Genomic DNA, 55,650 nt, shown 5'->3' with positions numbered 1-55,650 from the left:
CCCACTTTTGGGCGATGTGCTCTGGAGCCGTTCCAAAGTTCAATCCCAACCGGACTGCTCTAGTGGATTGAATTTGACGTTTGAATCCCAATTGACACACACGCTGTTTCAAACGTCAAATTTGAAAAATCCACTAGGTTCATAAATTTGCTAGTGGTCTGCTTGATTCCGACATTTGTCCGATGCCTGTATCCGAGGGATGCAAATGTCGGAATCAGACCACTAGCTGTCCGAACTCGAGTTACTCGTCAATAGAGAAGGGTTGAACTCTTCCAGAAGCTGCGCGGCTGTCTTGAGATCAAGATGCGCCTTGATTGGCAGATGGTCAGAGGCCGTGCGCGCCAGTGGCGTATTATGGACTTCAACAGCTGTTACCAGATTATGTGGCGTACCGAGAACCCGATCGAGCGCAAACACCGGAAAGCGCGAGGGAAAGCTTGGTACTGCCGTCGCCACATGGTTGAACATTGGCATGAGCGAGGCCAGCGACGAACGCTTGCCAACGCGCCATTCATTGAGATCACCGATCAATAGTGTCGGTAATGTATCGGCTTCCTGCAGGGCTGAAAGAATGCTTTCTGCCTGCTGTTCGCGTGAGCGTTTCAAAAGCCCGAGATGGGCGGCAATGACTCGCAAGGGGCCTGATGCAAATTGCAGGTCCGCGACGAGCGCTCCACGCGGTTCTACACCTGGAAGCGACAGTTGACGGACATTGCGGACCACGCCTTCGCGAAACAGCAGCACGTTGCCATGCCAGCCATGGCCTTTCGGCATGGTTGAGGTAATTGGTACTGGGACGAGGCCGTGGCGTTTTTCGAGCAGGCCAAGATCAAGCAGACCGGAACGCTCGCCAAAGCGCTTGTCTGCCTCTTGCAAGGCAATCACGTCTGCGTCGATTTCACTGATGACATCGGCAGTGCGCTGAGGGTCGAAGATCTTGTCGACACCAATGCACTTGTGCACGTTATAGGACGCAATAACGATATCGCCTTCAGTGACGTTGGTGTGAAGCGGCCTGAAACCCGGTCGATTCCGGATGGCCGTCAGTATCTTCTTGGAAATTCGACCTGGGTCTTTTTTCTTCTGCACCCGCTTGCTGCCCCATGTGGTTAGCTAGAGCATTTCCTATCTAAGATGAATCGTTAGAAATGCTCTATCTATTTGTTTTTGCGCATGTCTTTATCCCAAAATAGGTTCCCGCTTTGGGAGACATGCTCTAGAACTGTCTGGATACCCATATAAATAGGGTATTTTGCAGTTTGAACAGTATTTGCGGATCACAGATTGCTGAGAAGTTTGTTTTTTCACTTGGTCTATCGTGTGATGAAGCGGACAATCCGGTCGACAAGCCCGGTATAAGGCGGCTTGATTATATCCGTTGATGCAGGCGTATATTTCGTCAGAACCGGCATAGCCTTGGAAAAGGTGAGGAAGCCGTCTTTGCCGTGATAGTGTCCTATGCCGCTATGGCCCACGCCACCAAATGGTAAATCCCCACAGGCGAAATGGTAGAGGGTGTCATTGATACAGACACCGCCTGCAACGACATGAGAAAGCACAGTGTCGATTTCAGCGGTATTGTCGCTGAAGCAATAAAGCGCCAGTGGTCGCTCCTGCCCCAAAACATAATCGATTGCCTCATCAATTGATCGATAGCTGATGATCGGCAACAAGGGGCCAAAAATCTCTTCGCTCATGATTGCGCTGGTCGGCGCTGGCTCAAGGATTGCGGTTGGTGTCATCAGGCGTGGATGGCTTGCAGCGGCATTCAGAAGCGGGATGATGGCTTCGCTTTTATCTTCCGCGTCATGCAACAGATTGGAAAGACGCGCATATTGAATATCATTGATGATAGTCGTGCGGTCGTTTTCTGCCGATGCGCCATTATAACGCTTCTGTGTTTCTTCTCGTAGCAAAGCAATGAATGCATCGCGTTTGCTTTGATGGATCAGTACGTAATCGGGAGCAATGCAGGTTTGACCTGCATTGAAGTATTTGCCCGTGGCGATAGAGCTGGCCGCACGTTTAAGGTTGCTGTGATCGCTGATGATCGCTGGCGATTTGCCACCCAGCTCCAGCGTTACCGGTGTGAGGTTTTCTGCAGCTGCTTTCATGATCTTGCGACCGACAGCCGTCGATCCTGTGAAGAACAGGTGATCGAAGGGCAGGGCGGAAAACTCTGCTGAAAGACCAGCGTCACCAAGAATGACCGTTGCCCGATTTTCCGGAAAAGCGTCGGCAATCAGTTTTTGCAGGAATTCGGACGTATGTGGCGTGTGCTCTGAGGGTTTCAGGAACACGTGGTTTCCAGCAGCTATTGCTGCCACAAGGGGCGCGAGTGCAAGATTGACCGGATAATTCCACGGCGAAATGATACCAACCACGCCAAGAGGCACAAAGCGCAGTTCTGCTTTTGCTGGCCAGAGTTTCCAGCCAGCCTTGCGATGCTGTGGTTTCATCCATCGCTTGAGGTGATGAAGTGTGTGGTCAATCTCGGCGAACACGACGCTTGCTTCACCCAACAGCGTTTCATGAACCGAACGGTTTCCGAAATCCGCATTGATGGCTTTTGCCATATCATCGAGACGTTCATGAAGCAGCTTACGCAGGCGACGCAGGTCATCAATGCGCTGTTCAAAAGGTGGGCGATGATCGATCCGGTTTTGCCGCAGGTGTTGGAAAGTCGTTTGCAATGTTTGCTGTGATGAAACGGCTTGATCAGCGCTCATAGGCAAAGTTCTCCGTTGAGCGTGCAAAAAGGAATTGTGCCACATAATAGGTGCTGAGCACCCAAAGCCCGGCGAGGGGGATTGATGTATAGAAACGGTTAAAGGCGAGCAGCGTGTCGCTTACCATGAAGAACAGACCACCCGCAGCCGCTAGTGTCGCGCTATAGCGCAAGGTGGGTGAGAGTTTGTCTGAAAGTGCACGACTAACGGCCTGCGCGGCCATCACGCCAATTGCGGTTGCATAAATGACAACCGGAACTTTCATTGCCGACGGCAGAGAAGTCCACAGGCCTGCGATAATTGCAATTGCGAGGACGGCGAAAATCAGGAAAACGAGTTTGTTTTCAGCAAAGCGCGTCTTGCGACACAATGCATAAATGTAAATGCAGTGGGTGATGAGGAAACAGATCAGCCCGACCAAAAAATAATCGCCCGGCAGCATCAAAAAGAAATCACCAGCGGCGGCAAAGGCCAACCCTAGCGCGATTGCAAATCCATAGCTTTTTGAGATGAGGCGCGGAGCGCACCAGATCGCACAAAGCAGCAGTAATGTTGCGGTGGGCTTGGTCAGATAATGTAACCAACGCCAGAAGGGTATTTCCCCATTCTGGCTCAGCACGCTGCTTAACACGGCGCAAATCGCGCTTACCAGAAACAGCCGGTAAAACAGGCCATTTCTTCCGAAATCGAGTAAGCCTTTGCGACGCATTTTTCTCCCCCTCTTGCTTTATCTCAGGCTGATATTGTTCTGGCTATTAAGCTTTTTGATCCAATTGGAGCGGCTCCAGTTAAGATTGAATCGTTGGCCGCGTCTCACTGTTTATTTTTATGCATTGGCCTCACGCAAAGCTGTTTCGCACTTTTGGCTCAATGCTTCATTCGTTTGTCTGCTCAGCCTCACGACGACGTTTACGACCGATCCGTTCCGCACGTGTTGAGAGTTCAGTATTCCCTTCGAGGTCTGATTGCAGAATGAGACCATGTTGCCTAAGCCAGCGGATTATCTCCCCAAACTCAAGATCGTAGGCAGGTTGATCCATCTGATTTGTCCTTCAAATCGCATTGCGCAGACGAAGGATGCGCGGAGTTCTCGCATGTGGCAAGGCCCAAAGCATTGTGGGGCAATGAAGCGATAGTCGGTTAACTATTTATTAACCAATCCTGCTCATTATAGGGCCATAGCTGTTGTCGTGACTGCGGATGTACCAGCACTGACGATAGCGCAAAAAGGCCGGCTAATTGCCCGGCCTTTTTCTTTTTCAGGGTTCAATTTCCCAATAGTACGGCAGGACAAGCTGTTACGCAGAATGCGAAGGGGCGGAACGGCTTGGTGCGTCCGATTTGTTATTGCCCAATCACGATCCTTACGGTCTGTCGACTGACATCCCGATGCTGCCAGAGCAATTGCCACCACGGCGATGAGCGAGAGTGCTTGCTTCTTCATGTCGTTCATTTTCTTTGGATTTTGAACTCAAACGTTCAGGAAACTTGCTCGTTGAGCAGGAAGCCGGAAAGCTTGAAATGCGAGAGAAAAGGATAGAGACGGCGCGTGTCTTTTGATCGAAGACACCCCCGTTTTCATCTGCCCGACATGGCAGTGATTTAAGCCTATCCACCCGTGCCCGGTCTAGTTTGAAACCGTTGTTTTTCGGTTTCATTCATATTCAAAAAAGCGGTCCTCGCAGGGCGTTTTGTGTCTGTTGATAAAGTTGTTACGCTCTTGGTGAAAGGAAACTGTCAGCGGAAACTTGGGCAACAAAAAAGCCCGCGCAAGCGGGCTTTTTGGGGCGCTTCTGGACCTTGGTAGTGGTCTGAAGACTTGGAAATGGTGCCCAGAAGAGGACTCGAACCTCCACGCCCTTGCGAGCGCCAGCACCTGAAGCTGGTGCGTCTACCAATTCCGCCATCTGGGCGACGAGGACCGATCTAAGGGGTAGGCCTCACTCTGTCAATCGCGTTTTCGAGATTCAATCAGCTTTTTTTCACATTGCTGTTTCGAATGCAGAAAAAGCCTAGCGCATCGGTCCTAAAACCGGAACTCGGGCGCAGCGCATAGATGCATCTGCGCCCGAAAATTCATTATGCGGAAAGCACTTCCTTGGAAGCGACAGTCGAATCGGCGTTCAGCTTGTAGATGATCGGAACGCCGGTGTTGAGTTCCTGCTTGAGAATCTCTTCCGGTGTCAGGCCATCAAGCGCCATGATAAGCGCACGCAGCGAATTGCCGTGGGCTGCAACCAGAATGGTTTCGCCACGCAGCACATGCGGCTGGATGGTGTGCAGGTAATAAGGCCAGACGCGTGCGCCGGTATCCTTCAGGCTTTCGCCGCCCGGAGGAGGAACGTCATAAGAGCGGCGCCAGATATGGACCTGCTCTTCTCCCCATTTTGCACGTGCGTCGTCTTTGTTGAGCCCCGAGAGGTCGCCATAGTCGCGTTCGTTGAGAGCCTGATCGCGGATGGTTTCGAGATCGGACTGGCCGAGTTCGTCAAGAATGTGCTGGCAGGTGACCTGCGCGCGCGACAGGACCGACGTGTATGCGAGATCGAACTTGAGACCCGCAGCCTTCAGGCGCTGACCAGCGGCTTTGGCTTCCGCATGGCCTTGTTCGGTAAGGCCCGGATCACGCCAGCCAGTAAAAAGGTTCTTCAGGTTCCATTCGCTTTGGCCGTGGCGGACCAGGACGAGGGTACGAGACATCGCAGCACTCCGTTGGGATGAAAATAACAGATCAGTCGTTAAGCCCGAGAACATCGAGCATGGAATAAAGGCCGGGTTTCTTGCCATGCGCCCAAAGTGCCGCTTTCACAGCACCTCGCGCAAAGATTGTGCGATCCTGAGCATGGTGAGAGAGGGTGATACGCTCTCCTTCGCCAGCCAGAATGACTTCGTGGTCTCCGATAACGGAGCCGCCGCGTAACGTCGCAAAACCAATCGTGCCTTCCTCGCGCGGGCCCGTATGACCATCGCGTACGCGCACGCTCTTTTCAGCAAGATTGATCGCTCTACCTTGGGCCGCTGCCTCACCCAACAGAAGGGCGGTGCCTGATGGCGCGTCGACCTTGTGCTTGTGATGCATTTCGAGGATCTCGATGTCGAAATCTTCAGGACCAAGTGCTTGAGCTGCCTTCTTGATCAAACCAGACAGAAGATTGATGCCCAGACTCATATTGCCGGATTTGACGATTGTCGCATGGCGCGCGGCAGCAAGAATTTTTTCTTCGTCTTCAGAGGAAACACCTGTGGTGCCAATGATATGGACGATGCGGGCCTGTGCTGCGAGCGCTGCATAATTCACTGTGGTTGCAGGTGTGGTGAAATCGAGCACACCTTGCGCTTTGACAAAAACCGGCAGCGGATCGTCGGTGATTGCGACGCCGAGATTGCCGACACCTGCAACTTCGCCAGCATCTTTTCCAAGAAATGGGGAACCAGGGCGCGCAATGGCACCGGACAACCGCGCACCGTCGATAGCATGGATGGCGCGGATGAGAGCCTGTCCCATACGACCATTTGCCCCCACGACCACAAGGCCCATTTCAGCGTTCTCAGCCATTCGACGTTTCCTCCGAGCCAGTCTTTCCGATGAGCATGTCATCCTTGCCGCTCTGAAGCTGATAGAAGCGGGCATAGACGCCATTTGGTATCTTGATCAGGTCGTTGTGGCGGCCTTCCTCGACAACATATCCGGCTTCCATCACGACAATGCGGTCGGCATTGACGACGGTGGAAAGACGATGCGCGATGACGATAGTCGTACGATCCTGCATGATGTGATCAAGCGCCTGCTGCACACGCTTCTCGGACTCATTATCAAGTGCGGAAGTCGCTTCATCGAGCAGCAGTACGGGTGCTTTACGCACGATCGCGCGAGCAATGGATACACGCTGACGCTGGCCGCCGGAAAGCGTTACGCCATTTTCGCCGACCGGAGTATCATAGCCCTGCGGTTGTTGAAGAATGAACTCATGCGCATTGGCAAGCTTTGCTGCCTCGACGATTTCATCCAGCGTCGCATTGGGGCGTCCATAGCGGATATTATCGGCGATTGTGCCTTCAAAAAGATAAGGCTGCTGGGATACATAAGCCACGGAATGGCGCAGCGACTCTTTCGTGACTTTTGAGATGTCTTGTCCGTCGAACAAGATTTGTCCATCGGTGACATCGTAAAAGCGTTGCACGAGACTGATGAGGGTCGATTTGCCGGCACCCGACGCCCCCACGATAGCGGTGGTTTCGCCTGCCTTGGCTGTAAAGTTCACACCATGCAGAACTGGTGCGATATCGCTATAGGCGAAGTGCACATTCTGGAAATCAATTTCGCCAGGACCAGCCTTGAGCGCAATGGCATCAGGCGCGTCACCCTGATTGGGTTCGATATCCAACACTTCATAGATCATGCGTGCATTCACAAGCGCACGTTCCAGTCCGACCTGCAAACGTGCCAGACGGCGGGCAGGGTCGTATGCCAGAAGTAGCGCAGTGATGAAGGCAAACATCGCGCCCGGAGGCTGCTGATTGAGGATCGCATTGTAGCCGCTATAGGCCAAAACGCCTGCGATAGCGAAACCGGCCAGAATTTCGGCAATCGGCGTGGTGCGTTCTGATACGCGCGCGATCTTGTTGCTTCTGTTTTCTGCCTGATCGATCAGCGTGCTTATCTTGCCGCGAAGCTGGTCTTCCATGGTGAAGGCCTTCACGATGGAAATGCCCTGCACGGTTTCCTGCATAGCTCCCAGAAGATGGGAGTTGAGGTGCACGAGATCGCGGGTGACAGACCTGATGCGGCGAGAAATATAAGAAACTGCGAGAACGAGCGGTGGCCCGACCAGAAAGACCACAGTCGACATGAACGGGTCTGTATAGAACATCATGCCAATCAGGCCGATAAGCGCGACGAAATCCCGCGCAATCGATGTGATCGTCATGTTCAGGAGGTCGCGAATACCATTGACGTTCTGGTTGATCTGAGCTGCTAGATGACCCGAACGCGTGTCGTTGTAAAAATCCAATCCAAGCCTGAGCAAGTGATCGAAGATGCGCTTCTGATAGCGCGCGACCAGATTGTTACCGATCTTTGCAAGCTCGACCGCCTGAATATAGCTGGAAAGGCCGCGCAGCACGAAAATGCCGAGGATCGCGCCACAGATGACCCAGATGAGACCGATTTTCTGTTCGTAGAAAATCTTGTCGATCATTGGCTTCATAAGATAGGCGAGCGCACCATTTGAAACGCCGACGATAAGAGAGGCGGCAATAGCTATGGCATAGCTTGTTTTATACTGATGCGCATTTTCCGATAGCATGCGGCGAATGACACGCGTCGCTTCGCTCGGATCGATCTTCTTCTTTTTCTTTTTGAATAGGCTCACGGGCAAAGTGCTTTTTATCTAGCAGCCGTTGGCTGTCGTTGATCTTGCATTTTCGCGTGTCTCTTTGGACTGGAAACGACAAAAGGCTGCAATGAGTGTTTTCATTGCAGCGCTTCTATAGCGTTATCTTTGTCGCTTGACCATGCCTGCGATAGCGAAGCCGCTTAGCTGATACGCCAGCGGCGACCATCGGTGGAAACCTCAAATCGGGACGGTGCCCGCGCAAATGCAGAAAGTCCGCTCAGTGCTGCAAGCGGATGCACAACGACGCGAACCGGAATATCCCGCATAAAATGTGTATGAGGGGCTTTGTCTTCAAAGGCTGCTCGGAACGAGCCTGCTTTCAAAGCAGGCAGAATGCGCTGCGGGATGCCGCCAGACAGATAAACGCCGCCATGCGCCTTGTAGATCAGCGCAAGGTCGCCTGCCAGTCTGCCGAGATAGGTCACGAAAAGATCAAGTGTTTCGACTGCCTGTGCATTGCTACCATCAAGACCTGCGGCCGTGATATCCGGCGGTGTGTCGAGAACTGGCGTTACCATATCTGCGGCGCAGATTGCGAGATAGAGATTGCGCAGACCGCGTCCGCAAAGAATTTGCTCTGCAGCGATGCGGCCTTCGATTGGTTCGATATGCGGGAAAACCTGATAATCGCGCTCGCTGCGGGGGCCGATATCGATATGTCCACCTTCGCCGGGAACTGGAACCCAGGCCTTGCCAGTGCGCACAAGGCCAGCAACGCCAAGACCGGTTCCGGGACCAAGCACTACGCGTGTGGCGACGAGCTCTTCGTCGTGGCCGCCGATCTGGTGCAGATACTCCTTGCCGATCGAAACGACAGCGAGCGCCTGAGCTTCAAAATCATTGAGAACGGTGACGTCCTCAAAGCCTAAGTTTGCGATCAATTGTTTGGGGCGAACCACCCAGTCGCAATTGGTCAAGTCGATTTCATCACCATCGACAGGGCCCGCAACAGCCAGAATAGTTGAGCGGGGGCGTAAGGACGTGTGATAGAGGACCGTTTTCTCGATTGCATCGTCAATCGTTGCATAATCAGCTGTCTGGACCACGGGGAACTCTTTGGGTTCCGCATGGGCATCAACCAGGAGCGCAAAGCGCGCATTGGTTCCACCGATATCGCCGACGAGGACGGGAAACTTGAAACTCTGGTCAGCGTCAATCATGGTCTGCCTTGCTGCTTCGTCTGTTCTTATTGTTTGCGGGCTTATCTGAATATGCTGGTTAATCCAGCACTCTTACCAGCTTTTCAGCGGTTGCGGGATTAAGCGCCATTGGGATGTCATAAACACTGCCGAGGCGTGTCAGCGCTTTCACGTCGACATCATGTGGAAGTGGCGATAGCGGGTCGATGAAGAAGATCAATGCCTGCACCGTTCCTTCGGCAATCATTGCGCCGATCTGCTGATCGCCGCCAAGCGGTCCGCTTTTGACACGATGGATATTGAGCGAAGGGCAGGCCTCTTGGATGAGACCGCCTGTCGTTCCGGTCGCAACGATATCGTAGTGTGACAAGGCTTTCTCATGCGTACGCGCAAACGCGACCATCTCGTCTTTCTTCAGGTCATGAGCGATCAAAGCAATGCGCAGACGTTCTGTCATGAGATTGATAACCTTGTCATTTGAACTTTAAATCGTTTAAACCCTATAGCGAAGGCATGATTAAGTGAAAAGCATGTTTTCTATTTTTTGAGAACTGCTTTAATTCGCACCATAAATCACGTCCGCAATCGAATCCGGTGACGGACCATTGAGCACTGCGGCACAGGCTTTTGGCAAGTCTGAAACCATAACCGGCTTTGGCTTCTTCGGAGGTTCTTTGGATGGCTTTGCAGGCTTCCAAGGCTCGTCGGTAAACCACCACGCCAGCGATTTGTCGCAACCATCACCTGCCGCCACCTTGGGCTGTGGCTTGCAGTCGGGCGATCCGGGCTGACAATGCAATCTCACATGAAAATGATAGAAATGCCCCCAATAGGGACGGACTTTGCCAAGCCAGCTACGGTCGCCTGTCACTGTATCGCAAAGCTGCTTCTTGATGCCGGGGTGGACGAAGATGCGCTCGACTTCCGGATAGCTGGCTGCGTGCCTGATGAGTGCCGTGCGGGCAGGGGTCCATTTCTGCGGATCGACGTATAGCGAATCCTTTTTCAGCATGGACACAGCGGACACACTTTCACGTTCTGCATCGGTGAAGCGTTTCTTTGGCATCGGCGTCAACCAGATATCGGCATCAAGTCCGACCTGATGCGAAGCATGGCCTGTCAGCATTGGGCCGCCACGCGGCTGTGAAATGTCGCCGACCAGAAGACCGGGCCAGCCGTCTTTTGCTGCGTCGCGGGATAGTTTTTCCAGCAGGCCAATTGTGCGCGGGTGTCCCCAGTTGCGATTGCGAGAAAGCCGCATGACCTGCCAGTTGGGGCCATCGATAGGGAGGGCAACACCACCGGAAAGACAGCCCTTGGCATAAAAGCCTATGGATTGCGGTGATTGCGCCAGAACCGGCAGCTGTTTGCTGCCGAATGCCTGCTTGGCAGGGGCGTCCTGAGCTAAGGCCTGCGTTACAAAGTCCGGGGCGATCATTGCCGCAAGACAGGTTGCCAGAACAAGCCGCGGCCAGAATTTCGAGCTGGATCTCTTTGCCATGGGCAATTTCCCATAAAAACTTTTGCTCGAATCATTCGAGCGGATGGGCCGGATTATGCTTTGCGTTCGTCAAAACGGCAATCAACTACTCATTTTACGCATGTCTTCACGCCAAAACCGACGCCCATTTTGGGGAGACATGCGTTAGCGCCAATTATGGTCTCGCCACATGGCGGAAAAAGCGGCTTTATAATCGGGATGGATGAAATCATAGCCGAGATCTTTGATGCGCTGGTTGGAAATGCGCTTGTTTTCACCATAGAAAGAGCGCGCCATCGGCGTCATGTCCGCTTCCTCAAATGGAACTTCTGGCGGAGGTGCAACGCCCATCAACTCGGCTGCGTAGACCACCACATCCTGTGGCGGTGCAGGCTCATTATCGGTGATGTTGAAAGCGCCACCTGTATTGGTGCCTGCCAGAAAACGTAGCGTTCCGGCAATGTCATCGACATGGATACGGTTGAAGACCTGATCTTCCTTGATGATCCGTCGTGCCGTACCGCGCTCCAGATTAACAAAGGCATTGCGTCTCGGACCGTAAATGCCGGACAGACGCAAAAGTGCGACCGGTGTCCCGTGCCGTTCGCTTAAAGCATCCCATGCATCTTCTGCTTCAACGCGCTCAAGCGACCGGCGCGAAGTGGGTCCGCGTGGGGCGGTTTCATCGATCCAGTTGCCATCGTGATTGCCATACACACCGACGGTAGAAAGATAGCCGATCCAGCGGATCGTGTTGTCAGGACGACGAAGCGCTTCTTCGACGATTGCCAAAGAAGGATCGCCGCTTTCGCGAGGCGAGATCGAGATAACAACGTGTGTTGCTTTCGCAAGTCGGTCGATCAGTTCTGGGGAGGCGCCTTCACCATCAAAAATAATGGGCGCGATGCCTGCTTTTTCCAGCGTTGGGAAGTTTTGCTCGTTACGGGTAGTGCCATCGATGCGTTCTGCCTCTCCGGTCATCAGGCGGGAAAAAGCCTGAGCAGAATAACCGGCTCCAAACAGAAAAATGCGCATGTCAGCTGTCCTCCAATATCCATTCTTCGCGCACCGTATCATCCTCTTCGCTTGAGGCCAGACGTTTCTGCAAAATTGTGAAACGTTCTGTGGTGGCGAGCTGCTTGAATGCCCAGACTGCTGCACCACGTACAACGGGGGAGGTGTCTCCAAGCAGATTTTCGACCTGAGCCAGTAGCGACGGATCTTGTGAATTGCCCGCTGCGATCAGCACATTGCGTAAGAAGCGGTCGCGTCCAATCCGTTTGACTGGAGAGCCAGAAAACAGCGTGCGAAAAGCCGGGTCGTCAAGAACCAGAAAATCGGCAAGACGAGGGGCTTTGAGATCGTCACGGGCTTTCAGCTTCATTTCGCTGGTTGCTTGAGCGAATTTATTCCAGGGACATACCGACAGGCAGTCGTCACAACCATAGATGCGATTGCCCATCGATTTGCGGAACTCGGGTGGGATCGGGCCCTTATTCTCAATGGTGAGATAGGAAATGCAGCGTCGCGCATCGATCCGATAGGGCGAGGGAAACGCATTCGTCGGACAGGCATCAAGACAGGCACGGCAGGAACCGCAATGATCGCGGTCAGGCTTATCGGGTGGAATTTCTGCGGTCGTAAAAATTGAGCCGAGAAAAAGCCACGAGCCGTGTTCGCGGCTCACTAGATTGGTGTGTTTGCCTTGCCAGCCAATACCGGCAGCTTCCGCCAATGGCTTTTCCATAACGGGTGCGGTGTCGACGAAGACCTTGACATCCTGACCAGCGCGGGCCGCAAAACGGCTCGCCACATGCTTGAGTTTACCCTTGATGATGTCGTGGTAATCGCGGTTCTGCGCATAGACCGAAATTGCCGCCCGGTCTTTATGTTCAAGAATGCTGAGCGGATTGCTGTCCGGACCATAATTCATGGCAAGGATCATGATCGAGCGGACTTCCGGCCACAATACACTTGGATTGGCACGGCGGTCTTCCGTTTCCTCCATCCAGAGCATGTCCGCGTGATGGCCATCGGCGATATATTGCCGAAGTCGCTGCGGTGCTTGTGGGATAGTGTCGGGTGTAGTGAAAGCGACCGCGTCGAAACCTACAGCTTTCGCTTCCTCAATGAGAAAGCGCTTGAGCTTGAGATCCTTTTCCGAAACCTGTCCAGAAACCTGTTTTGTCTCAGAAGTCGAGGTCGCCATAATGGGCCACTGGTGCTAGTCCGCGCACACGATCGGAGAGCAGAGGACGGAAGGCTGGGCGCGATTTCATACGTGCATACCAGTCGCGTGCGGCCTTGGTTTCGCTCCACTCGATTTCGCCGAGATAGTCGAGCACGGAGATTGATGCTGCTGCTGCCATGTCAGCATAACTCGGATGACCACCAGCAAGCCAGTCCCGTGTTGCAGCAAGCCAATCGATATATTTCATGTGCTGACGGATATTGGTACGGGCTGCGCGAATAGCCGTTGAGTCAGGTGCACTACCGCCCATTTCGTCGGCCATTTGAAGCTTGAACACACGTTCGCGTGCAATATGTCGCGTGACTTCGTTTTCAAATTTCAGCAGGAACCAGTCGACAAGGCGGCGCACTTCTGCGCGCTCCATCGGACTTTCAGGCAGCAGGCGGCGACTGCGCTTCAATGCGCCACGCGTCTCGTCGAGATATTCTGCAATGACTGTCGCACCGACAACCGGCAGGTCGCGTTCTGCGAGCAGAACGGGCAATGTTGCGGCCGGGTTGAGCGCTAGAAATTCTTTACGCCGCGACCATGGTCGCTCCTCAATCAGTTCGGCTTCCACATCATATTCGCCGAGGATAAGCCGCACATAGCGCGAGCCTGAAGACATGGGATGATGAAAAAGCGTAAGCATAATCGACGCGGTACTCTCGACTGACAAGCTTTAATTGATACCCGTAGAGGCCCAGCGGCTGGCATTTGCGCTGACAGCAGGTTATTTCTGCAGTCAGGCGATTCGAACCACCTCAACGGAATGTTTAGTCTATAAGGGCTATGCCTGCGGGAGACAAGCAATCGCTTAAGTGCCTATTCTTGCATTTTCATGCTTAACAGCTCGTCAAGACACGCCATTTTCATCCTGATCACCTCCCTAAGGTACTGACTTCATGGAAATTTATAATCTTCTGGAAGCCGCTTTTCTTGGTCTCATCGAAGGTTTGACGGAATTCATCCCCGTTTCCTCCACAGGCCATTTATTGCTGGTCGGTCATTTTCTGGGCTTTGAATCGACGGGCAAGACCTTTGAGGTGCTCATTCAGCTCGGCGCGATCCTTGCGATCCTGACGGTCTATTCGGCAAAGCTCATCAAAATTCTCACCGATTTTCCGCGCGATGCGCGGACGCGTCGGTTCGTTCTCGGCATTCTCGTGGCGTTTCTGCCCGCAGCGGTCATCGGCGCGATGGCCCATGGCTTTATCAAGAGCGTGCTTTTTGAAACGCCAATGCTGGTCTGCGCTATGCTGATCCTCGGTGGTTTTATTCTTCTATGGGTCGATCAGCTGGAGCTGAAGCCGCGTTATCGCGATGTAATGGATTATCCGTTGCCGATCTGTCTGGCCATTGGCTTTATCCAGTGTCTTGCCATGATCCCGGGCGTATCGCGCTCTGGTTCAACGATTGTTGGCGCCCTTTTACTTGGTGCAGACAAGCGTTCGGCAGCAGAATTTTCGTTCTTCCTTGCCATGCCAACTATGGCCGGCGCTTTTGCCTATGACCTCTATAAGAGCCACAGCATGTTGTCGATGAATGACGGAGCGCTGATCATCGTGGGCTTTGTGATGGCATTTATTTCAGGCGTGTTCGTCGTGCGCCATCTGCTCGACTATGTTTCCCGCCATGGCTTCAAGCTGTTCGCCTGGTGGCGTTTGATTGTTGGCTCGCTTGGAATGGCTGCTCTGCTAATCTGGGGGTAAGTCGAATTTAAAGCGTTTCCAGCAAAAATGGGAACCGGTTTTGCGTTCGGAAATGCGTAAAACAAATAGTTACAGCGGTTCCAACGATCCAATATTAATCGGAACCGCTGTAAAGCGTAAAAGAAAAGGGGCCTTTCGGCCCCTTGTTTTTGGTCTCACACTATACTCAGGCCAGTCCGGTCTTTGTGTACTGACCTGCAACACGATAACGCCAGAGATAGGCTGGAAGGATTGCATCCACGGCTTCAGGCGTAATGCCCATGCCCTGAAGCGTGCGGCCTTCCTTAGCAGCCTGTTCCGACACGACATTATCGTATTTGAGTAACGTCACCTGATCGTTGGTGAGCAATGGGTTCGGCAAAAGGCCAAGAACCGATGCCTGCAGACGAGCAACCCACCATGGCATGGAAATGATGATGCGCTTGCGGGCGATGACGCCGAGCATATCTTTCATCCAATGCTTGAATGGCTGTGCGTCCGGGCCGCCCAGTTCATAAACGCTGCCTGACTTTAGCTTGCCATCAACCGCGTGGGCAACGGCCTCTGCGACGTCACCGACATAGACCGGCTGGAGCTTTGTTTCGCCACCACCGATGACCGGCAGGAATGGCGAAAAACGTGCCAGATTGGCAAAGCGGTTGAAGAAGCGATCTTCATGGCCAAAAATGATCGATGGACGCAGGATAACGGTGTCCGGCAGAACCGAAAGCACCGCCTTTTCGCCTTCTGCCTTGGTGCGGGCATAGTCAGACTTCGAATTGGCATCGGCTGCGAGCGACGAGAGATGCGTCATCGGAACGCCAGCAGTTTTTGCGGCCTCCGCAATGTTCTTGGCGCCCAGCACCTGAACGCTGTTGAAACGTTGCTTGCCGCTTTCCGAAAGAATGCCGACAAGATTGATGACGTGATCAGCACCCATGACGGCGCGCTCGACCGACCAGCGATGGCGGACATTGGCCTGTACCATCTGGATCTGGCCGACATTGCCAAGGGGGGCCATATAATAAGCAACTTCCGGCTTGCGCACGGCAACGCGCACGCGATAGCCGCGCTTGGTGAGGCTTGCTACAACCGCGCGCCCGACAAAGCCAGAGCCGCCGAAAACGGTGACCAGTTTTGGCCTGTTGTGGACTTCGTTCGGTTCGGTCTTCATCCTAAACTCCTGCATGAAAGCCTGATTATACCGCCAGACGATATGATTGCGGCATGCTTTTATCGCGGTGATTTATCGCCTTTTGGCAACAACGCAAAGGGGACTTGTTGTCACGATGTCGAAACTGACCGCTTTTCCAGCATTAAACGCGCAATACCGCTTTGAGATTTCGCGGCTTACTGGTAAATCGCGCGCATGAGCACACCACTTGACCATATTCGCAATTTTTCGATCGTCGCCCATATCGACCACGGCAAATCGACGCTGGCCGACCGCCTCATTCAATTGACCGGCGGGCTGGACATGCGTGAGATGAAAGACCAGGTCCTCGACTCGATGGATATCGAGCGCGAGCGCGGCATTACTATCAAAGCCCAGACCGTTCGTCTTAACTACAAGGCGAAGAACGGCGAGGACTATGTGCTGAACCTCATCGACACCCCCGGACATGTCGACTTCGCCTACGAAGTCTCGCGTTCGCTGGCTGCGTGCGAAGGTTCGCTCCTGGTGGTGGATGCCTCACAGGGTGTTGAAGCGCAGACGCTGGCCAATGTTTATCAGGCCATCGACAACAATCACGATATCGTTGTGGTGCTGAACAAGGTTGATCTTCCGGCAGCCGAACCAGAGCGGGTTCAAAGCCAGATTGAAGAAGTAATCGGCATTGACGCCAGTAAAGCCGTGATGATCTCTGCCAAAACTGGTCTTGGCATTCCGGACGTGCTTGAAGCTATCGTCGAGCAGCTGCCTCCTCCGAAAGAAGGCGACCGCAATGCGCCGCTGAAAGCCATGCTGGTCGACAGCTGGTATGACAGCTATCTCGGCGTTATCGTTCTGGTGCGCGTCATCGATGGTGTGCTGAAAAAAGGCCAGACCATCCGCATGATGGGAACCGGTGCGAAATATCCGGTTGAACGTACCGGTGTGTTCACACCGAAAATGGCGCAGGTCGAAGATCTTGGTCCGGGCGAACTGGGATTTATTACTGCTTCCATTAAAGAAGTCGCTGATACCCGCGTCGGTGATACCATCACTGAAGATCGCCGCCCGACCGAAAAGCCCCTGACGGGCTTTAAACCTGCGCAGCCGGTCGTGTTCTGTGGACTGTTCCCGGTTGATGCGGCAGACTTTGAAGACTTGCGCGCTGCCATGGGCAAGCTGCGTCTCAACGATGCGTCGTTCTCCTTTGAAATGGAAACCTCTGCGGCACTCGGTTTCGGCTTCCGCTGTGGCTTCCTTGGGCTTCTGCATCTTGAAATCATTCAGGAACGCCTTGAGCGCGAGTTCGATCTCGACCTGATCACGACAGCTCCTTCGGTTGTGTATCGCCTGAACATGCAGGACGGCTCGCAGAAAGAGCTGCATAACCCGGCCGATATGCCGGATGTGGTGAAGATCGAAGCGATTGAAGAGCCGTGGATCCGCGCCACCATCATGACGCCAGATGATTATCTTGGCACGATCATGAAGCTCTGTCAGGAGCGTCGCGGTCTCCAGATCGATTTGACCTATGTCGGCCCGCGCGCCATGATCACCTATGATCTGCCGCTCAATGAAGTTGTGTTCGATTTCTATGATCGTCTGAAGTCGATCTCCAAGGGCTATGCCTCGTTCGACTATAATCTGTCGGATTATCGTGAAGGTGATCTGGTCAAGATGTCGATCCTGGTCAACGAAGAACCGGTGGATGCGTTGTCGATGCTGGTTCACCGTTCGGCTGCAGAGAAGCGCGGTCGTGTGCTTTGCGAAAAGCTCAAGGAGCTGATCCCGCAGCACATGTTCAAGATCCCGATTCAGGCAGCCATTGGCGGGCGCATCGTTGCGCGTGAGACGATCTCGGCTCTGCGTAAGGACGTGACGGCCAAGTGCTACGGCGGCGATATTTCGCGTAAGCGCAAACTTCTGGACAAGCAGAAGGAAGGCAAGAAGCGCATGCGCCAGTTCGGCAAAGTGGAAATCCCGCAAGAGGCCTTCATTCAGGCTCTTAAGATGGGTGATGATTGATCTTTTGGTCTTTCGATTAGCTATGGACGATCAAACGTTTTGCCTATGCACCGGATGAAAGTGTCTTCTTTCGATGCTGTTCCAATCCGATGCTGTTGAAAGATTATTGTATGAAATAGGGGCGCGTTAGCGTCCCTTTTCTTTTGGGATATTTATTTTGATAGCGCTACCGCTTTCCCGCATCCTGAGGAGCCGTTGAAAACGGCGTCTCGAAGGGCGGGGGTGACGAGCAGATAAACGGCACGACTATTTCCGTTGAGAGAGCTCCGGTAAAGCTTCGTAATTGAGGGCGATAAGCGCTTCTTTCTTGGCGCGCGACCATCCTTTGATCTGGCATTCGCGTGCAATTGCATCAAGGATCCGGTCATAAGTCTCTGTGAAAACCAACTCCACCGGCCGTCGCTTCTTGGTATAGCCTTCATAGATGCCTTGGTTATGCTCCCAAATCCGAGCCTCAATATCCTGCTAGGTCAGGCCCGTATAATACGAACCATCCGCATATTTGAGAATGTAAATCGTTGCTTCCATGACTTGCCCCCGCGTATCTTTGGAAGCTAGATATTGCTCGAAGTGCGCCACCCTAACAAGTCGGGCAATTGCTTGAAGGCCTGCCGTGGTTCAAAAGGTTAAGTTCATGTCGATACGTCCCCGCATCTCCATCACCTACTGCACGCAATGCAACTGGATGCTGCGGGCGGCGTGGCTGGCGCAGGAGCTTTTGCAGACTTTCGGGCAGGATCTGGCGGAAGTGGCACTGCGGCCCGGAACAGGTGGCGTGTTTGAAATTCGCGTTCATATGACCGATGGCAATGAAGAGCTTATCTGGGAACGCAAGCTTGACGGTGGTTTTCCAGAAGCCAAGCTTCTGAAGCAACGCCTGCGGGATATCGTCTGGCCAGATCGCGATCTTGGGCATTCAGATAGCAAGCCGAAACCAGAATAGAAAAAGCCCGCAGTTTGCGGGCTTCTTTGTTTGGATGGGCTGTTAGTCTTCGTCCACCACGCGCAGCCGCATTTGGGTGGGGGCGGTTTCTGGCTGGCGGGTGGGGCGCTGGGCCTCCTCAGTCGGCGCTGGTCCAAATTCAAGCGCTTCGATTTTTGCACCGCGCTTTGTCACTTTGTTCGAGGACACCAGAATATCGTCGATATCCTTATTGGCCTGCAGGAAGTGGGTTTGCAGCTTGCGCACACGCTCATCAAGACGACCCACATCTTCCATCAGCCGCACCACTTCACCCTGAATGACATGGGCTTGCTCGCGCATGCGGGCGTCCTTAAGGATCGATTGGATAACCTGAATAGACAGCATGAGCAGCGACGGTGAAACAATAACGATCCGTGCCCGGTGTGCACGATGGATCAGCGCTTCAAAATGCTCGTGAATGTCCGCGAAGATCGATTCCGATGGCACGAACAGGAACGCGGTATCCTGCGTTTCGCCGGTAATGAGATATTTGTCGGACACATCCTTGATATGCACTTCCATGTCGCGGCGGAACTGTGCAACGGCGGCCTTGCGTGCCTCCGGGTTTTCCGTTTCGCGCATGGAATTCCATGCTTCAAGCGGGAATTTTGCGTCGATCACCAGCGATGGTGAATTGTTTGGCATGCGTACCAGACAGTCAGGGCGCGTGCCATTGGTCAGTGTCGCCTGAAACTCATAGGCACCCTGAGGCAGACCATCGGCAATGATCGCTTCCATGCGCGACTGGCCGAATGCGCCGCGTGTCTGTTTGTTGGCGAGGATCGCCTGCAACTGTACCACTTGCCCTGCGAGCGACTGGATATTGTTTTGCGCGGTGTCGATGACGGCCAGGCGCTCCTGCAATTTGGCAAGATTCTCATGGGTTGAGCGTGTCTGTTCGGTCATGGTCTGGCCGATGCGGTGCGTCATGCCGTCAAGACGCTCGCGGATGGATTGATTAAGTTCTGCCTGCCGCGAACCAAACACTTCGGCCATGGTCTGCATGCGGCCTTGCATCTCGGACTGTGCTTTCAGAATCTCGGCCATGCGATATTCCGCATCGCGGGCACGATCTTCTGCCTGCGCTTCGGCCACCGCCCGAAGACGGGCTGAGCGCGCTGCCGCAATGAGGAAAATAGCAAGGCAAACTATGAGCACAACAATGCCCGCCAGAAGAATATCTCCGAGCGAGAACGAAGAAGCACCGAGCTGCAGGAGCGGCTCATTCAATAGATTCTGATTTTCCATGCGTCCAGCTTAGCTGATTCGTCATGCAAAGGTGAGATCAAAACGGGAACATTTTACAAGTTACAATTGACGATTCTTTTGCGAGCGATTACGTGAAACTCATGTCTATAAAACCGCTTATTATTCTTCCTGATCCCGTTCTTCGTGAACTGTCCAAGCCCGTCGAGCGCTTTGATGATCAATTGCGCAAATTTGCCGGCGACATGTTCGACACGATGTATGACGCGCCGGGCATTGGTCTTGCCGCCATTCAGGTGGGCGAACCTTTGCGCATGCTGGTCATCGACCTTGCCAAGGAAGATGAGGCGAAGGCCCCGCACGTCTTTATAAACCCTGAGATTGTTGCTTCGTCTGACGAGCGCAGCGTTTATGAGGAAGGCTGTCTGTCAATTCCGGATTATTATGCGGAAGTTGAACGGCCTGCGACGATCAAGGTCAATTATTTTGATGCCGACGGCAAGCCGCAATCGATGGATGCCGATGGCCTGATGGCAACCTGTTTGCAGCATGAGATCGACCATCTCAATGGTGTGCTGTTCATTGATCATATCTCCAAGCTGAAACGCGATATGGTCATCAAGAAGTTCAAGAAGCTCGCCAGCCAGCGCGCGTCAAACAGGGCGTTGTGATGCGTATCGTATTTATGGGGACGCCGGATTTCTCGGTGCCGATTCTGACTGCTATTATCGGGCATGGCTATGAAGTGGTGGCGGTCTATACACAGCCGCCGCGCCCGGCAGGTCGTCGCGGACTCGAGCTGACCAAGTCGCCAGTTCATGAAAAGGCTGAGGAATTCGGCATTCCGGTTTTCACGCCCAAAAGCCTTAAGGGTGCGGAAGAGCAGGATGTTTTCGCAAGCCTCGAAGCCGATGTTGCGATTGTTGTGGCTTATGGCCTGTTGTTGCCGCAAGCCATTCTCGATGCACCGCGTCTTGGTTGCTACAATGGCCATGCCTCGCTTCTGCCGCGCTGGCGCGGAGCGGCGCCTATTCAGCGCGCGATCATGTCGGGCGACACCGAGACCGGCATGATGATCATGAAGATGGATGTGGGGCTTGATACAGGCCCTGTTGCCATGGCTGAAAAGATCGCGATCACGCCAGATATGTCGGCGGGTGAATTGCATGATCGATTGAGCATGATTGGTGCCGATTTGATGGTGCGTGCTCTGGGAGCGCTTGAACGCGAAAGTCTGACACTTCAGCCGCAGGACGAAGAAGGCGTGACCTATGCCGCCAAGATCGACAAGGCCGAAGCGCGCATCGACTGGTCGAAGCCAGCTGCGCACGTGCACAATACCATTCGCGGTTTGTCGCCGTTTCCGGGTGCGTGGTGCGAAATGGAAATCAATGGCGAGGTTGAGCGTGTAAAATTGCAGCGCTCCACGTTGGGCGAGGGCAATGGTGCGCCGGGCACAGTGCTTGATGATCGGTTGACCATTGCATGTGGAGACGGTGCCGTGCGGCTCGTCACGCTGCAGCGTTCAGGCGGCAAGCCCCTGGCGGCGCAAGAATTTCTGCGCGGTGCGCAAGTCGCGAAGGTTCTCTGAGCGGTGCCTCGTTATAAAATCACTGTCGAATATGACGGCACGCCCTATGTCGGCTGGCAGAGGCAGGAAAACGGCCATGCGGTGCAGAATGCCATTGAGCAGGCGTTCAAGAAGTTCTGCGGTGAAGATCTGACATTGAGCGCGGCTGGACGTACAGATGCGGGCGTCCATGCGAGCGCGCAGATTGTTCACGCCGATCTCACCAAGGATTGGGGCGCTGCGAAAATCCGCGATGCACTCAATGCGTATCTGGTGATGGCTGACGAACGTATCAGCATTCTGAATGTCGAAAAGACGACAGATGCTTTTGATGCCCGGTTTTCAGCACGTGGCCGGCATTATCTATATCGCATTCATAACCGTCGTGCGCCGTTGGCGATTGATTATCATCGTGTTTGGTGGGTGCAGAAGCGCCTTGATCACGAAGCGATGCACGAGGCCGCAAAGCGGCTTTTGGGCGAGCACGACTTTACAACTTTCCGCGCAACGCAATGTCAGGCAAAGAGCCCGGTGAAGACGCTCGACAGGCTCGACATCACGCGCGATGGCGACTATGTGGAAATGCGGGTTTCTGCCCGCTCGTTCCTGCACAATCAGGTGAGATCCTTCGCGGGTAGTCTCATGGAAGTAGGCGTGGGGCGTTGGACGGCAGATGATCTGCAGGCTGCTTTGGAAGCCAAAGACCGTAAAGCTTGCGGTCAGGTTGCCCCGCCTTACGGCCTTTATCTCGTCGGTGTCGACTACCCATTTCCATTCTAAAAAGTTTGCGCGCTAATCCCAATGCCGAAAAGCTGCTGCAGGAACACTGTGATGAACAGTGAGCCGAAGAATACGCAAGCGAAAAACGGGGCGACATAGGCGTGTGGACGTTGCAGCACGATGAATGTCAGTCGGTAGCTCAGGATGACAGAGATACCGAACAGCACGATCGCAAACAGCGTCGCAACATCGAGAAAGCCCGGAAAAAACAGCTGCAGCAGCGTAATCGGAGCGAAAAGCCACGACAGCAACGCGCTGCCCCAGTTTGTTGCTATGACGTAGGCTGCATAGCGTTTTGAAATGCCTATCCGTCGGGCCAATATTCCAATAATGACAAGCGGTATTACCCACGCGGAAAGGTCGACGAATGCCGCGCGGATGACGATTGCAAGGCGCAGGCCTGCTTCATCGCGACCGGCAGTCAGATCGGCCGCATAGGCAACCCATGTTGCCAAAAGCGGAGGCAGGGCGATGACAATCGCATAGAAAGATGCCCAGAAATCTTCTGCAGAGATATCGAGGTATGCAAGGCCGTCCTTACGGCCAAGCATCATCTTCCAGACGCCCGTGAAATATCTGAAAATATCATCCAGACTGGGCATGAAGTTCCTTATCCAAAGAAATCAGCGATGAAACGTTCGTAAATCTGTGTGAGGCCTTCAAGATCAGCAACCGCGACACGTTCGTCAACCATGTGCATGGTCTGTCCGACAAGGCCAAACTCGACCACTGGACAATAGTCCTTGATGAAGCGTGCGTCGGACGTGCCGCCCGACGTAGAGAGATTGGGGCGCTTGCCGGTGACTGCTTCAACGGATGCTGTCAGCGTACCGATGAGCTTCTCGTCACGGGTCAAAAAGACATGGCTCGGATTTTCGCGCCAGACCAGTTCGTAGTTGATTGGCGTTTCACGACCTGGGCGCAGGCGGTTATTGCGTGATGCCTTTTCAAGACGTGAGATGATCTCCGCCTTCAGGCTATCCGCTGTCCATGTGTCGTTGAAGCGAATATTGAAGGAAGCACTAGCCTTATTGGCAATGACATTGGTGGCCTTATTACCGACATCGACGGTCGTCACTTCAAGATTGCTGGCCTGAAAATCCGCCGTACCTTCATCAAAAGCAGGGTAAAGCAGGCTGTCGACGAGCGTCGTGATGCCACGAACCGGGTTTTCAGCCAGATGTGGATAGGCGGCATGGCCTTGCACACCATGGACCGTAACGATGCCCGAAATCGAACCTCGGCGTCCGATCTTGATCATATCGCCAAGTGTGTTCGGGTTTGTCGGTTCACCCACAAGCGACGCGTCCCAGCTTTCGCCGCGCTCTTTAGCCCATTTCAGAAGCTTTTCGGTGCCATTGATCGCCGGGCCTTCTTCGTCACCGGTAATCAGGAAGGACACGCTGCCCTTTAAGCTTCCATGCTTTTCGACGTGACGTGCGACGGCTGCGACAAAGCAGGCAATGCCACCCTTCATGTCGACCGCGCCGCGCCCATACATAATGCCGTCTTCAATGGCTGCCGAGAAGGGCGGATGCTTCCAGTCGGCTTCATCGCCCGGAGGCACAACATCGGTGTGGCCAGCAAACATCAAATGAGCGCCATTGCCCGATTTGCGCGCGTAGAGATTTTCAATGTCAGGCGTGCCTTCATCGGTGAAGACCGGGCGCTGGATGGAAAAGCCCATCGGTGCAAGCATGCCTTCAAGTGCCGTCAGCGCGCCACCCTCAGCGGGCGTAACCGACGGGCAGCGAATGAGAGCGGCAAGGTTTTCGGCAGGATTGGTAGGCAGGCTCATGGTGTTACAGCTTTACTCTGAGAATCGTATGGGCTTGAGATTAGATCGGGAAGCTCCCAGATGAAACAACAATCCCATAACTGGGTAAACACGAGTGGATCGGCCCTAAAATCGGAATCGATGTTAGGAAAGCACGATGCTTGGGTTCAATAGCTTAGAGCGTCCGTGCGCAGAGCCGAAGAGGGCGCAGGGCGCTCTAAGAGCAGACATTTATCGCGGCTTTTCTCATTTGGTTGCAATTCGGGAATGAAATTTCCTTGACCAAGGGGGCTTTGTCATCGTTAGTTAAAAAAAGGTTGATAGCGAGATCCGGAAAACGGACCGGTCACCGGGGAATTGTCACTAGAGAACTTGTTCTAGGGGACATTTTAATAATGGGAATCTGTCATGCGTTCACTGATTTCTGCGGCAGCAGGTATAATGGCCTTATCCGGGGCGACGCTGGTCCCGGCCAAGGCAGCTCAATGGAGTGAAGCGGGCGGAATAACGAGTATTCCCTACGGTCACCTTGATTATTGTAAGCGGACACCACGCGATTGCGGAGCGCACCGCGCGCTTTCGCCGATGAAATTGACGCCTGAGCGCATGCAGATGCTGCAAAGTGTCAATGCATCCGTGAATGCTGCGATCAAGCCTGTTTCCGATCAGGATAATTACGGCAAGCGCGATTACTGGACCATTCCAAGAAATGGTAAGGGTGATTGCGAAGATTATGTGCTTTTGAAGCGCGCCAAGCTGATGGGGCGCGGCATCAGTCCGTCACAGCTTCTTATTACGATGGTGCAGGGTAGTGAGCCGCACATCGTACTGACTGTCCGGACGGATCATGGTGATTACATTCTCGACAATATGCGCGGGGAAGTGCTGCCGGTCGAAAAGACGTCCTATCGTTACATCAAGATGCAATCGCCGGCCAATTCCGGCCAATGGGTTTCGATTGCGGGTCGTTCTATGGCTGTTGCTAATAATTGATGTCGGGCGCGCGGGATCTTTGGCCGAGGTGAGGCGCTTATAACTCAATTGAAAAGGTTCGATAGGGTCGCATTTTGCGACCCTATTTTGTTGTGAGCGTCTTGTTGTGATGGGCTAAGGTTGCTCTGAACGATTGTTTTACGGTTTTCAAATCATGGCGGCGATGAAACGATCAGCCACATAACTGTCGCCAATAGGCCTTATTGTTCGCTATTATTATACAGTGAAAGCAAACAGACTGTTCGAGGATAATGAACAAAAATACCCATATAACAGTTATGTGAATGCTGATATATGAACTAACATACTGTTTTAAATTATTTATTTTCTAATTTTTATCTGATTTTTAAAAAATTGGCTGCACGAATGTGTGATTAAGAAAACATTTTCGTGACTGGAACTTTCTCCCACTGTCACCCATTTGAGATGCATGAGGACGACGCATAGTACGTCGCCCATCTGACTAAATGGAGATAGAAAATGAATAAGTTTGTTCTTGCTGCTGCTGCTCTCGCACTTAGCGCCGGTGCTGCTTTTGCTGAAAACCCACGTGTAGGTGAGCCAGCTGATCTTTATGCAAATGATCGTACCCCAGTTGCTACACAGCGCGTTGATCACACCGCGACTGCCACAATTGGCCAGTCGACCTATATGGATGGTTCGGCAAACCGTTTTGGTGATGCTTCGCCTTCGAGCTTCTCGAACTAAGAGTTCGACTAAAAGCTTTGCTATCCCGGTCTGATCGCAGGCCGGAATAGCAAGACATGAAGGTAGTGAGTGCGGCCTCCCAAGGTTCTCACTACTGGAATTAAAATACTCAACGATTTTAACTGATCTCCCCGGAGGATGGCTTCTTGTCATCCCGGAGTCCCCGAAGGGAAAGGCAAGTTGCCATCCAAAGGGGCGATAGAAGGATTATAAAAATGAAAAAGTTTGCTCTTGCTGCCGTAGCCGTTGCCCTTAGCGCCGGTGCTGCTTTCGCTGAAAACCCACATGTTGGTGAACCAGCTGATCTTTATGCAAACGACCGTACGCCTGTTGCAACACAGGGCGTTGACTATACGGCTCCTGCTTCGATCCAGACCCAGGGCCAGACCTATAGCGACGGTTCTGCACACCGCTTCGGCGATGCATCGCCTTCGAGCTATCAGAACTAATATTTCTGATATTCTATAGAAAAAGGCGAAGCTTTGCGGCTTCGCCTTTTTTGTTTAAAGCATTTCCAGCAAAAATTGCGAAGCAGTTTTGCATTGGATAATGCGCAAAAACAAGTAGTTACAGCGGCTCCAACGATTCAGTCTTAACCGGAACCGCTGGAACGGTGCTGCATGATCAGTCTCGCAGCAGTTCGTTGATCGAAGTCTTGGAGCGGGTCTTCTCATCGACGCGCTTGACGATCACGGCGCAGTAGAGGCTTGGGCCCCAGTTTTCACCCGCAACATTTTTGCCTGGCATGGTGCCAGCGACAACAACAGAGTATGGTGGCACTTCGCCATAGAAGACCTCGCCGGTCGAGCGATCAACAATCTTGGTCGATTTGCCGATGAATACGCCCATGCCAAGTACGGCGCCTTCGCGAACGATACAGCCTTCGACAACTTCCGAACGAGCGCCGATGAAGCAGTTGTCTTCGATGATGGTTGGTCCAGCCTGCATTGGTTCCAGAACGCCGCCGATGCCGACGCCGCCCGAAAGATGCACGTTCTTGCCGATCTGTGCGCAGGAGCCGACGGTCGCCCATGTGTCGACCATCGTGCCTTCATCGACGTAAGCGCCGAGATTGACGAAAGACGGCATCAGGATTGCGTTTGGCGCAATATAGGCTGAATGACGGACGACAGAATTTGGAACAGCGCGGAAACCGGCCTTTTCAAACTCATTTGCCGTCCAGCCGTCGAACTTGGAAGGAACCTTGTCCCACCAGGAAGACTGACCGGGACCGCCTTTGATGACTTCCATCGGGTTGAGACGGAAAGAAAGCAGCACGGCTTTCTTGAGCCACTGATTGACCTGCCAGTTGCCGTCCGCCTGTTTTTCTGCCACACGGGCTTCACCGCGATCGAGCATAAGCAGCGACTGTTCAACAGCATCGCGAACTTCCCCGCGGGTTGCCGTGCTGATGCCATCGCGTTCGTCAAAAGCCTTCTCGATGACCTTTTCAAGGGAGGCGAAATCTGGCTTGGTCATATGGCGGTCTCCATAAAATGGCAGGATAAGCGGCTGCCACCTTTTCGGTCGGCAGTTATCGTAGAAGTGATTAAGCGAAGGCACCATATGGGTCAATCGCGTTATTGTGTGAAATAGCTGGTCGAAATTGCGACAGATTAAGAAATTAGCGCCAGAATAGATGATAGACATCAATACGCATTGTAATTGAAGGAGCAGGCAAGCATGAACCCAATGGAGAAGTCCGGCTGGACGCCTTTCCCGAATTCCGAGGAAGCTGCTAAACAGGCGCGCACTGTGCCGCAAACCCCTCAGACTGAGGCTTCTGCCTATCGTCTTGCCTTTATGGACGACGACTTCATGACACGGCGCGACATGCGTCCGGTGCGGCTTCAGCTTGAACTGCTTAAACCTGAACTGATCCTGGCCGACCGCGGTATCAAATCGACGGTCGTGATGTTCGGTGGCGCGCGTATTCCTGAGCCGGGCGGCGAAGCCTGGGCCGCGAAAAATGAAGTGCAGAAGAAGAATCTTGAAGCCAACTCGCGTTACTATGAGGAAGCGCGTAAGTTTGCCCGCATCTGCTCCGAATATTCAGCGACCACCTATTATCGCGAATTCATCGTTGTTACGGGCGGTGGTCCGGGTGTTATGGAAGCTGGCAATCGTGGGGCGGCTGATGTCGGGGCACCAACGATTGGGCTTAATATCGTTCTGCCACATGAGCAGGCACCGAACGCCTATGTGACGCCGGAGCTCTGCTTCAATTTCCATTATTTTGCGCTGCGCAAGATGCATTTTCTGATGCGTGCAAAAGCCGTCTGCGTATTCCCCGGCGGCTTCGGCACGATGGATGAGCTGTTTGAAGCCATGACCCTGATCCAGACAGACCGTATGGAGCGTATGCCGCTCATCCTGTTCGGTAAAGAATTCTGGAGCAAGGCGATCAATATCGAGTTTCTGGCAGAGCAGGGCACGATCTCGCCGGCAGACATCGAATTGCTGACATTTGTCGACACAGCAGACGAAGCATGGGACGAGATTAAAAACTTCTATAAGCTCTGATTTTTTCTGGTTGAGAATTGCCAAGCGCCCGGTTCATCAGGACCGGGCGTTTTCGGTTTCTGAATACTCGCGCGGCCGGTGCACGAGTGTCACCAGCACGACTGAAATAATCATCAGCAGATACCATGAGCCGAGCTTGCTCATTGAAACCAGCTCCCATCCATTGCGCTGGTTGGGATAGAGCCAGGCCTTCGACCACGTACCAATATTCTCGGCAATCCAGATGAACAGTGATGTGAGCAGGAACGCGACCAGCAACGGCATTTTATGCCGGAAGCGAAACACGCGATAATGCATGCTTGTGCGCCAGTAGAGCGCGAAGGTGGCTGCAAACAGAACCCAGCGCATATCCCAGATGAAGTGATGAGCGAAGAAATTGATATAAATTGCAGTTGCCAGAACAACCGTCATCCAGAGCGGCGGATAGTGATTCAGCCTTATATCGAAGATCCGATTGATACGCGCCATATAGGAGCCGACGGCCGCATACATAAAACCAGAAAAGAGCGGAACACCACCGATCCGGAAGAAGTTTTCTTCGGGATAAATCCATGAACCGGCGTGGGTTTTGAATATTTCCATCGCTGTTCCAACGATATGGAAAATGACGATGACCTTGGCTTCTTCCCAAGCTTCCAGCTTGAAAATAAGCATTCCAAGCTGGATCAGCACAGCGGAAAGAAACAGGAAGTCGTAGCGGGTGATAAATCCTGTGCCACCTTCAATTCCACCTTCTGGCCAGAACCAGCGTGTGAGAATAATCAGGCCCAGCATTGCGCCGCCAAACAGGCAGGCCCATGCCTGTTTCAATCCGAAAACCAGAAATTCAATCAGTGCATCGCTGATGCGGTGACGAGGTAAGCTATCGAGAAGGCGATGGGCCGCCTTATCTATGCGCTTTTCAAGGCCGGTAAACTGCCTATCGGTCTGCAACTATAGTTTCCAGAAATTGGGTCAGATTATCGGTCACATAATCCACCTGATCCGTGAATTCCGGGTCACTTTCCCAAATCTCCGAGAATGTCGGCTCAAAATTGTTCGGAACCACCAGCACGGTTTTCATGCCCAGCGTCTTTGGCACGACAAGATTGCGCGCGAGGTCCTCAAACATGACAGCCTTTTGCGCATCCACGCCGAAAGCCCCGAGAAAACGGTCGTAAGTGACACGCTCTGGTTTTGGCGTCAGACCTGCTGCAACAATGTCGAAAATATCATCGAAATCATCGAGAATGCCGAGCTGACGTGCGGCGCGTTCGGCGTGTCCGCGATCGCCGTTGGTGAAGATGAAGCGGCGACCGGGCAGGGCACGGATTGCTTCTCCAAGTGCCGGATCAGGTTGCAGCCAGGAATAGTCGATGTCGTGTACCTTCTTTAGAAAGTCGTCCGGATCGATTTCATGGCATTCCATCAGACCTTTCAGCGTGGTGCCATATTCCAGATAAAACTGCTTCTGAATCTTGCGCGCTTCGTCACGCGGCAGCTTCAGGAGGTTCTCGACATAGCTCGTCATACGCACATCGATCTGCGAGAACAGATCAGCTGCGTGCGGATAGAGCGTGTTGTCGAGGTCGAATACCCAGTCAGTGACGTGAGCGAAGGCCGGAGCATCAGGTTGATTGGTCATAAGTCTTTATGTCACGAAGGCGGGCCAAGAAAAAGCCGCCCCAAGGCGGCTAACTGATTATGGCACGATAAGCGTGCCGGCACCGTGTTCGGTGAAAAGCTCAAGCAGTACCGAATGCGGTGTCTTGCCATTGAGAATGACCACACCTTCAACGCCGCGACGGATCGCGTCGATACAGGTCTCGACCTTTGGGATCATGCCGCCGGAGATCGTGCCGTCCTTGATCAGCGCCTGTGCATCGGCAACCGACAATTCCTTGATGAGCTTCTTGTCCTTGTCGAGAACGCCTGGAACGTCGGTAAGGAACAGAAGACGCGTTGCAGCCAGTGCCCCTGCGATAGCGCCCGCAAAAGTATCGGCATTGATGTTGTATGTATGACCGTCGCGACCCGGTGCGACAGGCGCAATAACCGGGATCATTTCTGAGCGCGCCAGAAGATCGAGAAGCGTGCGGTCGACTTCAGCTGGTTCACCAACAAAGCCCAGATCAAGCACCTTTTCGATATTGGAATCGGGATCGATGACGGTTTTGTGCGCCTTGCGCGCAAAAACCATATTGCCATCCTTACCGCAAAGACCGATGGCCCATTCGCCTTCAGCATTGATGAGGGCGACGATCTCTTTGTTGATGGAACCGGCGAGAACCATCTCCACCACTTCAACCGTCTTTTCGTCGGTAACGCGAAGGCCGCCTTCAAAGCGCGATTCAATGCCGAGCTTGGTCAGCATCGCCTGAATCTGCGGGCCACCGCCATGGACAACAATTGGATTGATACCTGACTGCTTGAGAAGCGCGATGTCTCGGGCAAAAGCCTTGCCAAGCTCTGGGTTGCCCATGGCGTGACCGCCATATTTCACCACGACATTCTTGTTTTCGTAGCGCTGCATATAGGGCAGGGCTGCCGAAAGGAGTTGCGCTTGCATTTCAGGATTATCAAGAGTGGTCATCGCGGGCTCCATGGCTGGCGACAGGGCAAGAGAGGCAGGCTTTTCTAAGCAATATGCAGTGCTCTGTAAAACGGTTTTCCATTGTTTGTTCGCGAATATTTGAACGCGTCGCCAAAGACCGCCCAATTAAAATCCTATGAGAGCGCTAAAAGATTGCGCATAACACATGCTCTTGGATGGAGTGGTTTAATGCGACGGGCAGTTTTCACGGCTTTGATTTTTCTGGCAGGTATAGGTGCGTCGCAAGCAGCATCGACAACTGAAACCATCATCATGTTGCGCCATGGCGAAAAGCCGGATCAGGGCTTGGGGCAACTCAATTGTCAGGGGCTTAACCGTGCGCTGAAACTACCGGCGGTGATTGCGCAGAAATTCGGCAAACCGGATTATATCTTTGCGCCCAATCCTGCTCAGTTGAAGGAAGATAAGGGCGCGATCTATTCCTATAATCGCCCGCTTGCCACGGTTGAGCCGACGGCTATCAAGTTCGGAATGCCGGTCGATACGCGCTTTGGTTTCAAGGATATCGAGGAACTGCAGGCGGCGCTCGCGCAGCCTGAATATCGCAACGCGACAGTACTGATGGGTTGGGAGCACAAGCAGCTTGTAAAGCTTGCCAGAAACATCGTGAAGGATAGCGGTGACGATAAGGCTCTCGTACCCAAATGGCCAGGCGAAGATTTCGACAGCATGTATGTTCTGCGTGTCACGCGTGATGGTTCAAAGACCACCACGCAGTTTGAGCAGCTCAAGCAGGGACTAAACAATCAGTCGGCAAGCTGCCCGAGCTAAACTAAGCGAAGTCTCCGCTTTTTCCGGAAATGCACTATTCCTTGGCTACCAGCGCAATCGCGGCACGCAGCTCATCCAGACCGAGGCCTTTCTCTGACGAGGTCGTGATGATGCCGGGGAAGCAGGCCGCACGCTTTTTGGTAAGCGCATGGGTTTCTTCCAGCAGACGGGGAATGCCAGCAGCCTTGATCTTGTCGATCTTGGTCAGCACGATCTGATAAGAGACTGCGGCCTTGTCGAGCAGGTCGAGCACTTCAGCGTCGTTCTTCTTGATGCCGTGGCGGGAGTCGATCAGCAGATAGACGCGCTTTAACGTCGTACGGCCGCGAAGATAATCGAAGACGAGACGCGTCCATGCGTCGACATGGGCTTTTGGCGCTTCAGCAAAGCCGTAGCCCGGCATGTCGACAAGCGCCAATGGCGGAAGGTCGCCATTCTCGCCAGAATAGCCATCAGGAACGAAATAGTTCAATTCCTGCGTGCGGCCCGGTGTGTTGGAGGTACGGGCGAGTGCTTTTTTGCCGACAATCGCATTGATAAGCGAAGATTTACCGACATTTGAACGCCCGGCAAAAGCAATTTCAACCGGGCCTTCCAGTGGCAGAAATTTCATCGACGGCACGCCACGGATGAAGATCCACGATTTCTTGAAGAGCAGGCGCCCTTCTTCGACCAAAGCTGCGTGTGCTGCTCGGGTCGCATCTGCTGCTAACTGGGCTGCTGCCTGCTTTTTATCCTGATCGCTCAATGTGGTCTTCCTGATCGTGTACTCTAAAGAATACACGCATCAATGTTAGAGGCTGTAATGTCAACTGTTCTGGATGAACGAGCACAAAAAAAGCCCCGCTAGTGCGGGGCTTTTTGTCTTTTTACTTTTTTACGTCTTTCGGCTTTCGCTTGAAGACGTCTTTCAGATTGTCAAAAAGTTCGATTTTGACACCCTGACGCTTCATGATCACAGCCTGCTGAGTGATGGAAAGCGTGTTGTTCCATGCCCAGTAGATGACGAGACCTGCTGGGAACGATGCCAACATGAAGGTGAAGATGATCGGCATCCAGGTGAAGATCATCGCCTGTGTTGGATCTGGAGGCGTTGGGTTCATGCGCATCTGCAGGAACATGGTGATGCCCATGATAAGCGGCCAAACGCCAATCATCAGGAATGCTGGAACTGCGAAAGGCAGAAGACCGAACAGGTTGAAGATCGATGTTGGATCGGGTGCTGCAAGATCCTGAATCCAGCCAAAGAATGGCGCATGGCGCATTTCGATGGTGACGTACAGAACCTTATAGAGTGCGAAGAACACCGGAATCTGGACCAGCACTGGCCAGCAACCTGCAAGCGGATTGATCTTTTCCTGCTTGTAGAGCTGCATCATCTCCTGCTGCTGCTTCATCTTGTCATCCGCATACTTCTCGCGGATTTCAGTCATCTTCGGCTGCACCAGCTTCATACGCGCCATCGACTTGTATGACTTGTTGGCCAGTGGGAAGAACAGGGCCTTGAGCAGAACAGTGACAACCAGAATGGCGACGCCGAAATTGCCGGAGAATTTGTAGATCCAGTCGATGAGGTAGAACATCGGCTTGGTGATGAAGTAGAACCAGCCCCAGTCGATCAGCAGTTCGAACTGCTTGATGCCGAGCTTTTCCTCGTAATTCTTGATATCCGAAACGACCTTGGCACCAGCGAAAACATGGTTCTTGATGGTGCTGGCTTCACCAGCGGCAACCGTGATCGGTGCGCTGAGGAAATCCGACTGGTAGCGTGGACGGTCATTGGTGAAGTGCGAGAAACGCGCCGTGTATTTTTCGTTCTGTGGTGGAACGAGCGTGGCTGCCCAATACTTGTCGGTGATGCCGACCCAACCGCCTGTGACGTCCTTGAACGAAATGTCCTTGTCGTCTTCAACCTTGGAATACTTGATTTCCTGAAGGCCGTCCTGACCCATGACGCCGATAAGGCCTTCATGAAGAACATAAGTGGCGCTGGCGTGTTCTGGCTGGTTGAAACGCGTTACACGGCCATAAGAAGCAAGCGAGATCGGAGCGCCGGTGTTGTTGGTGACCGTATCGTCGACTTCGAACATGTAAGCATCGTCAACCGAGATGACGCGCTTGAATGTGATGTTCTTGTCGTTGGTGAAGGTCAGGGTGACAGGCGTCGATGCCGTCAGCTTATTGTTGCCTTCAACGGTCCAGACAGTGTTTGGACCAGGAACTTCGCCGGTTGCGTCGTTGCCGGTGAAACCGAGTTCAACGAAATAACCCTGCTTGAGAGCCGATGGGGCGAGCAGTTCGATTTCAGGGGACTTGTCGTCAACGGTCTCGTGGTACTTTTTGAGATAGAGATCATCAAGACGTGCACCCGTCAGGTTGATCGAGCCGCGCAGCGAGGCTGTGTCGATTTCGACGCGCTGCGACTGCGCTGCAGCAGCTTCGCGGGTCAATGCGCCGCCTGCGGCTACGCCATCGCCCTGGCCGGGTATTGCGCCGGACGTACCGGGCATCTGTGGGGTGTCACCGCCCTGCGCGCCGCCCTGAGCCCCACTTTGTGTGGCTTGCTGGGTCTGGCGCTGCTGCTCCTCAATGCGTGTCTGCTCCCGCTGGGCTTCCGTTTTCGGTCCCAGATAGAATACTTGCCACAGCGTTAATACGAGGATGGACAGGGCAATGGTGATGAAGAAATTACGATTATTTTCCATTGACGGGTCCTGATTCCGGTCTTTCCGTTCGGCGTTTCTTTTCGTCCCGCCGCCCATCCGTAGCTTTTAAGCGTTTGGAGAGTTCTGCGGTCAATTGCGAAAAGGGCGCAGTGAGTGCCTGCTCGCGTGCTACGATCACATAGTCTGTCGAAGCCGCCATGTCACGCCCCACGTGACAACGAACCGCTTCTCGCAACCTGCGACGGATACGATTTCGTATCACTGCATTGCCGTTTTTCTTGGTGACAGTGAAGCCTGCGCGGGGTTTTTCACCGATTTTGGCTGCTTCAGACTCTTCTTCAGAACGTTTCCGAACTTCGAGAAGAAACAGTGGACCACGCCGTTTTTCACCATTCCTTACAGACAAAAACTCCGCTCTCTTGCGAAGGCGGAGTATTTGTTTCTGCTTTTTCATATCTTTATTCACCGCGCTGGACGCGCGGAAAAAGATTAAGCGGAAAGCCGCTTGCGGCCGCGCGAACGGCGAGCGGCAAGAACCTTGCGACCGCCGGCAGTTGCCATGCGTGCACGGAAACCGTGACGACGCTTACGGACGAGATTTGATGGCTGAAAAGTGCGCTTCATTTATTTAATACCGCGGTGTGCGGCCCTTCTTGGTTCTGTCTTTGAACAGGAGCTAGTTCATTCCCTCGCGGAGCGGACAGCACAAACTATCCGTTAACCCGTGCGGGCGAACGTGGTGCGGCTTATAAGAGCACGGGCATCAAGAGTCAATTCCCACGAAGGCGTTCAACGCAAACATGTGATCAGAGCTGAAACACGCTCTAATCGTCTATTTCTGCGCATAACTTTCCGAAAGCGGCTTCGTACTTTTGCTGGAAATGACTAATACCAAAGTTCATTGAGTAAGACTCATCGGACTTTGGTTAAGCCCGTGTGGCGATTGAACATTTTCAAGGCGTGATGCGTCAGCATCTTGAGCCGCCTTGGTATTAACGACGGGGCGGCTTCGCCTTGTTGAGCATGATGGCCGCGCGGACGAGCGCTTTCAACGCATCTTCATTGATGGCTTCGCCTTCGCGAATATCGATTGCCCGTCTCATATTGCCTTCCAGACTTGAGTTAAAGAGAGTTGACGGGTCCGCGAGGGATGCGCCTTTGGCGAAGGTCAGCTTCACGACGCTTTTATAAGTCTCGCCCGTACAGATTATGCCTGTATGCGACCAGACCGGTACGCCTCGCCATTTCCACTCTTCAATGATCTCTGGATCAGACTGTCTGATGATAGCTCGGACCTTTGCAAGCGTTTCGCCACGCCAGTCTGCAAGATCCTTGATCCGGGCGTCGATCAATTGCGACGGGTTTTGGTCTTCATCTGCTTTTACTGAGCTGTTTTTGGTCATGATAGCTTCATCCCATTCGGGGCAACCATAGCACTGCACTTTATTGCGGGCGAGTGTGACGCGTTCTGGGAGCACTTTCGACGGAATTGTCCGCATCAAGCAGTAATCAGCCATTGCCAAAGCGGGCAGGGGCTTTAATAAGGATGCGCAACATTTTTAAATGCGGGACGATTTCCGCAGCAGTCATGAGAGGAGTTCACCATGAGCATCCGTCGTATCGAAGTCGGACCACGTATGAGCCAGGCCGTAGTTCACGGCAATACCGTTTATCTCGCCGGTCAGGTTGGCGAGCCTGGCGCAAGCGTGACTGATCAGACCAAGGCCGTTCTGTCTGAAGTTGATCGCCTTCTCGCAGCCGCTGGTTCGGACAAATCAAAGATCTTGCAGGCTATCATCTGGCTCGCAGACATGAAGGACTTCGCTGAAATGAACGCAGTCTGGGACAGCTGGGTCGACAAGGCCAACACGCCTGCACGCGCGACCGGCGAAGCAGCACTCGCGACCCCGGATTACAAAGTCGAGATCATCATTACTGCGGCAATCTAATTCTTCGTAGTTACCGATTGGAAACCCCGCGCAAGCGGGGTTTTTTATTGGCGTATCCGCTCCGAATAGCCATCGCGACCGCCTGCTTGTGCCTTTTCGTCGATGGATGCACGCTTCTCTATCTCTTCAAGCGTGCCATTGTTTTCGAGCCAGCCATGGTCATAAAGATAACCTGGCAGATAGCCGGACAAGAGAATGCGGTAATCAAATGGGAATGTCGGATCAAGCACACGCGCCATTGTGAAAATGATCGTCGTGCAATTGGCGCTCAGCGTATTATAGAATTTGGCCTTAGCCGCCAGTTCGTTCCCCAGCTCCACATAGGAGAGAAACAATTCGCGCGCACCCGCTGGAGGCAAATTCACGCGGTATCGATAGACATCTTCTTTACGCACATTGGTGCGTAGAAAAACGATGTCGCTTTCTTCGGCTGCAATCATAGCCAGTTCGAATTCACGGAAGAAGCCGCCGACGGCGGAATAGACCTCGTGATGTTCCTTGCGAATTTCGCCGGAAAATACGACATGTCGCCCATCTTCAAAGCCGAAGGACAGTAGTGTGTGGGCAATCGCCGGTCCCGCCCAATAGGACAGATAGACATCGACTGAGTTTATCTTGTTGAGGTCGTAAGTTTCTTCTTTCCAGACCGGCGTGAAGTCCTCTGGCGTTCGCCAGTCGAAATCCCGAACATTGAAAAGAGTGACCTGATCGCCCTCCACCTTGCCTGTGACTGTGCGTGCGACCTCGGGAGCCCAGATGCGATCAAGCGAAGGGCGGATGGTTGCCCACCAGCCCAGGAAGACAAGAGCAAGCAGGCAGAAGAACAGCCTCTTGCGCAGACAAAAGAACTGTCGCTCGCCTGCTATCACCCAAATAGCGATAAAGAGCCAGGCTGCAATTATAGAGCCGCGCACAGCATTGCCGAAGGGAAGCTGGAACCACATCCCGAAACTGGCCCAAATTGCAAAGATGATAACGAATAAGACGAAGACCAGTTTGCCTATGATACGGACGGTTTTTGATTTCAAGATAGAAGACATGGACATCCCGTATTCGCCTGGCGCGTCATTTGCCGAAGTTGTAGCGATACTGACATGATTTGCATTGGAATGTCATCGCCTATCCTCCAGGAAAGGCGATTTATCTGATAGATTAGACTTAATCAAAAGAAGGAAATTGTATTTTATTTCTTTAATATTACAGCGGCTTCACGCGGACGTTTTACTTGCTTGCTTCCTTTGGTAAACGGGCGTGCAACGCGCCACAACAGAAGTGTTGTTACAATCGCTGCGTAGATTATCGGCTCAGCGGGCCAGCTTTTAACAGACATCAGAAAATGTATCGCACCGCCAGCAATGGCGACATAGACAAGCTTGTGCAGCGTGACCCATCGCCGACCGAGCTTGCGAATAGACCAGTTGTTGGAGGTAAGCGCCAACGGCACAAGAAGCGCCAGACTGATCATGCCTATGGTGATGAAGGGTCTTTTCACAATATCGGCTATGACTGCCGAAATGCTGAGCGCCTGATCCAGCACCATATAAACTGTAAAATGCATCAGCACATAATAGAATGCGAGAAGGCCAAGTGCGCGTCGATAACGCAGCAGACTGATGCCAGTGACATCGCGGATGGGTGTTACGAGTAGTGTCAGAATGAGAAAGCGCAGTGCCCAGAGGCCGAGCGTATGCTCAAAGCTTTTGACGGGGTCTGCGCCGAGCTGATCGGTTGCACCGAGATAGAACGCCCACAACGCTGGCAGCAAGCCCAGGATATAAAGTCCCCAGACCTTCAATTCATGGACCCGTGCAGATTTGGTCTTGGCACTGGCCATGTCAGTAATTCTTCTGCAGGTCCATGCCAGCATAGAGCGATGCCACTTCTTCGGCATAGCCGTTGAAAGGCAGGGTAGGGCGGCGACTCGAACCGAAGAAGCTGCCTTCACCGATCCTGCGTTCAGTAGCCTGGCTCCAGCGCGGATGGTCGACTGCCGGGTTCACATTTGCATAGAAGCCATATTCATTGGCAGCTTGCTGTTGCCATGATGTGGGCGGCTGTTTCTCGACGAAGCTGATTTTGGTGATCGATTTGATGCCCTTGAAGCCATATTTCCATGGAACAACCAGTCGGACGGGGGCTCCATTGGCGTTAGGGAGTGTTTCGCCATAAAGACCGACGGACAGAATTGTGAGCGGATGCATCGCCTCGTCTAAACGGAGGCCTTCGACATAGGGCCAGTTCAGGACCTGGAATAGCCCTTTTTGGCCAGGCATTTCTTCGGGGCGAACAACGCCGGTAAAGGCAATGTATTTTGCAGAGCCAAGTGGCTCGACCTGGGCCAGCAGGCTTGCCAGTGGGAAGCCTATCCAAGGGATGACCATCGACCATGCCTCCACGCAACGCATGCGATAGATGCGTTCTTCTAGCGGCATTTTGGCGATGAGATCCTGGATGTCGAATTCCTTCGGCTGTTTGACAAGACCATCGACTGTCAGGCGCCATGGCAAGGGTTTGAAATCGCCCGAATTGGCTGCCGGGTCGCTCTTGTCGGTCCCGAATTCGTAGAAATTATTGTAGGTTGTGACGGCCTCTTTTGGCGTCAGCTTTTCATCGACTTTATAAGACGAAGCTTTGGCCTTGAGCGGATCTGCAAACGCACCAGAGGCAAGCCCTGTTGCTGCCAGCGCACCAAGTCCGACCATGAATTCACGCCGCCGAAGATAGAATGTGCGCGGCGTGACCTGATCATCCGTCAGTCGGGCAGGCGAGAAGCGGCTAAATTTAACGTTGGTCATCGTTTTGAAATCCGTTCGTCGCAATTATAACCTATTTCTCCGCCTAAAGGCGTCAAAATCATGAAAAATTTGCCGCTCCATTGTGGCTCACGCTTTGTTGATGGATTTGAGGTGCTGTAACAGAATTGTAACATTGCGTAACTTTTCGTGTATTCCGCCACATTCTCGCTAAAACTCTGCTGTTAAGAGCACTACATTCATCGAGCCGGCAGGGGTCATAGAGAACCCGGGTGGAGCTGCCTTAAAACCTTCGTTAACATATCAGTGGCAAGTTGAGCTTATGGTAAAGAAGACGTTTATAGCCGCCATTATGATGGCGCTCGCAGCAACAACAAGCACCGCATTTGCGGAAGGCCAGCCTACGCCTGTGAAGGTCGTGAGCAAGGCTCAGGGCATGGCATTGAACGGCATTTCTGCCTCAATGAAAGATGAAACAGGCACTCCCCAGCTGGGTGAGGGCGTAACAATGCGCGAAAAAAAGATGGACGTAGAAACAACCCCTGAACAGAATTTTTCGCGCAGCAAGCGGTTCATTTATCGCTTCTATAAGCCTGAAAACGCTTCCAACGAGCTGATTGTTCTCCTGCATGGTTCGGGCGGCAATGAAGCGAGCCTCGTGCCACTGGCGTCTAAAATTTGGCCGCGTGCAACGCTGCTGGGTATTCGTGGCCGTGTGATGCAGGATGGCGGTACGCGCTGGTACAAGCGCATTACACCTGTCAAGTTCGACCAGAAGGATGTGAAGCTTGAAGCCAATGCATTCGTGACGTCTTTGACGCGCTTGGCTGAAGAAAAAGAACTCGACCTCTCACACGCAACTTTTGTTGGTTATTCCAACGGTGCCAATTTGCTGGCCGCAACCATGATGTTGCACCCCGATCTGGTGAAGCGCGCGGTGCTGATGCGCTCCATGCCGGTGCTGGACAATGTGTCGGTTGCCAATCTTGGCAAAGCCCGCGTGTTGACGATTACAGGTCAGGAAGACAAGCTTTATTCGCCTTTCGCCCCAGCCTTGTCGGCCTTGTTGCGCTCTGGCGGTGCAAAGGTAGATGCCCGTACAATTGAGGCTGATCATATGCTGGGTGAAAAAGACGCGGCTGCAATTAGCCAGTGGGTTGCATCGCTTGGACCAGATGGCGGACCAACCGTCACGATGAAAGCGAAATAATCACAAATACAAAAAAGCCCCGGATTGCCCGGGGCTTTTTTTGATTACAGCGATTCCAGTTAAGATTGAATCCTTGCAGCCACTGTAACTTTTTTGCGCATTACCCCTACGCAAAACCGCTTCCCACTTTTTGGCTCAAACGTTTTAACTTATCAGACTGATGTCATGTCGATGACGCCGCAGTCACCTGTTTCTGAGCCAAAGGCCAAACGACTGCCTTGGTCGTCCCAGCCCATGCTGGAAATTGCACCCTTGCCCGGACGACGCAGAAGAACTTCCTTCTGGTCCGAGAAGCGCACAAGAAGAACCATGCCGTCATTATAACCAATAGCGGTGATATCTTCGACTGGATGGCAGGCAACGGATGTTACCATGCTGTCGGCACGCAACCCCAATTCGAGCGGCGCTTTGCCCATCGGGCCATCTTTGCCAGCAAATGGCCAGACGATTGCGGCCGGTGCACCGGAGGTCGCCAGCCACTTGGCCTTAACGCTCCAGGACCAATCCTTGACCTTTGCGGGATAGCCCGTCATGCGCATGTGCTTGGTGTCTTCCAGACGCCAGCCGTGCAGCGCATTTTCTTGCATCGAGGTAATTAGAAAGCGACCGTCAGGCGAGAAAATGACGCCAATGTGCGCGCCTTTCCACTCCAGCTCCACAGGCTTTGCTTCGGTGCCGGTCCATATCAGGGTTGCGCCGTTGTAGCGCGCGATTGCGAGACGCTGCCCCTTGGGCGCAAAGGCTACGCCTTCGACACTGCGTTCCTGTGGAAATTCCTGCACTTTACCGTTGGACGTACGAACCCACGCGGTGCGCCCGGAGGCAAACCCAACGGTTCCGCCAGGGCCGCTTGCGACCGCAGTCATCCACTTGCGAGGAACTTTGGCCAATTCGGTGACGGTTCCGTCCGAAGCAGTGTGGCAAACGCGACCATCTTCGCCGCCGGTTACCAACGCCTTGCCGTCTACAGTCAATGTTGCGCTTAGAAGGCCGTCATGAGCTGTGCTGGTTTGGTGGCCATTGTCCAGCCGATGGATGGTTCCATCGGCCAGAGCAAAGAAGGGAACGCCGCTTATAAAGCGGGCATAGAGGCAATGACCATCAAGGTCGAGCGGGGCAACTGTAGGCATCAGCGTCCAATTTTACTTTGGCAATTTTACTTTGCCAATTTTACTGGGATTGGCAGTTTTCAAAACCGACTTTGAGTTCGGCCGCATTAAGCTCGCGTCCGATGAAGACAAGGCGGCTTTCATGCTTTTCTTCCGGCTTCCATGCGCGTTGATGATCGCCTTCGATGATCATGTGAACACCCTGAACCACGTAGCGGTCCGGATCGTCCTTGAACGCGATGATACCCTTGAGACGCAGAATGTTCGGACCCTGTGTCTGGGTGATATTCTGTATCCATGGAAAGAACTTTGCCGGATCGATTTCACCAGCACGAAGCGAAACGGATGTCACCGTCACGTCATGGATCGGCGACGCATGATGATGATCATGTCCGTGGTCGTGTTTGTGATCGTGCCGATGGTCATGCCCGTGATCATGATTGCAGTCGGGGCCGCAGGTATGATCATGATCATGGTGGTGGTCGTGTCCATGATGATGGTGATGATCATGTCCGTGATCGTGGTCGCAATCAGGGCCGCAAACATGGTCCGGGTGATCGTGATCAAGGAAGTGAGGATCGGTCTCAAGCGCGCGCTTCAAGTCGAAAGCACCGCGATCGAGGACGCGCTCAAGCGGGATCGAAGCGCGTTCGGTGCGGTGAATGATGGCATGCGGATTGATGGCGCGCACAGTCGCTTCGATCACGGCCAGTTCTTCAGGTGTCACGAGGTCGGTTTTGTTGATCAGAACCACATCGGCAAATGCGATCTGGTCTTCAGCTTCGCGGCTATCTTTGAGGCGCAGCGGAAGGTGCTTTGCATCAACGAGTGCGACGACCGCATCAAGGCCGGTCTTGGCGCGCACATCATCATCCATGAAGAACGTCTGCGCGACGGGAACCGGATCGGCAAGGCCCGTGGTTTCGACGATGATGGCGTCGAAGCGACCGGGACGGCGCATCAGGCCCTGCACCACGCGGATCAAGTCTCCGCGCACGGTGCAGCAGATGCAGCCATTGTTCATTTCGTAGATTTCTTCGTCCGATTCGACGATCAGATCGTTATCGATGCCGATCTCGCCAAATTCGTTGACGATGACAGCATAACGCTTGCCGTGATTTTCGGTGAGGATGCGGTTGAGAAGCGTCGTTTTACCCGAGCCCAGATATCCGGTCAGAACGGTAACGGGAATGCGGCCAGCTTCTGTGCCAGCGTCTGCAATAGACTTGTCCTCAGTATGGGCTTCAGCCTGGCTCATTGTTCATGCCTCTTGAAGTTGCTGCCTTTTGGTGCGCGCACAAACATGCGCCATCAAGGCTTCAGATCGGGTTATTCATATAAGGGAAGGCACTCGTGAATGCTATATGCAATGCTATATTATTACATGGGGACCAATCACGTTCTCGCCAATTGCTTGGGTGCAAAGCGTGCCAGATCAAACTGATCTACATCGCGGAGAAGCTCGATAAAGCCTGCCACGGCGTGCGTGAGGATTTTTTCGCCAGCTTCTGCTGTGGCAGCACTTGCATTCCCCGCAACGCCTTCCGCATTCAAATCATGCATTTTCCAGCCGAAAGCATGCGGACCATAGGCACGTAAATGTTTGAATTGTTTCGCGAATTCCGATTGCGCATTGGAAAAGCTTCCGGCTTTTGACATGTCGACGAGATCAGGTCGCAGGGCCAGCATCACCGATGTTTCGACAAAGCCGCCATGAATATCGAGCGATTTTTCTTCCGGTGTAATTAACCCCTCCGGCAGACCGAAACGGGTCCAGCTTGTGGCCACGGCCAGCATGTCGAGGCGTGTGCGCAGTTCGGTTGCGACAATGGTCATCAGCGGCGCGTTGCCGCCGTGGGCATTGAGCATCACCAGTTTGCGGATGCCGCCGGCATGAAGGTTTTCACCCATGCCGATCCATTGATTGACGGCTTCTGAAAATGCGAGGCTCTGGGTGCCTTCTGTATCCATGTGCTCAATGGAATAGCCAATGGGTTGGGCAGGCAGAAAGTTGACATTCATACTAGCTGGCAGGGCTTCGTTTACACGCGCGACGATGCCTTCTGCGATGATTGTATCTGTTTCAAATGGCAGGTGGGGGCCATGTTGTTCGTGAGCGCCAAGTGGCAGGACGACGATCATGTCACTGTTCTGGTCGCGCAGGTTTGTCATGTTTCCCTCATCCTATTTCAATTAGTGCACGGTTCGATCTGATTGAATCAGATGGGTGCTCTAAAATATTGTCTTGATGCGCATTTGACCGAAAGCCGGTCCCCACTTTTCGGGATGCGCTCTAAATGCAAAGCCTAACGCCAGAGGACTACGACCGCAACCTAGAGCATTTCTTGTTTAAGACGAATCGTTAGAAATGCTCTATCTATTTGTTTTTACGTATGTCTTCATTCCAAAATCGGTTCCCACTTTGGGGAGACATGCTCTAAGTCCTTACTTTGTTAGACCAAGAAGAGTTTCATCGAGGTGGAATAGTCAAAATCGCACATAGCAAAAGAGTGTGTAGCCATTGCTAGAGCGCCGTGCGCGCTCTTGGGCGCACAAAGGTCGCTCTAACACTTTATATTTACAGCATAATTCCTTAAACTGATTCAAGTTTAAGGAATTATGCTGTAGCGTCATACGATTTTCACCAAATTGATAATTACAGTCATATTTACTGGATAGATGTTTGTTATTTCATAAGTCGGACAATATTTTACTTTATAAATATGTGTGACAATGTCGATCCAGCGACAAACTAAAGTCGCAACAAGGGCGAGGTGGCGATGAGTAAGGACAATAAGGCGGTCATGCTGTACCGGCTGCAATCTGTAGCGCGTCTGACGCGTACAGTGTTGGCAACACGTCTTCTGGAGCTTGGGCTCTATGCTGGCCAGGATGCGGTTATGCTGCAGCTCGCCTCAGAAGATGGCCTGCCTCCGGGTGTGCTGGCTCAGCGGTTGGGGGTGCGCCCTCCGACTATCACCAAAACCATCACGCGCCTGCAAAGTCAGGGTTTTGTCGTCAAGCGCGCTTCGGAAACGGACCAGCGTCAGTCACATGTCTATCTGACACCGCAGGGGCTCGAAGCAATCAAGGTCATTGAGAAGGCCATTCGCAAGACTGAAAAAGACATGCTGAAAGGCCTCGACAAGAAGGAACGCAAGGCTTTTCTGAAGATGCTTGGGCGCATGGAAAGCAACCTGGTCGCGCGCGGTGCAGCACGCCTTACCGACGAGTTGGACAAGGAAGTTGTTGATGACGATGATGTGGAATAAGTGCATGGTCGCTAAGCCGCGCTGAAAAAACTTTCAATTCAATGATTGCAATGGCATAACCATCTGCAAGATGGGATGGCCGCTCCTCTGATTGTCTGGCCGATGCCATCCTGTTTCGACTGTGGCAAGACCATTTCGGGGAGGCGACTTGGCTCAGAAAATCAAGCTTTCGACCATCGCAGACGCGCTTGGTGTTTCGACGGCCACCGTTTCGCTGGCATTGCGCGACAGTCCGCTTGTCGCCGACCAGACGCGTGAAAAAATCAAGGAACATGCCCGGACCATCGGTTATATCTATAACCGGAGGGCGGCGAGCCTGCGGACATCCCGTTCCGGGATCGTAGGCGTTGTTGTGCATGACATCATGAATCCGTTCTTCGCCGAAATTTTGCGGTCGATTGAAACGGAACTTGATCGTTCGCGTCAGACCTTTATTCTTTCCAACCATTACGACCAGCTGGAAAAGCAGCGCACCTTTATGGATACGCTGCTGCAACTTGGTGCGGATGGCGTGATCATGTCACCAGCCATTGGCACGCCGCCGGAAGATATTCAGCTCGCGGAAGATAATGGTCTGCCGGTCGTGTTGATCGCACGTAGTGTCGAAGGTGTTCATGCGCCGGTTTTCCGCGGCGACGATGCCTATGGTATCGGGCTTGCGACCAACCATCTTATCTCGCTGGGCCACACACGCATTGCCATGATCGGCGGTACGGACCAGACCTCGACTGGCCGCGATCGTTATCGTGGTTATGTGCAGGCTATGGATAAGGCCGGATTTGAAGTGAACCCGGAATGGCGCATTTCGGGTCCACGTACTAAGCAGGGCGGCTTTGAAGTTGCGCCGCAATTTCTCGCATTGAAAGATAAGCCGACAGCGGCTGTGTGCTGGAACGATTTGACCGCTATCGGTCTGATGAACGGTATTTCACGTGCAGGCCTCGTGCCGGGTGAAGATATTTCTGTCACGGGTTATGATGATCTCGAAGAAGCGGCGATAGCAACGCCTGCACTCACAACGGTCTGGAATGGCCAGCGTGAAGTCGGCCGCCGTGCTGCGCGTGCGCTTCTTGATCAGCTGAACGGGGTTGAAGTTTCGTCGAACCAGGAACTCATCAAACCGGAATTGCATATCCGGCAGTCCACTTCAAAACCGAAACACGCCTGATTTCCCCATAACCGGGCTAGGTCCTCTGGTCCGATGAATTCTGCTTGAACTTAAGGAAGCTGCCATGACCCAACGTGAAGCGACCATTCTGGTGCTCGGTAATTTCAACGATTATGCCGTGCAGAGGCTCTCGGGGGAGTTCAAGGTCAAACGCATTCCTAAGGGGGATGCAACACTGGTCGATGCAAGCTGGGCGGAAGACGTCAAAGGTGTAGCAAGCATGTCGACGGTCAATGCCTCATTGATCGACGCATTGCCAAACCTCGAGATCATTGGCAATTTCGGCGTCGGTTATGACGCAGTCGATGCAAAGCATGCCGCGACCAAGAATGTCATGGTCACGAATACGCCGGATGTGCTGACCGAAGAAGTTGCCGATACGACGATCGGTCTGTTAATCGACACTGTTCGCGAGTTGTCAAAGTCGCAGGAGTTTCTCCGCGCGGGAAACTGGGTGAAGGAAGGCCGTTACCCGCTTTCCAAACTATCGCTGCGGGGTCGTAAGGTCGGTATTTTTGGGCTTGGACGTATTGGCAAGGCTGTCGCACATCGCGTTGAAGCCTTCGGTCTGCCGATTGCCTATCACAATCGTCGCAAGGCTGATGATGTGGCTTACGATTATTATCCAAGCCTGCTTGAGCTCGCCCAAGCGGTTGATACACTCATTCTGGTCGCGCCGGGTGGCGCTGAGACTGCCAAGGCAGTCAATACAGAAGTGCTGAAGGCGCTCGGTTCAGAAGGTGTTCTGGTCAATATCGGTCGTGGTTCGGTCGTTGATGAAGGTGCGCTTGCAGCGGCTTTGACGAATGGCACGATTGCTGCCGCTGGACTTGATGTCTTCGCCGATGAGCCCAATGTGCCACAGGCGCTGCTTGATGCGCCTAATACGGTATTGCTGCCGCATATTGGTTCTGCATCCGAGAAAACCCGTCAGGGCATGGCCGATCTTGTGATCGACAACCTGATTTCATGGTTCGACAAGGGGGAAGCACTAACGCCCGTGCCTGAAACCATTCACGTCAAGAACAAGTAAGATAAAGCGCCAGTCTCATTCATTGAAACTGGCGCTCTGATTTCAGGCTGTGCGCTGGGCCTTGTGTTGGCGCACCGCTTCGCCAAAGGCTTTGAAGATTTTCTGTGACGGGCCGTCAGTCTTTACCCAATATTCCGGGTGCCACTGTACGCCTACGATGAAACCTTTGGCGTTTTTCACGGAAACAGCTTCGACCGTACCATCCTCTGCCATTGCTTCAATTTCAAGTTCCGGAGCCAGTCTGTCGATTGCCTGACGGTGAACAGAATTGACCTTCACACTATCGGATTTCAAAATTTCAGCCAGACAGGAATTTGGTGCGATTTTCACCGGATGCTGAATTGCGAAGCGTTCGGCCTGACTGTCAGATACTGGCGCACGGTGATCCATCCGTCCTTCGAGTTCCTGAATTTCGGTGGCCAGCGTGCCGCCCAAGGCGACATTTAATTCCTGCAGGCCTCGGCAAATCGCTAAGACCGGGACGCCCTTTTCAATGGCTGCGCGGATCAGTGGCAGCGATGTTGCGTCGCGCGCATTATCATATGGCTCAAAGGCCGCGCTCGGTTCCACGCCGTATAGTTTTGGATTGACGTTCGATTTTGAACCAGTGACGAGCAGACCATCCACGCCATCTAAAATCGTGTCGGTATCCATTTTCTCGCCGAAGCTTGGAACAAGAAGAGGCGTGACCTCTGCGACATCAATTGCAGCTGCGAGATATTGCTCGGGTGCTGCGTGCCAAGTGTAATTTTCAAACGGCTTTACGTCTGTGGGCACAGCAATAAGAGGGCGAATAGATTTGGGCATGGTTGATTGCAATCCAGCAAAGGGATGTTGTTTGTGCATATGTAAAGCGCCGTACCAACCCGTGCAATCGTGAAGCTGATCACAGCTTCGCAACATATCGCTACGTTCTGTGTACTCTATTAACCGAGCGAGTTTTCAGGTGGTTATTGGGTTCACATAAACGTGATGTTGCTCTAAATATATAAAGGAAATTGGCAGTCGGGGGGATAAATGGCTGACGATCAGACTTTCTCTGTCGCAGGCAAAGTGATTGCCGTGACCGGAGGCTCTTCCGGTTTGGGTTTGCATATGGTGCGCGTGTTAGCGCGCCATGGTGCGCGTGTTATCTCGATATCACGCAGTCATGAAGGAGCAATACTCTGCCCCTCAGGTGGAGAAGTGCTGGAACTGATGGCAGATGTGACCAATCCCGATGAAATCAAAACCGCATTCGATGATGCGGAACAGCGTCTGGGACCAATCAACGTGTTGTTTAACAATGCAGGTGTCGCCCACGTGGCACGTGCGCTTGATACAACCCGCGACATGCTTGAGCATATCTTCGACGTGAATGTTGGGGGCTCTTTTTTTACCGCGCAGGAAGTGGCACGCCGGATGATCGAGCGCAGCCAAAGTGGCGCCATCGTAAATACGACAAGTATTCTTGCTGAGCGCCCTCAGAAGGGAACGGCTGCCTATGCGATGTCCAAGGCCTGTGTAACACAAATGACGCGTGCGCTGGCGCTTGAGTGGGCATCGCACGATATCCGGGTCAATGCCATCGCCCCGGGCTGGTTTCCGACGCGAATCAATGAAAGCCAGCTGTCCGGTCCTGCCGGCGGATATTTCAAGGGACGCAATCCAATGCGGCGTCTCGGAGAAATGCAGGATCTAGATGGCGTTGTCCTAATGCTGGCGTCAGATGCGAGCCGTTACATGACCGGGTCTGTGATTACTGTTGATGGTGGCCATCATATTTGACGTCTCGCGACGATCTTCCGGTGGTTTCTCCGCAATTTGATCTATGAACTGAGTTTTTCACTAAAAGAAGTGCCCGGTTTGGCATTGTATTCAGTCTTTGCGTGTCGTTACGGTGGCTTTTAACTTCATAATAGTCGATAGATCCTGCGCAGCGCATGGGTTTCGGCGTGTTGCAAATAAACTGAAAGCTGCGCCATGAGATCTTAGAGTTGTATTATTGCGTCCAGGTTGTACCGATCGTTGTTTGCTTAATAATAATCTGATTACATCTTATGGTAGTTGTAATAACAGCTTGTGGTTTAGTTTTACGAAAGGTATTTTTAAGTGATTGGTGGCATATTACCCCCTATGAAAGGGGTACAATCAACGAGATGTGGCGAAGCCTTCAACCTGAGATACCTGCCGATGTGCGGCTATCGTTTCTGCGTGCGCTTTACGGCAATCGCACAACTTTATGGTTTGGTTTGCTCGCCCACGTTGTGGCGTGTGTCGTCATCTATGTAAAAACGGCTGACTGGCACTTTCTGGGATTTGCCAGCTTTTTTACGGTTGTGGCGCTCGGTCGCCTCTATGACATGCATAAATTTGATCAGGCGAAGTTTGGCAGCCTGTCCCATGCGGATTTGGATAAATGGGAAGCCCGCTATCTGGTCGGTGCCTCCTTGGTTTGCGCAACGCTTGGAATGCTCTGCTTTTTCTCGAGCTACGTGTTACGTGATTCATTCGCTGAACTCGCAAGCCTGACCATTTTGCTAGCATCGGTTGTATCAATTGTTGGGCGCAATTATGCGTCGGCAAAAGCCGTGATCTTGATGTCGGCTTGCACGCTTATTCCGGTTCTGGCTGGCTTGATCCTCGCGGGAACGCCGTTTCATGTCGTCATTGGCTTGCTGCTGATCCCTTATTTTCTGTCCAATATCCAGATGGCCAACGGCCTTCGCGAATTCCTTTTCGCAGCGGTGATGGGCAAGCGGCGATTGTCCATCGTGGCCGGACGTTTCGATGCGGCGTTGAACAATATGCCGCAAGGACTGCTGATGTTCGATGCGCAGCAGCGCATTGCCGTTATCAATCACAAGACCAAGGCGTTGCTAAAGATCGCCGAGCACACCAAATTGCGTGGTCGCAGGTTGGAGGTGTTGTTACGTTATTGCGCCAAGCAGGGCCTGTTTCCGCATAATGATCTGATCAATATTCGTACCCGCATGCAGGACTTATTGTCGGGACGCAAAGCGCGCGACATTCTGCAACTGGCGGATAATCGCTATATTGAATGTATCGGTAATCAGACATCCAATGCGGGTGTGGTGCTGATGTTTGAAGATGTGACGCAGAGGGTCGAATCCGAAGCGCGCATTCAGCATATGGCTCGTTTTGACGGTTTGACCGGGCTGCCGAACCGTACTTACTTCGAAACGATGGTGCGTTCTCTTCGTGCACATCAGGAGCCCGATACACTTGCGGCGCTGATCGTCATCGACATCAACCATTTCAAGCATGTCAACGATACGCTTGGACATCATGTTGGCGACGTATTCCTGCGGCTTTTTGCAGAGCGGCTCAATTCGCTTGACCCGCAACGTTATGTTGCCTCGCGATTTGGTGGTGACGAGTTCGTTATTTTTGTTTTCAATCTTCGCGGCGAAGATGAAGTGGCTTCCGTCATGGACCACGTCATTTCGGTTGCAAGCGGCGTTTATGATCTTAACGGCGATCAGGTTCATATTGAAATCAGTGCTGGTGTCGCTACCGAGACGATTGAGAAAAGCGACGTCGGCAGCATGCATATGAATGCTGATTTGGCGCTGTATGAAGCCAAGGGCGAAGAAGGTAAGCAATGGGCGCTTTTTGTGAGTGCCATGGATACCAAATATCGCGGGCGGCAGAAATTGAAGGCTGATCTGCGTTTGGCTATTGAAAATCGCGAGATCAAGGTTGTTTATCAGCCGATTGTCAGCGCGCAGTCACTACGCGTCGTGGCCTATGAAGCACTGGCACGTTGGGAGCACTCGGAGCTTGGGCATGTGCCTCCGGCGGAATTCATTCCACTTGCAGAAGAAATAGGTATCATTTCGCAGATTACGCGATTTATGCTCGAGCAAGCTTGCTTAGACTGCAGCACATGGGGTGACCGGATTGGGGTTTCTGTCAATCTGTCGGCTATCGATTTGAAGAACAGTGATATCACCCGTGACATTGCCAATGCACTGCAGAAATCAGGACTTCCAGCCAGGCAGCTTGAGGTCGAAGTGACGGAAAGTGCGATCATCGCAGACCGTAACCAGACCTCGCTGGTTCTCCAGCGTCTTAAGAATGCAGGGATCAATATTGCACTGGATGATTTCGGCACCGGCTATTCAAGCCTCAGCTATCTCAACAGTTTGCCGTTGACCAAGGTCAAGGTTGATCGGTCTTTTGTGCATGACATCACCACTGACCGCCGTTCGCTGATGTTGTTACGAGGTGTGACCCAGCTTTCGCATGAGCTTGGGCTTGCCGTTACGGTTGAGGGCGTTGAAACGGAAGAGCAACTGGCACTAATACGTGTGGCAGCGGGTGCTGATCTGGTGCAGGGTTATCTCTTAGGTAAACCTGTTCCTGCGGTAGAAATTAGATCCTCTTCGGCCAAGGCAGTCGTGCCTCATGAAAGTGGGCGCAGTTTCGTCGGATAGAGCGCTGTGCGCCGTCTTGGGTGCACAAAAGTCGCATTACTTTATTTACTAAGCATCGTGCTTTTCAAAAACCTCAACGGGTTTTTGGGCCGATGCAGTAGTGTTTGCATAAGCAAGTGCTCGATCCTGTAAAACGAACTGTGTATCGGCGATGTACCCTATTTCATATTGGCAAATTTTAGCTATTTTCTTTAAAGCAATAAAGATGAAGATATTCATCTATCATTGAATGGCGTATTTAATTCGCTAATTACTTATAAGTAAAATTTAATAAAGGGGAAGGAATGAAGCGGTTTTTACGTTATCTATTATATGTAGTTATATGCATTATAATTGTTCTAGGTATTGGAGCGGCATTCTTTTGGAAAAAAATACATGAGTATTGGGCGGTGTATGAGTACGCTCAGGTGTTTAAGCCCGATGTGATTGATGAGAATTTTCGCAATCTTTACAAGCGCTACTCGTCAATCCGCATCCCACATACGAATGATGTTAGTCCTCTGCCAAAAGCCGAGCGGGCATTGCCCGAGACTTATGTCTACAAAGGCGAAACGCGCAAACTTTCTGATTTTCTCGACCGGACAGATACGACAGGATTTATCGTTCTCAAAGACGGCGTGATCGTCCATGAAGAATATGCGCGCGGTAACACCGAGAAAACGCAATCCATTGCGATGTCTCTTTCAAAATCCTTTGTTTCCTTTCTGATCGGCAATGCTGTTCATGATGGACAGATCAAGCTGGACGAGACGGTCGATCATTATGCGCCGGTGCTCAAAGAGGGTGGCTATAAGGGCGTTACTGTCAAAAACGTTCTGCAAATGTCGTCAGGTATTGGCTTCAACGAGAATTACGGCGATCTGAATTCAGATATTGTGCGTTACATCGTGCAGATGCTGACAGGCTCGGTTGTTGATTTCACCGCTCATTTGAAAAATGCGGTGCCACAGGGAACCGTCAATCAATATGTTTCTGCTGATACGCAGGTTCTGGCTCTGGTTCTCGAAGGGGCGACGGGCGTGCCGATTCAGCAATATTTCGGCGATAGGCTTTGGTCAAAACTCGGAGCAGAAGCTGACGCATACTGGCTGGCTGATTCAAAAGGCGAGGTTGTCGCTGCGGGTGGCTTGAATGCTGTTCTTCGCGATTATGCCCGCTTTGGGCTGCTCTACATGAATGAAGGGCGCAATTATCGCGGTGAGCAGATTGTGCCTGCCCAGTGGGTCCATGATTCCGTAACGCCTGATGAGCCATACTTGATGCCTGGACGGGAAATGCCCTCGGGGAAGACGGCTTATGGCTACGGCTATCAGTGGTGGATTCCCGCAGAGCCTCAAGGCGACTTTTGTGGCGTGGGGATTTACGGGCAATTCATCTACGTTAATCCCGCCAAACGCGTGGTGATCGTTAAAACGTCGGCTTATGCAAATTTCAATGTCGATGGTCAGGCAGTGAAAGAAGAAACAATCAACATGTTTCAATCTTTGGCCAACGCGATCTAGAGCATTTCCTGTTTAAGATGAATCGTTAGAAATGCGTCTCACTATTTGTTTTTACGCATGTCTCCCAAAACCGGTTCCCACTTTTAGGGTAAGCGTCCGGCGAAAGCATTTTTTCTTTGCTGGATATGCTGACTATGTGTTGCGGTTTAGCTCGTCCTCCATGATGCGTTCCATCACTTCAGGATCACATTTTTCCTCAATGAGGAATTGGCGGATTCCGCCATCCCACGTCCGTATGTCTGCAAGAAGCTCCTGGAGTCCCTCTACACCGTCTCCGGTAAGGCCCATGGTACCGTATTCGCTTCCGTCGCGGATATAAACCAATTCGCCCTCGGCAATATTGTCCGAGTTGGCAGTAACTTCGTCGAGCAGCTCGAGGTTTTCGCCGATCATGTCAGAGACCTCTTTAAGCGTATAGATAATCCTCGAACGTGCCATCATGCAGCCTCATGCAGGTCTTTTGCTGACGTCCAATGCCACGGCAGGAGCTCCTCAAGCCGATCCTTGGGGTGATCCTGGATCCTGGTCAGGACGTCTGTCAGATAGGCCTCTGGATTGTGCCCATGAAGTTTGGCTGTTTCGATGATAGTCAGGATACTGGCGATACGCTCGCCGCCCTTGTCTGATCCGGCGAAGAGCCAGTTTTTTCGTCCAATTCCAAGCGGACGCATGGCACGCTCGGCGATGTTGTTGTCGATTTCGACACGGCCATCATCGATGTAAACGCTCAATGCTGTCCATCGCGACAGCGCGTATCGCATCGCTTCGGCAAGCTTCTGTTTTTGCGGCAATGTCTGCTGCGTATCTTCGATCCACGCCTTCAGGTCCGCCAGAATGGGTTTGGCGTGTTGCTGGCGCAGTGTGCGGCGCTCACCGGGCAGCATGCCGCGGATACGATCCTCGATATCATAAAGCGCACCGATGCGTGACAGCGCCTCCTCGGCAATAGGTGATGGCTTGAGCTTGATCACATCATGGAACTTGCGACGCACATGCGCCATGCAGGCCGCCTCAATGATCTGATTGCCGTAAAGCTTCTTATAACCACCATAGCCATCGGCATGCATCACGCCGCTGAAGTTAGCGAGATGGTCAGCCGGATGCGCACCCTTGCGATCAGGACTATAATAGTAGGCGATAGCTGCGGGATTGGTATCCTGATAACCACGGCCATCGAAGACATAGACCCAGACCCTGCCTGTTTTGGTCTTTCCCCTCCCGGGATCGAGAACATCGACCGGGGTATCATCCGTATGTATCCGGTCGACCGCCGCGATATGGCCCCTGATCAGTAAAATGAGCGGCGTAAGCAGAATGGAGACGCGACCGACCCAATCGGCCATGACGGAGCGGGAGATGTCTACTCCCAGTCGGTCGTGCATCTCGGACAGACGGTAGAGCGGAATATGATCATCGAACTTGGCGACCATGATATGAGCGAGCAACCCTGGTCCAGGCTTACCGCGCTCGATTGGCAGAGTCGGTATTTTGCCAGACACTGTTGTATCGCAGTCTTTGCAGATCATTCGCTTTTCGACATGGCGGACAATCTTCACAGATGCCGGCACGTGCTCCATCACCTGAACCACCTTATCGGCGGCCTTCAGAAACGACATGCCCCCACAGGTCGGACAATTGCAGGGAGCCGTATAGACCACCTCCTGGATTGGAAGGTCATCTGGCAATGGTCTGCGCTTTGGCTTCTCGGATGCATCGTCCAGCTCCGGTAAAGGGTTCTTTCCAGAGCGCATATCAGACTCAGTGCGGGATGCTTCGATCTCCTCCAGCATCAATTCGAATTGCTCGATCTTTCGGTCTATCTTCTCAGAAGAAGCGCCGTGCTGTCGATGGCGGAGCAGATCCAACTGGGCGCGTAAAAGGTCGATAATGGTGTCACGCTTGCCGACTTCAGCTTCTTTCTCGCTGAGCTTCGCCGCCTGTTCAGCGACGAGCGCACGCAGTGCTGATAGCTCGTCCTGATTGTTTGGCGGCGTTGTTTTCATGCCCCAAAACATAGCTGATTTGCGCCGGAAGCGCTAGAATTTTTCCACGTTCGCCCTTGTAAAATATAGCTTTTAACCCGTGCGACCAGGAGCGGAAGTCCATGCCGGTCGACGCCAGTCGATACCTTCGACAAGCATGGAAAGCTGAGCCTGAGTCAGATGCGCCGCGCCCTCTTTAGCCGTCGGCCAGGGAAAGTATCCGCGCTCCAAAATCTTGTAGAACAAACAGAACCCCTGGCCATCCCACCATAAAAGCTTAATCCGATCCGCGCGTTTGCCCCGGAACCCGAAGATCGCACCAGACCCCGGTGCCTCCCTGGTGATCGCTTCGACCAATGCTGACAGACCATCAATTCCGCGCCGCATGTCGGTTACTCCGCAGGCCAAATAGACCCGTACATTCCCAGAAGGCCCGATCATGCCACCTCCACACAAGCGACCAAGGACGACAGCATCTCAAGATCTATCTCCCCTACAATTCTGAGTATCCGGCCATTCCTCAGAACAATCTCAACGTCTCCGGACCGCGACCGAAGACTACTCCTCGCGCAACCGTCGGCGGGGCCTCCCAACGACCCGATAACAGAAACCGGCACAAACGAAGAAGCATCCGGAACCTCTGGCTTGGGGAGAGAGAACTTGTTTCGCCAGGCATAGATCTGTTGGGGAAGAATACCATGTCGACGCGCCACAGCCGAAACACTGCCATCCGTGCCGAACGCTTCGTGCAATATCGAAAGCTTCAGCTCGGTGGACCATCGGCGTTGTCGTTCGGCTCCCGTTAGGATCTCATACTTCGACATTCATACCTCGTTACG

Annotated in this window: 57 protein-coding genes, 1 tRNA gene and 1 pseudogene; 19 read left to right on the top strand and 40 right to left on the bottom strand. The window is 52.9% G+C overall.

Features of this window, described 5'->3' with window-relative positions:
- Window positions 1-222 precede the first annotated feature (222 nt).
- The 15 genes from CES85_RS18645 to CES85_RS18585 all read right to left on the bottom strand — a co-directional run bounded on the left by CES85_RS18645 (window position 223) and on the right by CES85_RS18585 (window position 13,626).
- Window positions 223-1,089: an endonuclease/exonuclease/phosphatase family protein gene (locus CES85_RS18645; RefSeq protein ID WP_095447267.1), complete on the bottom strand. Its 867-nt coding sequence runs from the start codon at window positions 1,087-1,089 to the stop codon at window positions 223-225.
- Window positions 1,090-1,313: 224 nt separating this feature from the next.
- The gene (locus tag CES85_RS18640; protein WP_095447266.1) at window positions 1,314-2,729 is read right to left on the bottom strand and encodes a coniferyl aldehyde dehydrogenase; all 1,416 of its coding nucleotides are present in this window, start codon (window positions 2,727-2,729) and stop codon (window positions 1,314-1,316) included.
- Window positions 2,719-3,438, bottom strand: a complete 720-nt coding sequence (locus tag CES85_RS18635; RefSeq protein ID WP_095447265.1) for a lysoplasmalogenase — start codon at window positions 3,436-3,438, stop codon at window positions 2,719-2,721. Before CES85_RS18635 ends, CES85_RS18640 begins: the two co-directional genes overlap by 11 nt.
- A 166-nt stretch (window positions 3,439-3,604) precedes the next feature.
- On the bottom strand, window positions 3,605-3,769 hold the full coding sequence (locus tag CES85_RS27200; RefSeq protein ID WP_157743471.1) for a hypothetical protein: 165 nt from the start codon (window positions 3,767-3,769) through the stop codon (window positions 3,605-3,607).
- A 128-nt stretch (window positions 3,770-3,897) separates the two neighbouring features.
- Window positions 3,898-4,173, bottom strand: coding sequence for a hypothetical protein (locus CES85_RS27195; RefSeq protein WP_157743470.1), 276 nt, complete (start codon window positions 4,171-4,173; stop codon window positions 3,898-3,900).
- A gap of 382 nt (window positions 4,174-4,555) precedes the next feature.
- Window positions 4,556-4,642 (bottom strand) — tRNA-Leu (locus CES85_RS18630).
- 166 nt (window positions 4,643-4,808) lie between these two features.
- A complete protein-coding gene (locus CES85_RS18625; RefSeq protein WP_095447264.1) occupies window positions 4,809-5,429 on the bottom strand; it encodes a 2,3-bisphosphoglycerate-dependent phosphoglycerate mutase in 621 nt (206 codons plus the stop codon).
- 31 nt (window positions 5,430-5,460) lie between these two features.
- Window positions 5,461-6,285, bottom strand: a complete 825-nt coding sequence (dapB, locus tag CES85_RS18620; RefSeq protein ID WP_095447263.1) for a 4-hydroxy-tetrahydrodipicolinate reductase — start codon at window positions 6,283-6,285, stop codon at window positions 5,461-5,463.
- Window positions 6,278-8,101 carry an ABC transporter ATP-binding protein gene (locus CES85_RS18615; RefSeq protein WP_095447262.1) on the bottom strand — a complete coding sequence of 608 codons (1,824 nt, stop codon included), beginning with the start codon at window positions 8,099-8,101 and terminating at the stop codon, window positions 6,278-6,280. Before CES85_RS18615 ends, dapB begins: the two co-directional genes overlap by 8 nt.
- A 164-nt stretch (window positions 8,102-8,265) precedes the next feature.
- A complete protein-coding gene (locus tag CES85_RS18610; protein WP_095447261.1) occupies window positions 8,266-9,285 on the bottom strand; it encodes a glucokinase in 1,020 nt (339 codons plus the stop codon).
- 58 nt (window positions 9,286-9,343) lie between these two features.
- Entirely contained in the window at window positions 9,344-9,721 is a 378-nt protein-coding gene (locus CES85_RS18605) for a methylglyoxal synthase (RefSeq protein ID WP_064320996.1), read from the bottom strand.
- Window positions 9,722-9,820: 99 nt separating this feature from the next.
- A complete protein-coding gene (gene mepA, locus CES85_RS18600) occupies window positions 9,821-10,765 on the bottom strand; it encodes a penicillin-insensitive murein endopeptidase (RefSeq protein ID WP_095447260.1) in 945 nt (314 codons plus the stop codon).
- Between the two features lie 144 nt (window positions 10,766-10,909).
- Window positions 10,910-11,779, bottom strand: a complete 870-nt coding sequence (locus CES85_RS18595; protein WP_095447259.1) for an SDR family oxidoreductase — start codon at window positions 11,777-11,779, stop codon at window positions 10,910-10,912.
- A gap of 1 nt (window position 11,780) precedes the next feature.
- A complete protein-coding gene (gene queG, locus CES85_RS18590) occupies window positions 11,781-12,953 on the bottom strand; it encodes a tRNA epoxyqueuosine(34) reductase QueG (protein WP_095447258.1) in 1,173 nt (390 codons plus the stop codon).
- A complete protein-coding gene (locus CES85_RS18585) occupies window positions 12,934-13,626 on the bottom strand; it encodes a glutathione S-transferase family protein (RefSeq protein WP_024899239.1) in 693 nt (230 codons plus the stop codon). The genes queG and CES85_RS18585 overlap by 20 nt, the downstream gene beginning before the upstream one ends.
- A gap of 253 nt (window positions 13,627-13,879) precedes the next feature.
- Between CES85_RS18585 and CES85_RS18580 the strand changes: the two genes are divergently transcribed.
- Window positions 13,880-14,686, top strand: coding sequence for an undecaprenyl-diphosphate phosphatase (locus CES85_RS18580; RefSeq protein WP_095447257.1), 807 nt, complete (start codon window positions 13,880-13,882; stop codon window positions 14,684-14,686).
- A gap of 166 nt (window positions 14,687-14,852) precedes the next feature.
- On the opposite strand, the gene CES85_RS18575 is transcribed toward CES85_RS18580, so the two are convergent.
- Complete coding sequence (locus tag CES85_RS18575; protein ID WP_095447256.1) at window positions 14,853-15,839, bottom strand: complex I NDUFA9 subunit family protein; 987 nt, start codon at window positions 15,837-15,839, stop codon at window positions 14,853-14,855.
- A 195-nt stretch (window positions 15,840-16,034) separates the two neighbouring features.
- Here CES85_RS18575 and lepA point away from each other — a divergent pair, with 195 nt between their 5' ends.
- A complete protein-coding gene (gene lepA / locus CES85_RS18570) occupies window positions 16,035-17,843 on the top strand; it encodes a translation elongation factor 4 (RefSeq protein ID WP_095447255.1) in 1,809 nt (602 codons plus the stop codon).
- A gap of 246 nt (window positions 17,844-18,089) precedes the next feature.
- Here the strand turns inward: lepA and CES85_RS18565 are convergent.
- Window positions 18,090-18,371, bottom strand: a pseudogene (locus CES85_RS18565) (GIY-YIG nuclease family protein).
- A gap of 106 nt (window positions 18,372-18,477) precedes the next feature.
- Here CES85_RS18565 and CES85_RS18560 point away from each other — a divergent pair.
- Window positions 18,478-18,786, top strand: coding sequence for an Rdx family protein (locus CES85_RS18560; RefSeq protein WP_095447254.1), 309 nt, complete (start codon window positions 18,478-18,480; stop codon window positions 18,784-18,786).
- 42 nt (window positions 18,787-18,828) lie between these two features.
- Here the strand turns inward: CES85_RS18560 and CES85_RS18555 are convergent, their stop codons facing one another.
- On the bottom strand, window positions 18,829-20,055 hold the full coding sequence (locus tag CES85_RS18555) for a DNA recombination protein RmuC (RefSeq protein ID WP_095447253.1): 1,227 nt from the start codon (window positions 20,053-20,055) through the stop codon (window positions 18,829-18,831).
- A gap of 101 nt (window positions 20,056-20,156) precedes the next feature.
- On the opposite strand from CES85_RS18555, the gene def reads away from it, so the two are divergent.
- Genes def through truA form a run of 3 tightly spaced genes read left to right on the top strand, consistent with a single transcriptional unit; the run spans window position 20,157 to window position 22,363 of the window.
- Window positions 20,157-20,684: a peptide deformylase gene (def, locus tag CES85_RS18550; RefSeq protein WP_024899246.1), complete on the top strand. Its 528-nt coding sequence runs from the start codon at window positions 20,157-20,159 to the stop codon at window positions 20,682-20,684.
- Window positions 20,684-21,604: a methionyl-tRNA formyltransferase gene (gene fmt, locus CES85_RS18545; RefSeq protein WP_095447252.1), complete on the top strand. Its 921-nt coding sequence runs from the start codon at window positions 20,684-20,686 to the stop codon at window positions 21,602-21,604. The genes def and fmt overlap by 1 nt, the downstream gene beginning before the upstream one ends.
- Before the next feature lie 3 nt (window positions 21,605-21,607).
- The gene (gene truA, locus CES85_RS18540; protein ID WP_095447251.1) at window positions 21,608-22,363 is read left to right on the top strand and encodes a tRNA pseudouridine(38-40) synthase TruA; all 756 of its coding nucleotides are present in this window, start codon (window positions 21,608-21,610) and stop codon (window positions 22,361-22,363) included.
- On the opposite strand, the gene CES85_RS18535 is transcribed toward truA, so the two are convergent.
- Entirely contained in the window at window positions 22,360-22,965 is a 606-nt protein-coding gene (locus CES85_RS18535) for a hypothetical protein (RefSeq protein ID WP_095447250.1), read from the bottom strand. The two genes, truA and CES85_RS18535, sit on opposite strands and share 4 nt — an antisense overlap.
- Window positions 22,966-22,973: 8 nt before the next feature.
- Window positions 22,974-24,161 (bottom strand): succinyl-diaminopimelate desuccinylase, encoded by a 1,188-nt coding sequence (gene dapE, locus CES85_RS18530; protein WP_095447249.1) that lies wholly within the window; start codon window positions 24,159-24,161, stop codon window positions 22,974-22,976.
- Between the two features lie 420 nt (window positions 24,162-24,581).
- On the opposite strand from dapE, the gene CES85_RS18525 reads away from it, so the two are divergent.
- The 3 genes from CES85_RS18525 to CES85_RS18515 all read left to right on the top strand — a co-directional run bounded on the left by CES85_RS18525 (window position 24,582) and on the right by CES85_RS18515 (window position 26,290).
- Window positions 24,582-25,133, top strand: coding sequence for a transglutaminase-like cysteine peptidase (locus CES85_RS18525; RefSeq protein ID WP_095447966.1), 552 nt, complete (start codon window positions 24,582-24,584; stop codon window positions 25,131-25,133).
- A gap of 480 nt (window positions 25,134-25,613) precedes the next feature.
- Entirely contained in the window at window positions 25,614-25,841 is a 228-nt protein-coding gene (locus CES85_RS18520) for a hypothetical protein (RefSeq protein WP_095447248.1), read from the top strand.
- Between the two features lie 215 nt (window positions 25,842-26,056).
- Complete coding sequence (locus CES85_RS18515) at window positions 26,057-26,290, top strand: hypothetical protein (RefSeq protein ID WP_095447247.1); 234 nt, start codon at window positions 26,057-26,059, stop codon at window positions 26,288-26,290.
- Between the two features lie 175 nt (window positions 26,291-26,465).
- Here CES85_RS18515 and dapD read toward each other — a convergent pair whose 3' ends face one another.
- Window positions 26,466-27,320: a 2,3,4,5-tetrahydropyridine-2,6-dicarboxylate N-succinyltransferase gene (gene dapD, locus CES85_RS18510; RefSeq protein ID WP_095447246.1), complete on the bottom strand. Its 855-nt coding sequence runs from the start codon at window positions 27,318-27,320 to the stop codon at window positions 26,466-26,468.
- A 204-nt stretch (window positions 27,321-27,524) separates the two neighbouring features.
- Between dapD and CES85_RS18505 the strand changes: the two genes are divergently transcribed.
- A complete protein-coding gene (locus CES85_RS18505; protein WP_095447245.1) occupies window positions 27,525-28,364 on the top strand; it encodes an LOG family protein in 840 nt (279 codons plus the stop codon).
- Between the two features lie 36 nt (window positions 28,365-28,400).
- Here CES85_RS18505 and CES85_RS18500 read toward each other — a convergent pair whose 3' ends face one another.
- Genes CES85_RS18500 through argB form a run of 3 tightly spaced genes read right to left on the bottom strand, consistent with a single transcriptional unit; the run spans window position 28,401 to window position 30,936 of the window.
- Complete coding sequence (locus CES85_RS18500) at window positions 28,401-29,297, bottom strand: DUF817 domain-containing protein (protein WP_095447244.1); 897 nt, start codon at window positions 29,295-29,297, stop codon at window positions 28,401-28,403.
- Window positions 29,284-29,988, bottom strand: coding sequence for a pyrimidine 5'-nucleotidase (locus CES85_RS18495; protein ID WP_095447243.1), 705 nt, complete (start codon window positions 29,986-29,988; stop codon window positions 29,284-29,286). Before CES85_RS18495 ends, CES85_RS18500 begins: the two co-directional genes overlap by 14 nt.
- A gap of 57 nt (window positions 29,989-30,045) precedes the next feature.
- Window positions 30,046-30,936 carry an acetylglutamate kinase gene (gene argB, locus CES85_RS18490; RefSeq protein ID WP_095447242.1) on the bottom strand — a complete coding sequence of 297 codons (891 nt, stop codon included), beginning with the start codon at window positions 30,934-30,936 and terminating at the stop codon, window positions 30,046-30,048.
- 189 nt (window positions 30,937-31,125) lie between these two features.
- Here argB and CES85_RS18485 point away from each other — a divergent pair, with 189 nt between their 5' ends.
- The gene (locus tag CES85_RS18485; RefSeq protein WP_095447241.1) at window positions 31,126-31,728 is read left to right on the top strand and encodes a histidine phosphatase family protein; all 603 of its coding nucleotides are present in this window, start codon (window positions 31,126-31,128) and stop codon (window positions 31,726-31,728) included.
- A gap of 34 nt (window positions 31,729-31,762) precedes the next feature.
- Here the strand turns inward: CES85_RS18485 and yihA are convergent, their stop codons facing one another.
- The 5 genes from yihA to CES85_RS18460 all read right to left on the bottom strand — a co-directional run bounded on the left by yihA (window position 31,763) and on the right by CES85_RS18460 (window position 35,797).
- Window positions 31,763-32,476 carry a ribosome biogenesis GTP-binding protein YihA/YsxC gene (gene yihA / locus CES85_RS18480; RefSeq protein WP_024899261.1) on the bottom strand — a complete coding sequence of 238 codons (714 nt, stop codon included), beginning with the start codon at window positions 32,474-32,476 and terminating at the stop codon, window positions 31,763-31,765.
- A 121-nt stretch (window positions 32,477-32,597) separates the two neighbouring features.
- Window positions 32,598-34,433 (bottom strand): membrane protein insertase YidC, encoded by a 1,836-nt coding sequence (yidC, locus tag CES85_RS18475; RefSeq protein ID WP_095447240.1) that lies wholly within the window; start codon window positions 34,431-34,433, stop codon window positions 32,598-32,600.
- The gene (rnpA, locus tag CES85_RS18470; RefSeq protein ID WP_036567963.1) at window positions 34,423-34,848 is read right to left on the bottom strand and encodes a ribonuclease P protein component; all 426 of its coding nucleotides are present in this window, start codon (window positions 34,846-34,848) and stop codon (window positions 34,423-34,425) included. Before rnpA ends, yidC begins: the two co-directional genes overlap by 11 nt.
- Window positions 34,849-34,883: 35 nt before the next feature.
- Entirely contained in the window at window positions 34,884-35,018 is a 135-nt protein-coding gene (gene rpmH / locus CES85_RS18465) for a 50S ribosomal protein L34 (protein WP_024899264.1), read from the bottom strand.
- Window positions 35,019-35,386: 368 nt separating this feature from the next.
- Complete coding sequence (locus tag CES85_RS18460) at window positions 35,387-35,797, bottom strand: DUF1801 domain-containing protein (RefSeq protein WP_095447965.1); 411 nt, start codon at window positions 35,795-35,797, stop codon at window positions 35,387-35,389.
- 201 nt (window positions 35,798-35,998) lie between these two features.
- On the opposite strand from CES85_RS18460, the gene CES85_RS18455 reads away from it, so the two are divergent.
- Window positions 35,999-36,343, top strand: a complete 345-nt coding sequence (locus CES85_RS18455) for a RidA family protein (protein WP_095447239.1) — start codon at window positions 35,999-36,001, stop codon at window positions 36,341-36,343.
- Between the two features lie 44 nt (window positions 36,344-36,387).
- On the opposite strand, the gene CES85_RS18450 is transcribed toward CES85_RS18455, so the two are convergent.
- The 3 genes from CES85_RS18450 to msrP form a co-directional block, all read right to left on the bottom strand.
- Window positions 36,388-37,383, bottom strand: coding sequence for an Lnb N-terminal periplasmic domain-containing protein (locus tag CES85_RS18450; RefSeq protein WP_191793569.1), 996 nt, complete (start codon window positions 37,381-37,383; stop codon window positions 36,388-36,390).
- A gap of 143 nt (window positions 37,384-37,526) precedes the next feature.
- A complete protein-coding gene (msrQ, locus tag CES85_RS18445) occupies window positions 37,527-38,177 on the bottom strand; it encodes a protein-methionine-sulfoxide reductase heme-binding subunit MsrQ (protein WP_095447237.1) in 651 nt (216 codons plus the stop codon).
- Window position 38,178: 1 nt separating this feature from the next.
- Entirely contained in the window at window positions 38,179-39,138 is a 960-nt protein-coding gene (gene msrP, locus CES85_RS18440; RefSeq protein ID WP_095447964.1) for a protein-methionine-sulfoxide reductase catalytic subunit MsrP, read from the bottom strand.
- 313 nt (window positions 39,139-39,451) lie between these two features.
- On the opposite strand from msrP, the gene CES85_RS18435 reads away from it, so the two are divergent.
- Complete coding sequence (locus CES85_RS18435; RefSeq protein WP_404901458.1) at window positions 39,452-40,306, top strand: alpha/beta hydrolase; 855 nt, start codon at window positions 39,452-39,454, stop codon at window positions 40,304-40,306.
- A 152-nt stretch (window positions 40,307-40,458) separates the two neighbouring features.
- Here the strand turns inward: CES85_RS18435 and CES85_RS18430 are convergent, their stop codons facing one another.
- The 3 genes from CES85_RS18430 to CES85_RS18420 all read right to left on the bottom strand — a co-directional run bounded on the left by CES85_RS18430 (window position 40,459) and on the right by CES85_RS18420 (window position 43,587).
- Window positions 40,459-41,436 (bottom strand): WD40 repeat domain-containing protein, encoded by a 978-nt coding sequence (locus CES85_RS18430; RefSeq protein WP_095447235.1) that lies wholly within the window; start codon window positions 41,434-41,436, stop codon window positions 40,459-40,461.
- 40 nt (window positions 41,437-41,476) lie between these two features.
- Complete coding sequence (locus CES85_RS18425; protein ID WP_095447234.1) at window positions 41,477-42,673, bottom strand: CobW family GTP-binding protein; 1,197 nt, start codon at window positions 42,671-42,673, stop codon at window positions 41,477-41,479.
- A gap of 137 nt (window positions 42,674-42,810) precedes the next feature.
- Window positions 42,811-43,587, bottom strand: a complete 777-nt coding sequence (locus tag CES85_RS18420) for a creatininase family protein (protein WP_095447233.1) — start codon at window positions 43,585-43,587, stop codon at window positions 42,811-42,813.
- 608 nt (window positions 43,588-44,195) lie between these two features.
- On the opposite strand from CES85_RS18420, the gene CES85_RS18415 reads away from it, so the two are divergent.
- The 3 genes from CES85_RS18415 (at window position 44,196) to CES85_RS18405 (ending at window position 46,888) form a co-directional block, all read left to right on the top strand.
- On the top strand, window positions 44,196-44,687 hold the full coding sequence (locus CES85_RS18415) for a MarR family winged helix-turn-helix transcriptional regulator (protein ID WP_095447232.1): 492 nt from the start codon (window positions 44,196-44,198) through the stop codon (window positions 44,685-44,687).
- Between the two features lie 148 nt (window positions 44,688-44,835).
- The gene (locus CES85_RS18410) at window positions 44,836-45,855 is read left to right on the top strand and encodes a LacI family DNA-binding transcriptional regulator (protein ID WP_095447231.1); all 1,020 of its coding nucleotides are present in this window, start codon (window positions 44,836-44,838) and stop codon (window positions 45,853-45,855) included.
- A 64-nt stretch (window positions 45,856-45,919) separates the two neighbouring features.
- A complete protein-coding gene (locus CES85_RS18405; RefSeq protein ID WP_095447230.1) occupies window positions 45,920-46,888 on the top strand; it encodes a 2-hydroxyacid dehydrogenase in 969 nt (322 codons plus the stop codon).
- Window positions 46,889-46,930: 42 nt separating this feature from the next.
- Here CES85_RS18405 and CES85_RS18400 read toward each other — a convergent pair whose 3' ends face one another.
- Window positions 46,931-47,695 carry a gamma-glutamyl-gamma-aminobutyrate hydrolase family protein gene (locus CES85_RS18400; RefSeq protein ID WP_095447229.1) on the bottom strand — a complete coding sequence of 255 codons (765 nt, stop codon included), beginning with the start codon at window positions 47,693-47,695 and terminating at the stop codon, window positions 46,931-46,933.
- Window positions 47,696-47,905: 210 nt separating this feature from the next.
- Here CES85_RS18400 and CES85_RS18395 point away from each other — a divergent pair, with 210 nt between their 5' ends.
- From CES85_RS18395 to CES85_RS18385, 3 genes are all read left to right on the top strand, one after another.
- Window positions 47,906-48,655 (top strand): SDR family NAD(P)-dependent oxidoreductase, encoded by a 750-nt coding sequence (locus tag CES85_RS18395; RefSeq protein ID WP_095447228.1) that lies wholly within the window; start codon window positions 47,906-47,908, stop codon window positions 48,653-48,655.
- Window positions 48,656-49,026: 371 nt separating this feature from the next.
- The gene (locus CES85_RS18390) at window positions 49,027-51,327 is read left to right on the top strand and encodes a putative bifunctional diguanylate cyclase/phosphodiesterase (RefSeq protein WP_095447227.1); all 2,301 of its coding nucleotides are present in this window, start codon (window positions 49,027-49,029) and stop codon (window positions 51,325-51,327) included.
- 284 nt (window positions 51,328-51,611) lie between these two features.
- Window positions 51,612-52,829 carry a serine hydrolase domain-containing protein gene (locus CES85_RS18385; RefSeq protein ID WP_095447226.1) on the top strand — a complete coding sequence of 406 codons (1,218 nt, stop codon included), beginning with the start codon at window positions 51,612-51,614 and terminating at the stop codon, window positions 52,827-52,829.
- Window positions 52,830-52,961: 132 nt separating this feature from the next.
- On the opposite strand, the gene CES85_RS18380 is transcribed toward CES85_RS18385, so the two are convergent.
- The 4 genes from CES85_RS18380 to tnpA form a co-directional block, all read right to left on the bottom strand.
- Complete coding sequence (locus CES85_RS18380; RefSeq protein ID WP_095447963.1) at window positions 52,962-53,267, bottom strand: hypothetical protein; 306 nt, start codon at window positions 53,265-53,267, stop codon at window positions 52,962-52,964.
- Entirely contained in the window at window positions 53,267-54,832 is a 1,566-nt protein-coding gene (gene tnpC, locus CES85_RS18375) for an IS66 family transposase (protein ID WP_095447962.1), read from the bottom strand. Before tnpC ends, CES85_RS18380 begins: the two co-directional genes overlap by 1 nt.
- Before the next feature lie 72 nt (window positions 54,833-54,904).
- Entirely contained in the window at window positions 54,905-55,252 is a 348-nt protein-coding gene (gene tnpB, locus CES85_RS18370) for an IS66 family insertion sequence element accessory protein TnpB (protein WP_095447225.1), read from the bottom strand.
- Window positions 55,249-55,635 carry an IS66-like element accessory protein TnpA gene (tnpA, locus tag CES85_RS28325; protein WP_095447224.1) on the bottom strand — a complete coding sequence of 129 codons (387 nt, stop codon included), beginning with the start codon at window positions 55,633-55,635 and terminating at the stop codon, window positions 55,249-55,251. The genes tnpB and tnpA overlap by 4 nt, the downstream gene beginning before the upstream one ends.
- Window positions 55,636-55,650 lie beyond the last annotated feature (15 nt).

This window comes from Ochrobactrum quorumnocens, assembly GCF_002278035.1.
In the GTDB taxonomy this organism is placed as follows: Bacteria; Pseudomonadota; Alphaproteobacteria; order Rhizobiales; family Rhizobiaceae; genus Brucella; species Brucella quorumnocens.
This window is presented reverse-complemented; position numbering and strand designations above follow the sequence as displayed.

Bases quoted from the DNA above. Each gene is read 5' to 3' on its own strand.
- CES85_RS18640 (WP_095447266.1), bottom strand. From the start codon at position 2,729: ATGAGCGCTGATCAAGCCGTTTCATCACAGCAAACATTGCAAACGACT.
- CES85_RS18635 (WP_095447265.1), bottom strand. From the start codon at position 3,438: ATGCGTCGCAAAGGCTTACTCGATTTCGGAAGAAATGGCCTGTTTTAC.
- CES85_RS27200 (WP_157743471.1), bottom strand. From the start codon at position 3,769: ATGGATCAACCTGCCTACGATCTTGAGTTTGGGGAGATAATCCGCTGG.
- CES85_RS27195 (WP_157743470.1), bottom strand. From the start codon at position 4,173: ATGAAGAAGCAAGCACTCTCGCTCATCGCCGTGGTGGCAATTGCTCTG.
- CES85_RS18625 (WP_095447264.1), bottom strand. From the start codon at position 5,429: ATGTCTCGTACCCTCGTCCTGGTCCGCCACGGCCAAAGCGAATGGAAC.
- dapB (WP_095447263.1), bottom strand. From the start codon at position 6,285: ATGGCTGAGAACGCTGAAATGGGCCTTGTGGTCGTGGGGGCAAATGGT.
- CES85_RS18610 (WP_095447261.1), bottom strand. From the start codon at position 9,285: ATGATTGACGCTGACCAGAGTTTCAAGTTTCCCGTCCTCGTCGGCGAT.
- CES85_RS18605 (WP_064320996.1), bottom strand. From the start codon at position 9,721: ATGACAGAACGTCTGCGCATTGCTTTGATCGCTCATGACCTGAAGAAA.
- mepA (WP_095447260.1), bottom strand. From the start codon at position 10,765: ATGGCAAAGAGATCCAGCTCGAAATTCTGGCCGCGGCTTGTTCTGGCA.
- CES85_RS18595 (WP_095447259.1), bottom strand. From the start codon at position 11,779: ATGCGCATTTTTCTGTTTGGAGCCGGTTATTCTGCTCAGGCTTTTTCC.
- queG (WP_095447258.1), bottom strand. From the start codon at position 12,953: ATGGCGACCTCGACTTCTGAGACAAAACAGGTTTCTGGACAGGTTTCG.
- CES85_RS18585 (WP_024899239.1), bottom strand. From the start codon at position 13,626: ATGCTTACGCTTTTTCATCATCCCATGTCTTCAGGCTCGCGCTATGTG.
- CES85_RS18580 (WP_095447257.1), top strand. From the start codon at position 13,880: ATGGAAATTTATAATCTTCTGGAAGCCGCTTTTCTTGGTCTCATCGAA.
- CES85_RS18575 (WP_095447256.1), bottom strand. From the start codon at position 15,839: ATGAAGACCGAACCGAACGAAGTCCACAACAGGCCAAAACTGGTCACC.
- lepA (WP_095447255.1), top strand. From the start codon at position 16,035: ATGAGCACACCACTTGACCATATTCGCAATTTTTCGATCGTCGCCCAT.
- CES85_RS18560 (WP_095447254.1), top strand. From the start codon at position 18,478: ATGTCGATACGTCCCCGCATCTCCATCACCTACTGCACGCAATGCAAC.
- CES85_RS18555 (WP_095447253.1), bottom strand. From the start codon at position 20,055: ATGGAAAATCAGAATCTATTGAATGAGCCGCTCCTGCAGCTCGGTGCT.
- def (WP_024899246.1), top strand. From the start codon at position 20,157: ATGTCTATAAAACCGCTTATTATTCTTCCTGATCCCGTTCTTCGTGAA.
- fmt (WP_095447252.1), top strand. From the start codon at position 20,684: ATGCGTATCGTATTTATGGGGACGCCGGATTTCTCGGTGCCGATTCTG.
- CES85_RS18535 (WP_095447250.1), bottom strand. From the start codon at position 22,965: ATGCCCAGTCTGGATGATATTTTCAGATATTTCACGGGCGTCTGGAAG.
- dapE (WP_095447249.1), bottom strand. From the start codon at position 24,161: ATGAGCCTGCCTACCAATCCTGCCGAAAACCTTGCCGCTCTCATTCGC.
- CES85_RS18525 (WP_095447966.1), top strand. From the start codon at position 24,582: ATGGCCTTATCCGGGGCGACGCTGGTCCCGGCCAAGGCAGCTCAATGG.
- CES85_RS18520 (WP_095447248.1), top strand. From the start codon at position 25,614: ATGAATAAGTTTGTTCTTGCTGCTGCTGCTCTCGCACTTAGCGCCGGT.
- CES85_RS18515 (WP_095447247.1), top strand. From the start codon at position 26,057: ATGAAAAAGTTTGCTCTTGCTGCCGTAGCCGTTGCCCTTAGCGCCGGT.
- dapD (WP_095447246.1), bottom strand. From the start codon at position 27,320: ATGACCAAGCCAGATTTCGCCTCCCTTGAAAAGGTCATCGAGAAGGCT.
- CES85_RS18505 (WP_095447245.1), top strand. From the start codon at position 27,525: ATGAACCCAATGGAGAAGTCCGGCTGGACGCCTTTCCCGAATTCCGAG.
- CES85_RS18495 (WP_095447243.1), bottom strand. From the start codon at position 29,988: ATGACCAATCAACCTGATGCTCCGGCCTTCGCTCACGTCACTGACTGG.
- argB (WP_095447242.1), bottom strand. From the start codon at position 30,936: ATGACCACTCTTGATAATCCTGAAATGCAAGCGCAACTCCTTTCGGCA.
- CES85_RS18485 (WP_095447241.1), top strand. From the start codon at position 31,126: ATGCGACGGGCAGTTTTCACGGCTTTGATTTTTCTGGCAGGTATAGGT.
- yidC (WP_095447240.1), bottom strand. From the start codon at position 34,433: ATGGAAAATAATCGTAATTTCTTCATCACCATTGCCCTGTCCATCCTC.
- rnpA (WP_036567963.1), bottom strand. From the start codon at position 34,848: ATGAAAAAGCAGAAACAAATACTCCGCCTTCGCAAGAGAGCGGAGTTT.
- rpmH (WP_024899264.1), bottom strand. From the start codon at position 35,018: ATGAAGCGCACTTTTCAGCCATCAAATCTCGTCCGTAAGCGTCGTCAC.
- CES85_RS18460 (WP_095447965.1), bottom strand. From the start codon at position 35,797: ATGACCAAAAACAGCTCAGTAAAAGCAGATGAAGACCAAAACCCGTCG.
- CES85_RS18455 (WP_095447239.1), top strand. From the start codon at position 35,999: ATGAGCATCCGTCGTATCGAAGTCGGACCACGTATGAGCCAGGCCGTA.
- CES85_RS18450 (WP_191793569.1), bottom strand. From the start codon at position 37,383: ATGTCTTCTATCTTGAAATCAAAAACCGTCCGTATCATAGGCAAACTG.
- msrQ (WP_095447237.1), bottom strand. From the start codon at position 38,177: ATGGCCAGTGCCAAGACCAAATCTGCACGGGTCCATGAATTGAAGGTC.
- msrP (WP_095447964.1), bottom strand. From the start codon at position 39,138: ATGACCAACGTTAAATTTAGCCGCTTCTCGCCTGCCCGACTGACGGAT.
- CES85_RS18435 (WP_404901458.1), top strand. From the start codon at position 39,452: ATGGCGCTCGCAGCAACAACAAGCACCGCATTTGCGGAAGGCCAGCCT.
- CES85_RS18430 (WP_095447235.1), bottom strand. From the start codon at position 41,436: ATGCCTACAGTTGCCCCGCTCGACCTTGATGGTCATTGCCTCTATGCC.
- CES85_RS18425 (WP_095447234.1), bottom strand. From the start codon at position 42,673: ATGAGCCAGGCTGAAGCCCATACTGAGGACAAGTCTATTGCAGACGCT.
- CES85_RS18420 (WP_095447233.1), bottom strand. From the start codon at position 43,587: ATGACAAACCTGCGCGACCAGAACAGTGACATGATCGTCGTCCTGCCA.
- CES85_RS18415 (WP_095447232.1), top strand. From the start codon at position 44,196: ATGAGTAAGGACAATAAGGCGGTCATGCTGTACCGGCTGCAATCTGTA.
- CES85_RS18405 (WP_095447230.1), top strand. From the start codon at position 45,920: ATGACCCAACGTGAAGCGACCATTCTGGTGCTCGGTAATTTCAACGAT.
- CES85_RS18400 (WP_095447229.1), bottom strand. From the start codon at position 47,695: ATGCCCAAATCTATTCGCCCTCTTATTGCTGTGCCCACAGACGTAAAG.
- CES85_RS18395 (WP_095447228.1), top strand. From the start codon at position 47,906: ATGGCTGACGATCAGACTTTCTCTGTCGCAGGCAAAGTGATTGCCGTG.
- CES85_RS18390 (WP_095447227.1), top strand. From the start codon at position 49,027: ATGTGGCGAAGCCTTCAACCTGAGATACCTGCCGATGTGCGGCTATCG.
- CES85_RS18385 (WP_095447226.1), top strand. From the start codon at position 51,612: ATGAAGCGGTTTTTACGTTATCTATTATATGTAGTTATATGCATTATA.
- CES85_RS18380 (WP_095447963.1), bottom strand. From the start codon at position 53,267: ATGGCACGTTCGAGGATTATCTATACGCTTAAAGAGGTCTCTGACATG.
- tnpC (WP_095447962.1), bottom strand. From the start codon at position 54,832: ATGAAAACAACGCCGCCAAACAATCAGGACGAGCTATCAGCACTGCGT.
- tnpB (WP_095447225.1), bottom strand. From the start codon at position 55,252: ATGATCGGGCCTTCTGGGAATGTACGGGTCTATTTGGCCTGCGGAGTA.
- tnpA (WP_095447224.1), bottom strand. From the start codon at position 55,635: ATGTCGAAGTATGAGATCCTAACGGGAGCCGAACGACAACGCCGATGG.